53 protein-coding genes (2 of these 53 only partly in view) are annotated in these 57123 nt (G+C 56.0%); 26 read left to right on the top strand and 27 right to left on the bottom strand.

All coding sequences use genetic code 11. The annotated features are described in order from the left end of the window. Window positions 1-144, top strand: the end of a protein-coding gene (locus ABVF61_RS26700) for an esterase-like activity of phytase family protein (protein ID WP_353996657.1). It extends 897 nt beyond the left edge of the window; only the last 144 of its 1041 coding nucleotides appear in the window; its start codon lies beyond the left edge, outside the window; its stop codon occupies window positions 142-144. Window positions 145-203: 59 nt separating this feature from the next. Here ABVF61_RS26700 and ABVF61_RS26695 read toward each other — a convergent pair whose 3' ends face one another. The 3 genes from ABVF61_RS26695 to rpmB form a co-directional block, all read right to left on the bottom strand. Then, entirely contained in the window at window positions 204-596 is a 393-nt protein-coding gene (locus tag ABVF61_RS26695; RefSeq protein ID WP_353996656.1) for a GFA family protein, read from the bottom strand. Between the two features lie 107 nt (window positions 597-703). After that, window positions 704-1390 (bottom strand): queuosine precursor transporter, encoded by a 687-nt coding sequence (locus ABVF61_RS26690; RefSeq protein WP_353996655.1) that lies wholly within the window; start codon window positions 1388-1390, stop codon window positions 704-706. Between the two features lie 18 nt (window positions 1391-1408). Next, on the bottom strand, window positions 1409-1705 hold the full coding sequence (rpmB, locus tag ABVF61_RS26685; RefSeq protein WP_353996654.1) for a 50S ribosomal protein L28: 297 nt from the start codon (window positions 1703-1705) through the stop codon (window positions 1409-1411). Window positions 1706-2048: 343 nt separating this feature from the next. On the opposite strand from rpmB, the gene ABVF61_RS26680 reads away from it, so the two are divergent. The 3 genes from ABVF61_RS26680 (at window position 2049) to ABVF61_RS26670 (ending at window position 5625) form a co-directional block, all read left to right on the top strand. Then, entirely contained in the window at window positions 2049-2879 is an 831-nt protein-coding gene (locus ABVF61_RS26680) for a DUF3108 domain-containing protein (protein ID WP_353996653.1), read from the top strand. Between the two features lie 211 nt (window positions 2880-3090). Next, the gene (locus ABVF61_RS26675; protein WP_353996652.1) at window positions 3091-4050 is read left to right on the top strand and encodes an acetyl-CoA carboxylase carboxyltransferase subunit alpha; all 960 of its coding nucleotides are present in this window, start codon (window positions 3091-3093) and stop codon (window positions 4048-4050) included. 369 nt (window positions 4051-4419) lie between these two features. Beyond that, window positions 4420-5625, top strand: coding sequence for a L,D-transpeptidase family protein (locus ABVF61_RS26670; protein ID WP_353996651.1), 1206 nt, complete (start codon window positions 4420-4422; stop codon window positions 5623-5625). 58 nt (window positions 5626-5683) lie between these two features. Here ABVF61_RS26670 and iaaH read toward each other — a convergent pair whose 3' ends face one another. The 4 genes from iaaH to ABVF61_RS26650 all read right to left on the bottom strand — a co-directional run bounded on the left by iaaH (window position 5684) and on the right by ABVF61_RS26650 (window position 10143). Beyond that, a complete protein-coding gene (gene iaaH, locus ABVF61_RS26665; RefSeq protein WP_353996650.1) occupies window positions 5684-7159 on the bottom strand; it encodes an indoleacetamide hydrolase in 1476 nt (491 codons plus the stop codon). A gap of 83 nt (window positions 7160-7242) precedes the next feature. Beyond that, entirely contained in the window at window positions 7243-8016 is a 774-nt protein-coding gene (locus tag ABVF61_RS26660) for a helix-turn-helix transcriptional regulator (RefSeq protein ID WP_353996649.1), read from the bottom strand. A 78-nt stretch (window positions 8017-8094) separates the two neighbouring features. Further along, window positions 8095-9147, bottom strand: coding sequence for a MaoC family dehydratase (locus tag ABVF61_RS26655; protein ID WP_353996648.1), 1053 nt, complete (start codon window positions 9145-9147; stop codon window positions 8095-8097). A gap of 348 nt (window positions 9148-9495) precedes the next feature. Next, window positions 9496-10143 (bottom strand): glycine-rich domain-containing protein, encoded by a 648-nt coding sequence (locus ABVF61_RS26650; protein ID WP_353996647.1) that lies wholly within the window; start codon window positions 10141-10143, stop codon window positions 9496-9498. A gap of 629 nt (window positions 10144-10772) precedes the next feature. On the opposite strand from ABVF61_RS26650, the gene ABVF61_RS26645 reads away from it, so the two are divergent. Continuing rightward, complete coding sequence (locus tag ABVF61_RS26645) at window positions 10773-11324, top strand: hypothetical protein (RefSeq protein WP_353996646.1); 552 nt, start codon at window positions 10773-10775, stop codon at window positions 11322-11324. Between the two features lie 447 nt (window positions 11325-11771). Here ABVF61_RS26645 and ABVF61_RS26640 read toward each other — a convergent pair whose 3' ends face one another. Next, the gene (locus ABVF61_RS26640; RefSeq protein WP_353996645.1) at window positions 11772-12353 is read right to left on the bottom strand and encodes a TetR/AcrR family transcriptional regulator; all 582 of its coding nucleotides are present in this window, start codon (window positions 12351-12353) and stop codon (window positions 11772-11774) included. An 88-nt stretch (window positions 12354-12441) separates the two neighbouring features. Between ABVF61_RS26640 and ABVF61_RS26635 the strand changes: the two genes are divergently transcribed. Next, complete coding sequence (locus ABVF61_RS26635) at window positions 12442-12915, top strand: cupin domain-containing protein (protein WP_353996644.1); 474 nt, start codon at window positions 12442-12444, stop codon at window positions 12913-12915. A 182-nt stretch (window positions 12916-13097) separates the two neighbouring features. On the opposite strand, the gene ABVF61_RS26630 is transcribed toward ABVF61_RS26635, so the two are convergent. Further along, the gene (locus ABVF61_RS26630; RefSeq protein WP_353996643.1) at window positions 13098-13727 is read right to left on the bottom strand and encodes a lectin-like protein; all 630 of its coding nucleotides are present in this window, start codon (window positions 13725-13727) and stop codon (window positions 13098-13100) included. Window positions 13728-13809: 82 nt separating this feature from the next. Here ABVF61_RS26630 and ABVF61_RS26625 point away from each other — a divergent pair, with 82 nt between their 5' ends. Continuing rightward, window positions 13810-14796 (top strand): GlxA family transcriptional regulator, encoded by a 987-nt coding sequence (locus ABVF61_RS26625; RefSeq protein ID WP_353996642.1) that lies wholly within the window; start codon window positions 13810-13812, stop codon window positions 14794-14796. 101 nt (window positions 14797-14897) lie between these two features. On the opposite strand, the gene ABVF61_RS26620 is transcribed toward ABVF61_RS26625, so the two are convergent. From ABVF61_RS26620 to ABVF61_RS26600, 5 genes are all read right to left on the bottom strand, one after another. Next, complete coding sequence (locus tag ABVF61_RS26620; protein ID WP_353996641.1) at window positions 14898-18242, bottom strand: CHAT domain-containing protein; 3345 nt, start codon at window positions 18240-18242, stop codon at window positions 14898-14900. Continuing rightward, window positions 18243-18590 carry a hypothetical protein gene (locus tag ABVF61_RS26615; protein WP_353996640.1) on the bottom strand — a complete coding sequence of 116 codons (348 nt, stop codon included), beginning with the start codon at window positions 18588-18590 and terminating at the stop codon, window positions 18243-18245. A gap of 667 nt (window positions 18591-19257) precedes the next feature. Next, on the bottom strand, window positions 19258-20196 hold the full coding sequence (locus tag ABVF61_RS26610; protein ID WP_353996639.1) for an OmpA family protein: 939 nt from the start codon (window positions 20194-20196) through the stop codon (window positions 19258-19260). A gap of 447 nt (window positions 20197-20643) precedes the next feature. After that, entirely contained in the window at window positions 20644-21348 is a 705-nt protein-coding gene (locus ABVF61_RS26605; RefSeq protein WP_353996638.1) for a GntR family transcriptional regulator, read from the bottom strand. Window positions 21349-21377: 29 nt separating this feature from the next. Continuing rightward, window positions 21378-22115 (bottom strand): SDR family NAD(P)-dependent oxidoreductase, encoded by a 738-nt coding sequence (locus ABVF61_RS26600; RefSeq protein WP_353996637.1) that lies wholly within the window; start codon window positions 22113-22115, stop codon window positions 21378-21380. A gap of 80 nt (window positions 22116-22195) precedes the next feature. Here ABVF61_RS26600 and ABVF61_RS26595 point away from each other — a divergent pair, with 80 nt between their 5' ends. Together ABVF61_RS26595 and ABVF61_RS26590 are read left to right on the top strand one after the other, a co-directional pair. Beyond that, a complete protein-coding gene (locus ABVF61_RS26595) occupies window positions 22196-23200 on the top strand; it encodes a TAXI family TRAP transporter solute-binding subunit (RefSeq protein ID WP_353996636.1) in 1005 nt (334 codons plus the stop codon). An 82-nt stretch (window positions 23201-23282) separates the two neighbouring features. Further along, window positions 23283-25307 carry a TRAP transporter permease gene (locus tag ABVF61_RS26590; protein WP_353996635.1) on the top strand — a complete coding sequence of 675 codons (2025 nt, stop codon included), beginning with the start codon at window positions 23283-23285 and terminating at the stop codon, window positions 25305-25307. 111 nt (window positions 25308-25418) lie between these two features. Here the strand turns inward: ABVF61_RS26590 and ABVF61_RS26585 are convergent, their stop codons facing one another. After that, a complete protein-coding gene (locus tag ABVF61_RS26585; protein WP_353996634.1) occupies window positions 25419-26123 on the bottom strand; it encodes a metallophosphoesterase family protein in 705 nt (234 codons plus the stop codon). Window positions 26124-26411: 288 nt separating this feature from the next. Between ABVF61_RS26585 and ABVF61_RS26580 the strand changes: the two genes are divergently transcribed. Beyond that, the gene (locus ABVF61_RS26580) at window positions 26412-26921 is read left to right on the top strand and encodes a hypothetical protein (RefSeq protein ID WP_353996633.1); all 510 of its coding nucleotides are present in this window, start codon (window positions 26412-26414) and stop codon (window positions 26919-26921) included. A gap of 720 nt (window positions 26922-27641) precedes the next feature. Then, a complete protein-coding gene (locus ABVF61_RS26575; RefSeq protein WP_353996632.1) occupies window positions 27642-28370 on the top strand; it encodes a hypothetical protein in 729 nt (242 codons plus the stop codon). A gap of 141 nt (window positions 28371-28511) precedes the next feature. Here the strand turns inward: ABVF61_RS26575 and typA are convergent, their stop codons facing one another. Then, window positions 28512-30335 (bottom strand): translational GTPase TypA, encoded by a 1824-nt coding sequence (typA, locus tag ABVF61_RS26570; RefSeq protein WP_353996631.1) that lies wholly within the window; start codon window positions 30333-30335, stop codon window positions 28512-28514. A gap of 233 nt (window positions 30336-30568) precedes the next feature. Here typA and ABVF61_RS26565 point away from each other — a divergent pair, with 233 nt between their 5' ends. From ABVF61_RS26565 to folK, 4 genes are all read left to right on the top strand, one after another. After that, window positions 30569-31030 carry a MarR family winged helix-turn-helix transcriptional regulator gene (locus ABVF61_RS26565; protein ID WP_353996630.1) on the top strand — a complete coding sequence of 154 codons (462 nt, stop codon included), beginning with the start codon at window positions 30569-30571 and terminating at the stop codon, window positions 31028-31030. Further along, complete coding sequence (locus tag ABVF61_RS26560) at window positions 31027-32238, top strand: multidrug effflux MFS transporter (protein WP_353996629.1); 1212 nt, start codon at window positions 31027-31029, stop codon at window positions 32236-32238. The genes ABVF61_RS26565 and ABVF61_RS26560 overlap by 4 nt, the downstream gene beginning before the upstream one ends. A gap of 93 nt (window positions 32239-32331) precedes the next feature. Further along, window positions 32332-33150: a dihydropteroate synthase gene (folP, locus tag ABVF61_RS26555; protein ID WP_353996628.1), complete on the top strand. Its 819-nt coding sequence runs from the start codon at window positions 32332-32334 to the stop codon at window positions 33148-33150. 1 nt (window position 33151) lies between these two features. Further along, window positions 33152-33673: a 2-amino-4-hydroxy-6-hydroxymethyldihydropteridine diphosphokinase gene (gene folK / locus ABVF61_RS26550; protein WP_353996627.1), complete on the top strand. Its 522-nt coding sequence runs from the start codon at window positions 33152-33154 to the stop codon at window positions 33671-33673. A gap of 20 nt (window positions 33674-33693) precedes the next feature. On the opposite strand, the gene ABVF61_RS26545 is transcribed toward folK, so the two are convergent. Both ABVF61_RS26545 and ABVF61_RS26540 read right to left on the bottom strand, forming a co-directional pair. Continuing rightward, window positions 33694-34365, bottom strand: coding sequence for a hypothetical protein (locus ABVF61_RS26545; protein WP_353996626.1), 672 nt, complete (start codon window positions 34363-34365; stop codon window positions 33694-33696). Between the two features lie 29 nt (window positions 34366-34394). After that, window positions 34395-35615, bottom strand: coding sequence for an argininosuccinate synthase (locus ABVF61_RS26540; RefSeq protein WP_353996625.1), 1221 nt, complete (start codon window positions 35613-35615; stop codon window positions 34395-34397). 250 nt (window positions 35616-35865) lie between these two features. On the opposite strand from ABVF61_RS26540, the gene ABVF61_RS26535 reads away from it, so the two are divergent. Genes ABVF61_RS26535 through ABVF61_RS26525 form a run of 3 tightly spaced genes read left to right on the top strand, consistent with a single transcriptional unit; the run spans window position 35866 to window position 38979 of the window. Further along, window positions 35866-36261, top strand: coding sequence for a DUF3302 domain-containing protein (locus tag ABVF61_RS26535; RefSeq protein WP_353996624.1), 396 nt, complete (start codon window positions 35866-35868; stop codon window positions 36259-36261). Next, entirely contained in the window at window positions 36258-37409 is a 1152-nt protein-coding gene (locus ABVF61_RS26530; RefSeq protein WP_353996623.1) for an HlyD family secretion protein, read from the top strand. Before ABVF61_RS26535 ends, ABVF61_RS26530 begins: the two co-directional genes overlap by 4 nt. Before the next feature lie 16 nt (window positions 37410-37425). Continuing rightward, window positions 37426-38979 (top strand): efflux transporter outer membrane subunit, encoded by a 1554-nt coding sequence (locus ABVF61_RS26525; RefSeq protein WP_353996622.1) that lies wholly within the window; start codon window positions 37426-37428, stop codon window positions 38977-38979. Window positions 38980-39375: 396 nt separating this feature from the next. Here ABVF61_RS26525 and ABVF61_RS26520 read toward each other — a convergent pair whose 3' ends face one another. Continuing rightward, window positions 39376-40038, bottom strand: coding sequence for a hypothetical protein (locus tag ABVF61_RS26520; RefSeq protein WP_353996621.1), 663 nt, complete (start codon window positions 40036-40038; stop codon window positions 39376-39378). Window positions 40039-40856: 818 nt separating this feature from the next. Then, complete coding sequence (locus tag ABVF61_RS26515; protein WP_353996620.1) at window positions 40857-41474, bottom strand: TetR/AcrR family transcriptional regulator; 618 nt, start codon at window positions 41472-41474, stop codon at window positions 40857-40859. Between the two features lie 179 nt (window positions 41475-41653). Between ABVF61_RS26515 and ABVF61_RS26510 the strand changes: the two genes are divergently transcribed. Together ABVF61_RS26510 and ABVF61_RS26505 are read left to right on the top strand one after the other, a co-directional pair. After that, complete coding sequence (locus tag ABVF61_RS26510) at window positions 41654-42115, top strand: (2Fe-2S)-binding protein (RefSeq protein WP_353996619.1); 462 nt, start codon at window positions 41654-41656, stop codon at window positions 42113-42115. A 2-nt stretch (window positions 42116-42117) separates the two neighbouring features. Continuing rightward, window positions 42118-44307, top strand: coding sequence for a xanthine dehydrogenase family protein molybdopterin-binding subunit (locus ABVF61_RS26505; protein ID WP_353996618.1), 2190 nt, complete (start codon window positions 42118-42120; stop codon window positions 44305-44307). A gap of 107 nt (window positions 44308-44414) precedes the next feature. Here the strand turns inward: ABVF61_RS26505 and ABVF61_RS26500 are convergent, their stop codons facing one another. The 3 genes from ABVF61_RS26500 to ABVF61_RS26490 all read right to left on the bottom strand — a co-directional run bounded on the left by ABVF61_RS26500 (window position 44415) and on the right by ABVF61_RS26490 (window position 47232). After that, entirely contained in the window at window positions 44415-45026 is a 612-nt protein-coding gene (locus tag ABVF61_RS26500) for a cytochrome P460 family protein (RefSeq protein WP_353996617.1), read from the bottom strand. A gap of 237 nt (window positions 45027-45263) precedes the next feature. Continuing rightward, complete coding sequence (rlmN, locus tag ABVF61_RS26495; RefSeq protein ID WP_353997324.1) at window positions 45264-46487, bottom strand: dual-specificity RNA methyltransferase RlmN; 1224 nt, start codon at window positions 46485-46487, stop codon at window positions 45264-45266. A 235-nt stretch (window positions 46488-46722) separates the two neighbouring features. Beyond that, on the bottom strand, window positions 46723-47232 hold the full coding sequence (locus ABVF61_RS26490; protein WP_353996616.1) for an invasion associated locus B family protein: 510 nt from the start codon (window positions 47230-47232) through the stop codon (window positions 46723-46725). A 280-nt stretch (window positions 47233-47512) separates the two neighbouring features. Between ABVF61_RS26490 and ABVF61_RS26485 the strand changes: the two genes are divergently transcribed. Further along, window positions 47513-48079 carry a sigma-70 family RNA polymerase sigma factor gene (locus ABVF61_RS26485; RefSeq protein WP_353996615.1) on the top strand — a complete coding sequence of 189 codons (567 nt, stop codon included), beginning with the start codon at window positions 47513-47515 and terminating at the stop codon, window positions 48077-48079. A gap of 165 nt (window positions 48080-48244) precedes the next feature. Then, window positions 48245-49675 (top strand): MFS transporter, encoded by a 1431-nt coding sequence (locus ABVF61_RS26480; protein WP_353996614.1) that lies wholly within the window; start codon window positions 48245-48247, stop codon window positions 49673-49675. Between the two features lie 60 nt (window positions 49676-49735). Here the strand turns inward: ABVF61_RS26480 and ABVF61_RS26475 are convergent, their stop codons facing one another. Then, a complete protein-coding gene (locus ABVF61_RS26475; RefSeq protein ID WP_353996613.1) occupies window positions 49736-50281 on the bottom strand; it encodes an RNA methyltransferase in 546 nt (181 codons plus the stop codon). 198 nt (window positions 50282-50479) lie between these two features. On the opposite strand from ABVF61_RS26475, the gene ABVF61_RS26470 reads away from it, so the two are divergent. Further along, entirely contained in the window at window positions 50480-51454 is a 975-nt protein-coding gene (locus tag ABVF61_RS26470) for an NADPH:quinone oxidoreductase family protein (RefSeq protein ID WP_353996612.1), read from the top strand. A 42-nt stretch (window positions 51455-51496) separates the two neighbouring features. Further along, window positions 51497-52438, top strand: a complete 942-nt coding sequence (locus ABVF61_RS26465; protein ID WP_353996611.1) for an aminotransferase class IV — start codon at window positions 51497-51499, stop codon at window positions 52436-52438. A gap of 13 nt (window positions 52439-52451) precedes the next feature. Here ABVF61_RS26465 and xth read toward each other — a convergent pair whose 3' ends face one another. Further along, the gene (gene xth / locus ABVF61_RS26460) at window positions 52452-53261 is read right to left on the bottom strand and encodes an exodeoxyribonuclease III (protein ID WP_353996610.1); all 810 of its coding nucleotides are present in this window, start codon (window positions 53259-53261) and stop codon (window positions 52452-52454) included. 614 nt (window positions 53262-53875) lie between these two features. On the opposite strand from xth, the gene ABVF61_RS26455 reads away from it, so the two are divergent. Further along, window positions 53876-55081 (top strand): porin, encoded by a 1206-nt coding sequence (locus ABVF61_RS26455; RefSeq protein WP_353996609.1) that lies wholly within the window; start codon window positions 53876-53878, stop codon window positions 55079-55081. Between the two features lie 146 nt (window positions 55082-55227). On the opposite strand, the gene ABVF61_RS26450 is transcribed toward ABVF61_RS26455, so the two are convergent. Continuing rightward, complete coding sequence (locus tag ABVF61_RS26450) at window positions 55228-55788, bottom strand: TetR/AcrR family transcriptional regulator (protein WP_353996608.1); 561 nt, start codon at window positions 55786-55788, stop codon at window positions 55228-55230. 466 nt (window positions 55789-56254) lie between these two features. Between ABVF61_RS26450 and ABVF61_RS26445 the strand changes: the two genes are divergently transcribed. Further along, a complete protein-coding gene (locus ABVF61_RS26445; protein WP_353996607.1) occupies window positions 56255-56980 on the top strand; it encodes a glycoside hydrolase family 25 protein in 726 nt (241 codons plus the stop codon). A gap of 62 nt (window positions 56981-57042) precedes the next feature. On the opposite strand, the gene ABVF61_RS26440 is transcribed toward ABVF61_RS26445, so the two are convergent. Beyond that, window positions 57043-57123, bottom strand: the 3' end of a protein-coding gene (locus ABVF61_RS26440) for a hypothetical protein (RefSeq protein ID WP_353996606.1). Its footprint extends 411 nt past the window's final position; the window shows 81 of its 492 coding nt (coding positions 412-492); its start codon lies off the right edge, out of view; its stop codon occupies window positions 57043-57045.

The following is a 57123-nucleotide window of genomic DNA, read 5'->3' as shown; positions in this document are numbered from 1 at the left end:
GATTTCAATTACCAGATCGACAATATGGAAGCGCTCGCGGTGCACCAGACCGAGCAGGGCGAGACAATTCTGACGCTCCTGTCGGACAACAACCGGTCCATGCTGCAGCGTACGGTATTTTTGCGTTTCCGGCTGAACGATTGAGCTGGTTTTTTCCAAGTTGGGCGTCGCGAAGTATCGCCTGCACAACACGCTGAAATCGACTAGTCCTCTGTTCGGCTTTCCGAGCTCCGGTCGCGGGCGTAACGGGCTTTCAGTGGAAACTCGGGCAACCATTTCTCCCTGCGTTCCGTCCAAAGCTCATATGTCGGTTTGAACCGATCCGTTTGATCAAGCGATCCGAGATTGATTTCGATTTCATCGTCCGTTCGCGAAAAGACGGATGATCCGCAGTGCGGGCAAAAGAATCGCCCCTGGTAGCTGCGAGTCTCACCCTCGATCTTGACGGCGCTTTCCGGAAAAATGGCAGATGCATGAAAAAGCGCGCCGTGCTGCTTGCGGCAGTCCATACAATGGCACAGGCCGACGCGGTAAGGCTGTCCCTCGGCGACAAACCGGACCTTACCGCACAGGCAGCCGCCGGATGTCACTCCCATGTTTTCGCTCCGTCTTTCTGAAAGGTCAGTGGTGTGTCATCTGCTGAGTAGCACATATGCCGCGAAACGGAGAACTGACTTTCTTTGTAGAGCTGCTACCGATTTCTTTATGCCACTGATCCGTTCGGTACGGGACGGAAAGCATTCAGAATGATCCGATAGGGCGCCAGCAGTGCGAGGGCCACCAAGACCTTGACGATAAGATCGCCAGCCGCCAGCGAGATCCAGAGCAGAACTTCCGTTTCACCGCCAATCCCAAGGAAGGGCACCGGGAAGGCCAGCGACCCGTCTTCGGATCCGAACAGGGCATCGACAAAGGCAAAGCTCGCGGAAAAGGCGATGCCGAAAAAGAGCAGTGTGTCGACAATGGAGCCGATCAGCGAAGAGGCCATCGGCGCTTTCCACCAGGTCAAGCGGCGCAGCTTGTCGAAGATGGTAACGTCCAGCAACTGGGCAACGAGAAATGCGGTGCCGGAGGCGATCAGGATACGGGGAGTGGTAAAGGCCTCGTCCAGGGCCCAGAAGATCATCGGGACGACAATCGCCAGGACGAAACCCGAAATAACAACCTTGCGCGCGGCAACAGGGCCAAACCGGCGGTTGGTCAGGTCCGTTACCAGGAAGGCGATCGGATAGGTGAAGGCGCCCCAGGTCAGGGTATCGGCAAGGTTGACGCCGCCGACAACATGCTCGACGGGAAACTGTACCAGGTAATTGGACGCTGCAACGACAAGCGCCATCGCGAGGATCGCGATGGCGTGATGTCCCGCAGAGAAACTCCGCGTATCCGTCATGTGATTTGCCCCAGGGCGTTAAGCGGCAGCGGCTTCAGCCTGCTTGCGCTTGATGCTGACCTTGATCTTGCGGGCAGCGTCGGAAAGCTGATCGTCGGATGCCTTCAAAAGATAAGCATCCAAACCACCGCGGTGTTCAACGGAGCGCAGGGCATGTGCGCTGACACGCAGCTTGAAGGTTTCGCCCAGAGTGTCGCTCAGCAGCGAAACGTTGCACAGGTTCGGCAGGAACCGGCGGCGGGACTTGTTGTTAGCGTGCGAGACGTTGTTGCCCGTCATCACATCTTTGCCGGAGAGTTCGCAACGGCGTGCCATGATATCACCTTTTGTTTTCGTGGCTGGGCCGTTACATGGAACCCAGCATGTCCAAACCGGAACCGGCGCGGACCTGAGGTCCGGCGACATCGTCTCCGGCATTTCTCGGAAAAAGTTGCCCCGCTATAATGGCAGCGTGCGCCAACGTCAAGACATCTCCTGCCCATCGGCGCGATTCTGTGGTTTTATTCGTTCTGGTACGCCGTGTTAACCACTGAGTTACCATAATTTAGAATGATTGATCGCGTTCGCGAGGTCATTTTCATGCTAGTGTGATCCGGGCGGAACATTGTTGGCGCGGGGCATAGTTGGCTGCCGGAGGGTGGCGCGGAGGTTTGTTAAAGTGTTTGGTCTGACGTCACTCGGACGCCTGGTCGTCCTCCCCATGCTTGCTGGTGCGCTTTTGATTTCACCGGCACAAGCAAAGAAAAACAGCGTTGGCGGCGTTTATTCGATTTCTCTTGCCGGGTTCAAGATAGGTCGGGGAACCCTGTCGCTCGTGATGCAGGGCAACGCCTATTCGGCGAAGGTCACGGTTGCGCCAGCTGGCATCGGAACACTTTTCTCGACCGGTAAAGGTGGTGCGGAAGCGTCCGGATGGCTGGTCGGGTCCAAGGTCGTGCCTTCCAAATACCGAATGGCGTCGCACGCGGCCAACCTCGATTTTTATGTGAACCTCACGCAGGGCTCACGCAACATCCGCTCAATGGAAGTCGCGCCTCAGTTCAAACCGAACAAGGAGCGGATCAAGGTCACCAACCGCCACAAGCGCAATGCAATCGATCCGCTCAGCGCGGCGTTGATGCCTGTAAAGCGGTCAAAGGACAGCTTTGGCCCGAAGGCGTGTTCCCGGAAACTGCCTATCTTCGACGGCTGGACCCGGTTCGATATCAAGTTAAGCTACGAAGGCACCCGCGAAGTGTCCGGACGCGGATACAAGGGAACCGTCGTGGTCTGCAAAGCCCGCTGGGTCCCGGTCGCCGGACACCGTCCGTCCAAGGAGTCCGTGAAATACATGGCCCAGGCGGACATGGAAGTCTGGATCGCGCCGATGGGCCGCGACAATATTCTCATTCCCTATCGCATCGCTATCGACACGAAAAACGGACGGCTGCTCGTGGAGGCAAGCAAGCTGACGATTGACGGGGCAGGCAGCGATCAGGCGTCGCGGTAGCCGCCTTGCGTGTTTGCGCCGGCAACTGCGGCCGGGCACCTTGAGGCAGGCCAGAAGGGGGCGCGCGGGTGGGGCCTAAGACTTGCGCCCACTTGCGTCTCTTGTTACAGCGCTCCACATAACGCCATCAGGGTGGGAAATCACCAATTGTCAGTTTCCGGAACAGCCGCGCGTGCGCTGATGACCGGGTTTGTTTCAGGTAAAAAAGTACATGCACAGCTATCTGGAGTTCGAAAAGCCCGTTGCGGATATTGAAGGCAAGATCCAGGAACTGCGGGCGATCGCTGCAGAAGATGGTGAAGAGGTCAATGTCGATGGCGAGATTGAGCGGCTGAACGCGAAGTCCGCGCAGACGCTCCAGGACCTTTATTCCAAACTGACGCCCTGGCAAAAGACGCTTGTTGCAAGGCACCCCGACCGTCCGCATGCGGTCGATTATGTTGCAGGTCTGATTGAAGATTTTACGCCGCTTGCCGGAGACCGCAAATTTGCTGAAGACCATGCCCTTCTCGCCGGTATCGGCCGCTTTCGCGGCCAGTCGGTTGCGGTGCTCGCTCAGGAAAAGGGGCACGACACGGAATCGCGGCTGAAACACAATTTCGGCATGGTTCGCCCCGAAGGATATCGCAAGGCCGTGCGCATCATGGAACTTGCCGAACGCTTCGGGATCCCGCTGATCAGTTTCGTCGACACTTCCGGAGCTTATCCGGGCCGCGGAGCGGAAGAGCGTGGCCAGTCCGAGGCAATTGCGCGGTCAACGGATGTCGGTCTTGGCCTTGCAATACCCTCTGTTGCAGTGGTTATCGGCGAAGGCGGCTCAGGCGGGGCGATCGCGATTGCAACGGCAAACAAGGTGCTCATGATGGAGCACGCGATCTATTCCGTAATCTCACCGGAAGGGGCCGCGTCCATCTTGTGGCGGGACAGTGCAAAGGCGCAGGATGCTGCGACTGCTCTGAAAATCACGGCGCAGGATCTCAAGCAGCTCGGCGTGATTGATGACATTATTGTCGAGCCGGTCGGCGGAGCGCACCGCGCCCGTGAAATCGTGATCGACACGACCGGAAAATCGATCGAGGCGGCGCTGAGTGAACTGAGCGGCCTGAGCGCTGAAGAAATTCGCAAGCAAAGACGCGATAAATTTATCGCGATAGGCAGAACCTTGACTTAAGGTTAACGGCCTTACTTCACGATAACGTCAGAACAAATTTCGGCCGAGTCGCGGTCAATCACAGCATTTTTGCCTTTCTGTGGCCAGATTCTGCCTTCATTCAGGCACTTGCAGGGCAGTCAGATGAGTGTTTGCGTCACTTTTTTGTTCTTATCACCGGAATTTGCTTCGCAGGGGCAGGCGGGTTTCAGTAACTTATCGTCAACTAACATTCCCTAGCCTTTGCGCGGGGGCGAGACGCAGGAATTCCAGAAACGGCAAGGCAGATATACTGCTGCGTTTTTCGGTTTCCGATTTGTTTGGGATAGTCACATGGTCTTTGGGCGCCGTTTATTAACGCCAGCCGCGCAGCAAGAAAGTTCCTCCCGAATGCGGAGACGTTCTGCCCTCAGAGCTAGTGCGCTGATTTTGGCTGCCGGCGTTCTGGTGGGGTGCCAGGCGGACGAGTTCGGCGCCGGGCCGAAGCATCTGCGTCCCGTCAGCGACTCGATCAAGCGCAAGATGACCGATCTCAACATGAGTTCGAATTCGCCGATCATGATCCGTATCTTCAAGGAAGAATCGGAGCTGGAAGTCTGGAAGCAGACACGGACGGGCAAATACAAGAAGCTCGAGGAATTCGAAATCTGCAAGTGGTCAGGCAAACTTGGACCTAAATTCAAGGAAGGCGATCGTCAGGCACCGGAAGGTTTCTATGAAATCACACCGGCCCTGATGAACCCGAATTCAAGCTACCACCTTGCCTTCAACCTTGGTTATCCGAACAGGTACGACCGTGCCCATGGCCGCACGGGATCGCACCTGATGGTTCATGGCGCTTGCTCGTCGCGCGGCTGCTACGCCATGACCGATGAACAGGTCGAAGACATTTACGCATTGGCGCGCGAGAGCTTCAAGGGCGGTCAGAAGTCCTTCCAGGTTCAAGCCTTCCCGTTCCGCATGACACCGGAAAACATGGCGCGGCACAGGGACAATGAGCATCTCGACTACTGGAAAATGCTCAAGACCGGGTACGATCATTTTGAGGTGACGAAGACACCGCCGAAGGTGTCTGTTTGCGAAAAGAAGTATGTCTTTGACGCGACCACGCTCGTTGAAGGCGTGCCGTTCCGCGCAAGTGCCCAGTGCCCGGACTATGAGGTGCATCCGAGTATTGCCACCGCCGTGGCCTCCAAGCAAAGCAAGGACGACGAGAAGTTCCAACAGCTTGCCTCTCGTTTCGATGCGCGTGACGAACGTCAGCAACGCCGCGAAGAACGCAACAAGCGTATTGCTGAAGTCTTTGGTAACGCCGGCGACGAGACCGAAATCACGACGGCGACGATCCCGTCCGCCGACCAGCCGGCTTCCGAAGCCTCGGCAAGTGCTTTGGCAGCTGCAAACTCACCGGCAGATGCGCAGGGCGAGACCGACGCCACAGCCGTTGAAACGGCGTTTGCCCCTCAGGAACAATCAAGCGGCAGTGTGACAGGTCGCTTCCTGAAGCGTTGGGTTCCCTTCGGTTCAAAGACAACCGAGGCCGAGGCCGGTGTCGGGCCGATCACAACGGACGTTGTTCCGGGCGCCAAACCCTGATCTGGACGATCAGGGTTCCACACTTTTTTCCGATATCGGCCTAAATCTGACCGCAGGGCTATTCGGGTGCCTGGGTTTTTGGCAATGCCTTCTCGACCGCCAGACCTAGCGCGAGTAGATGCCGGTCACTGAAAGCCGGCCCGTCGAGTTCAAGACCGACCGGCAGACCCGCTGCCGTCAGACCGATCGGTAATGACAGACCCGGTATGCCCGCGATCGAGCCAGGGTCTGTATTGCGGATGAATGTCTGGAACGTCGGCACATCCTCCCCGTTCAGCGAGACAGTCATGTCCGAGCCTGAAATAGCTTGGGCGGCGAGCGGTGTTGTCGGAAAGACGAGGGCATCCAGCCTGTTTGCGGCGAAGACTTCAGCATACCCCGACTGTACAAGGGGCCTGAGATCAGTCACTGCAGCCGTGTAGACCTCATCCGGAATGGCCTGATCGCCGAGCACGAGATTTTCGAACACGAATTTGACATCCGGGCTTGCAACCTCAGCTGCAACATCTTCCAGTGTAAGACCGCTGCCGGCCGCTTCCAGGAACGCGGCCAGGTCGCGTTTGACTTCCCAAAGGGCAATCGGAAACCCGGCTTTTCCGGCGAGTTCGAGTTCCGCGCTGATGTCGACATCAACCAATGTCACCCCGGATTTTTCGAGCTCAGCCAGAGCAGCCTTGAAAAGCCTTTCCGTTTCGGGCGACAGGTTTTCAGTCAGACCCGAGGGCACGCCGAGGCGCACCGCGCCGAGATCGACAGGTGCTACGTCATCGGGTGCGCCTGTGATGACAGCGTCAAGAAGCGCAAGATCGGCAATGGTCCGGGCGATCGGTCCTGCCGTGTCGCGGGTTGCGGAAATCGGGATGATGCCACCCGCCGGATATCGCCCAATCGTCGGACGGAGCCCGGCAACGCCGTTCAACGCGGCTGGAATGCGCACGGATCCTCCGGTATCGGTTCCAAGGCCCGCAGGTGCCAGACGTGCGCCTATGGCTGCGCCGGTCCCGCCGCTCGATCCTCCGGCAAACCGCTCCGGATCGTAGGCATTCGCGACCGCGCCGAACGCGGCATTGTTGGACGTGATGCCAAACGCAAGTTCGTGCAGGTTGGTCTTGCCGATCAGGATCGCGCCGGCCTCCCGTAACCTGGCCAGCACAGGTGCGTCTTCGACGGGTATCCAGTTTTTGAGCGCCGGCGTTCCACCTGTGGTCGGCAAACCGGCCGATGCGATGTTGTCTTTCACCACGATTGGAACGCCGTGCAGTGGACCGACATCATTGCCGGACGCGGTGCTTTCGTCGGCAGCTGCTGCGGCAGCCAGGGCGCCCTCGCTGTCAAAGGTGATAAAGACATTGCCCGGATCGTCGCCGGTCTTGTTGATGAGCGCGTTGACGAGATCCACGGAAGTGAATGTCTGACTTGCGATCGCCTCGGCCGCCTCAATGGCCGTGAGGTTGGTAATGTCGTCGGAGGCCATCGCGGGATTAGCGACGAAGGCCGCAACTGCGGCCAAACCAACTGACAGGTGCCTTTTCATGAGTGTTCCCCTTTTCTGGTCGGAAAATCAGGAAACGCTCATTCTTCAATGGGCACATCCTCCAAAATGAGGAGGTGTCTTCTTTATTGCATGCGCATCTGGCCGTTGATGCTCGCGATCAGCGCCGCCCTGCTCGTTGTCCCGGACTTTTGGAAAATTGCTTTCACATGAGAGCGCACGGTCGTTGAAGAGACACCAAGGGTTGCTGCGATATCGCGGTCCCGCAAGCCTTCGCACAGAAGGCGCAGCACGTCTTGTTCCCGGGCCGTCAGTCCGTGGCGGACTGTCCAATTTTCCAGGCGCCGCCCAGGGTCGGCTCGGTCCAGTTTTTCCTCGACCTCTTTAAGGTTTTCCAGCGCCTTGCCGAACGCGATCCCGATCGCATTGAGAAGACCCAGGTCGCGCTGCTGGAACGTGTCCCGCTTTCGGCCACGCCAGATCCGCAGGTCTCCCAGATGGCCTGATCCGGCAAAGGCGTGAAAATTCATGCCATGGTGCAATCCGTCGCGCGCCAGAAAGTCATTGTAGAATTCGGTACGCAGAAATTCGTCACGGGACATCACCTGGTCGACATGGGTTGCGCGGCCGCACAGGCGCAGTCTCGGAGTGATAGGGTCGCAATACTGAAAGTGATCTTCGTAGGCTGCAAGATTGCTTGCGTCCATGTTCAGGAAGACACCCGATGTATCGCCGTCGCTGCGTGACCAGACATAGGACGCAAAATAATCGGCCTCCAAAAGATCAAGCAACGGTTCGCCGATCCGGTTTCTGAGTTCATCTGCATCCTGAACGGCAATCATGTCCTGCATGATGGCGAGCAGCAGGTTCGTTTCCCTTGCCGAGAGCGTTGTCAGCATGACTGGCCTCCTCTCAGGTCATGGTACTCCCGATGCGGTTCCGCGTCATCCTCAGAGCGATTGATTGATCGCAGGGGATTAAGTCGGCATGAGAACCCAGTAGTCGAAGTCGAGAATGACGTCCTCCAGGTATTTGCCGTGGCCGTCCTTGAGGGGGAAGTCCTGACAGGGGCGGTTCTTGGTGGCCACCAGGCGTAGCCTCAGAGCGCCCACATCCTTGCGTCCTTCGATCTCTGAAGCATCGAGCACCTCCGACCAGGCATAGACCGTATCGCCGGCAAATAGCGGAGCGACGTGCCGCCCGCCATTGATGCCTGCAATATGAAAGGCGTTGCCGAGGCCGTTAAAGGAGAGCGCCCTGGCGAGTGAGATAACGTGGCCACCATAAATCAGTCGCTTGCCGAACCGGCCTTTGGATTCCGTGTGCTGATTGAAATGAACCTTGGCGGTGTTCTGGTAAAGCCGGGTGGCCATCTGATGTTCGGCTTCTTCCACCGTCATGCCGTCGACATGGTCGATCTTCTCGCCGATGGCATAATCGGCGAAACGGAACTCGGAGCCAGACAGGTCGTTGTCCCAGTTTGCGCTGTCCAAGAGTGGAACCGCGGTCCCGAGCGCAATCGGCTCGATGGCCGCGGGGAGATCGGGAACGACAGGCTCCGGTGCCGGCGAGCCGGGGTCGCGCTTGTTGACCATCACCCAGCGGACATAGTCCAGCACTTCGGTTCCCTTGGAGGTGTAGCCGGTCGAGCGGACGTAGACGACGCCGGTCCTGCCGTTGGAGTTTTCCTTCTTGCCGATCACTTCCGAGACGGTCGACAGCGTGTCTCCGGGATAGACCGGCGCCAGGAACCGGCCTCCGGCATAGCCGAGATTGGCGACGGCATTGAGGGAAATATCGGGAACGGTTTTGCCGAAGACGATGTGAAACGTCAGCAGATCGTCTGCAGGCGCGTGGGCATAGCCGATGGCACGCGCAAACGCGTCGGAGGACTGAACCGCGAAACGCGAACCGTAGAGCGCTGTATAGAGCGCCTGGTCACCGCTCGTGACCGTGCGCGGCGTTGCATGCCGGATGACCTGACCAATCTCGAAGTCTTCGAAAAAATTACCGCGATTTGTCTTGCTCAACGGTTCCTCCCGGGTGCGGTTCGTTGCGCGGATTAGAGCCTATTGCAGCGCACACAGGCAAGTACGACGTTTTGGGTAGGACGCGTGTCTCGCCGATGGAGCTCTGACGCCGGTCAATGCGGATGCAGTGTCAATCTCCGGTTATTAAAAGCAACAGCGCTTTCACTGACATGACGAACCATCGCGCGGTCAATCGACAGCGAAATCGCTCCAATTTGCGGCGCTCAGCATCGCATACGTTGGAGCGATTGCAGCATAAGTCGGACCTATTCAAGGTTAGGTGAGGTTCCGGTGCCCGACAGTGCCAAAATTCACCCGGCGAGCCCGCGTCCGCTTTGGGCCCTCAATTTAATCGCCGCAACCACCGCCGTCTCCCGAGCCACAGTCGCCCGCGTCCTCGTTGGAGAAAGGATCATTTGATTCAAAAATCAGCGTTAGCTCACCTTTGGTGGTTAGGTAATTGAGTGTGGTCACGAAGATGAAGAGCGGGATGCAAAGCCAGAACACGCCAAACAAGAGATTGTCACCATCAGCGATCGAGTTTATGCCGATGTAAATGAAAACCGCCGAGACGATCATGACCACCAACGCTCCAACTTTATTGTTCAGCTTCCAAATTCCTTTTGGGGGTGTTCCGAACAGGTCTTTGTACGCTTTGATGGTGGCTTTGTAGTCATCAAGGTGTTCCGGGCCTTTGGCACCGGGGTTGTGGTGCACCGGTTTGCCCAGTTTTTTGCAGAAAATGTCCCAATAGTCGCGGCTGTGCTGCATGTGCAAATGCCAGACCAAATCGACCGCTTTCGAGGGGACATTGCGCTCAGATCGTGTGGCGCACAGGTACATGAATTTTTGATATTCGGCGATCGCCACGGTTGCGGTATCGAGAGAAATGCGGTTTTCGGCCATCAGTTGTTTGATGAATGGCTTGCCTGCAGCATCATCAGGCATCTTGTGCGTCTTAATCAGCTCCCATAGCTGAGTATTCAGAGAGGTCATCGGAGCCTCCTATGTTTTCTCTTTTTTGCATTTCCCGATTAGCGTGCAAATGTAACAGGTATGTGACACGCGTCGGATCCTGCATGCGTGGGAGCAGCTGGAAATGTGTTCCCACTTAAACCCGATCAGCCTGATTTATTTGGCTCCCGAACCGCAAAACTGGCCAGCGAGCCGGCCTTTTTTCCATTCTCTTCGTTTCGGCATGAGTGCGAAAAGCTGGAATCCGGGCAAGAGTTTGCCTCCGTTCCTTCTTCCGCTTCGGGCGTCGACACAGTGTTGATCACCAAAAAGACCAGCGACGCAAATGTCTGGTTTCGCCTTCAGGATGCGGGGTGGCACCGCGACTAAGGCTCTTGGGGTAAGCGGGAAACTGTTTGTCCCACCGCGTCCCGCCAAGCATCGCGATCAGACTTCTTGCTGCTCAACCAGCCCATCTTTGAGGGACCGTGTCATATTCTGGACATCGCAGACATTCCGCTGACGGCAAACCTGACGCGAAAGTCAGACATCGGCTCTAACGGATTTGTGTTCTTGAACCAGGCCATTTCGGAAAACATGCGATCTGATGGTTGCGGTAATCCCAAATGGGCCGCGTTGACACTCGACTTGGTCGCTCACATAATTATTAAATGGAAATTCAGGATAAATCTGACTTAAGACTTACGCTTTCTGACAATCAGAAAGATAAAGCTGCCGGCATCTACCTTTTGTCCGCGGTGTCATTTGTTGGTGCAGCAATTTTTGCATACGAGGGTGCTTGGACTTTTGTGTTCTTGTTTTTACTGGTCATTCCAATTGGGCTTGTTTACTTGAAAGTGTCCCGAATAAAGTCAACGATTATCCTTGATCGTGAAGCCGATAAAATTGAGCTAACGGTGTCTGGTGGCAAGCATGCGAGTTGTTGGAACTGGAAACTGAGTGATCTAGATACCGCCGTCGTTAGTGAAACCAAAGACAGCGACATTTCGGGTGGTTTTAAGCGTCCTGACATGATCATGAAAGACGGCACCGTGGTGCCCATGCGGCCGCATCATTCAGCCGGAACTCAAAGCTGGCACACTGTCGCTGCGGTGAAGTTGTTTCTCAATCAACCTCTGAATGAAGCGCCGGCCGGCTGGATCCCGCCCAGTGAGTTTGACACGTTTTTTGCGGATGAGATGGCACGGCTTTACAAAAAGTGAAACCGGCTAAGCCTTTAGAGTAGAATGTTGAAATAAAATTCGTTTTTCAGTGGTTTAGCAGCGTGTCTAATATGCTTGTATGTAGCAAAAAGAAGCAGCATTTCATAAGCCAGGGCCGCTCAGTACTGCAAGCAGGCGGAAGATCAATACACTCTATAACTGAGTTGGGTGCAAAGTTACCTTTCGCCAGATGTTCACAGTGTGGCAACTCAGCGCCTTTGTTGCAGATTTTCGGCGGATCAGGAAACGAGCTCGGAAGACGCGGTTTGTCGTGGAACATGGGGCAGCAAAGTGGTGAGCGTCGCCATTTTCTATCCTTGTGAACGCAAGCACAAGAAGGCGCGACAGGATGGCAGGCCAGGGTAAATCAGTCTCCGATTTGCCGGGCTGGCGGTAGCGCGTGTGCGCTTTCGTTTGCCGGTTTCAGGCCCAAGAGCCGAATGCGATTCAGGCAGGCGGCAAGTACCGATCCAGCAACGCATCGACGAGGCCTGAGAGAAGACGGTCACCCTCTGACCGATCCACCCCCAGAATGTCCTCCAGAATGATGAACTGCTCCATGCCTGTTGTCATGGCCAGGCGCCGCGTCAGGTCTTCATACTCCTCGGGGTCCATACGTTCACGGACGGGCTCCAACGCTTCGTCGAACGCTGTCACCCGGCGAGCGCCGCGTTTTTTGGCTTGTCCTGCTTCCAGCGCTGCCTTTAAGGACTCAGCCAAAAACTGCCGGAAGTAAGCTTCGTGATCCCGTGAGAAATCCAGGTAGTATTGCGCGACTCTGTGAACCCGGCTTCGCACGTTTTCGAGCCCTTCCAGGAGCTGCGACGTTGGTGCAACCTGGACGTCAAGTGTTGCATCCAGTGCCAGGATGCCAGGGTCTGAGAAGTATCTGTAGACCGTTGCCCGACTGGTTTTCGCGCGATCCGCAACTTTGGCCAGCGTAATCTCACTCCCCTCTGACATGAGCTCGCGCGCAGCGATGAGGAGTGCTTCTCTCGTCCTGTTTTTCTGATTGGTTCTAGGTGCCACGGGTACAATTCCAAAATGATACACTTGTCTCATTAAGAGATATCTGTATTATAAATGAAGATTACCGAAAATAGAAGGAGCCATCAGCATGGAGCAGTCTCGCCCCCGCATTTATCACCTTCTCGGGAACCTCCTGACGTTCCACGCGTTTCCGGAAGAAACGGGAAACAAGTGCACTATCGTCGAAATCAAGACCGCACCTGGAGCCGGTGCACCGCCAAATCACCACGCCGGTGAAGATGAAAGTTTCTTCGTGCTCGACGGAGAGTTTGAGTTCTTGGTGAATGAAGAGACCAGACGCGTCAGCGCCGGTGAATTTGTCAAAGTGCCCGACGGAGCCGTCCACGCTTTTACCTGTACCGGGCAGTCGGCGGGACGCCTTTTGTGCATAAATGCGCCGGGCGAAATGCACGATACGTTCTTTACAGAGGCTGGCGAGGCCATGCCGGACGGCACGTCAGAAATTCCGGTACCCGATGGTCCACCGGACATCCCTGCCATAATGGCTGTAGCCAACAGGATTGGTATGACAATCCTGACACCGGACAAGGCACCAGCCTGAGCGTAGCCATGTGGTCTAAGGAGCAAGATGCAGAACACCACTCACGCTTACGGACCCATTTCTTTTGAGTGCCAGGTCGAGAGTGGTGGGGAAATCTACGGCAATCCTCGTTCCTGGCGAATTCATGCACAAAAAGGCCTGCCAACACGGCAGGCCAGGTCAATCCAGTTTTGGGTGACAGATCAGACTTCTGATGTTCTGCGTCTGCGGTGGGCAGCGAAGCCCAGCAGTCCAAGCCCGCCGACCAGCAGCGGAAGCGCTGCCGGCAAGGGTACGGGAACCGGAGCGCCGCTATATTCCACGAGGTAAGCCCGTACGCCGGAGTTACCGGGCACATCGTTCCATGCACCGGTTGCGCTGTCTTCCCACCAGGCCACCACGTAGTCTTCACCGCCCGCGTTATTTGGCTCGCCCAGTTTCCAGTTGGTGTGTCCCAGAGGATTTCCATCATCAGGACCTCCCAGCCATTCAAACGAACCTTCCGTGTCGCGGTCCGTCGCGCCAATCAGGAAGTAGCTGTAGTCCAGGAACTGACCAGTCACACTGCCCGCACCGGTCCAGTTCATATTGAGAAATGACTGTTCGGCGGCGGACGTGATCGTTGCAAGATAGCCACCCAGGCCCATGAAGGACGATGACTCGGCAAGCGCTTCCGCTTGCGTGGCCGACAAAGATGGGTCGCCAACCCCGAGTACGACAAATTCATACCAGTGATCGTTGCCTCCAGATACGGCAGTCCATTGGAAGGGTGCAGCTGCCGCCGAGGAAATGAGTGCAAGGCTCACAACTGCAGTTGCTAGTATCCTTTTCATGAGTGTCCCCCATACTATACTTAAAAAAACTTTGATGCCTCAGAGATAGACTAACAGTAAATTTTTTGGCAAAACCGACAACATGCCCTCGTTTTCCGCCAATTCGCGTCCGGTTGTTGTCGTGGTCGTTTTTCCGGATACCAAGCTGCTTGACGTAACGGGTCCAATGCAGGTTTTCGCCGACGCTAGACGGGTTGGAGGTGAGAATTACGAGATCGTGCTTGCATCCGCCAATGGCGGGATACAGCTGACAGATGCAGGGGTTGAACTCGGCACGGATTCCATGGAGCGATTGCGCGACAGAAAAATCCACACACTCCTGATTGCCGGCGGTTTCGGTGCGCAAGCGGCAGCGCAAGACCCGGAACTCGTTGAGAATACGGTTCTTCTTGCCGGGCAGGCCGCGCGAATAGGCTCTGTTTGCACGGGCGCCTTCGTGCTCGCCGCGAGCGGTCTGCTTGATGGCCGCCGCGCGGTGACGCATTGGTATTCTTGCGACGACCTGGCAAACAAACATCCGGACGTGTCTGTAGAGCCGGACCGTATGTTCGTGAAAGATGGAAATGTATGGACGTCGGCCGGGGTGACCGCGGGCATCGATATGGCTCTTGCCATGGTGGCGGAAGATTCGGGCAGAAAGGTTGCTGTCCGTCTTGCCCAAACACTGGTCGTATACATGGTCCGCCCAGGCGGCCAGTCTCAGTTCAGCTCCGTGCTTCTCAGCCAGACCAATGATGCGGATGGCCGGTTTGACGCTCTTCACACCTGGATCGGAGACAATCTGAAGGAAGACTTGCGCGTCGATCGATTGGCCGAGCAAGTGGGAATGAGCGAACGCAATTTTACCAGGGTCTATCGGGCAGTCACCGGCCGGACGCCTGCCAAAACCATCGAGCTGTTTCGCATTGCTGCAGCACGAGACCTGCTGGAGGCCACCGAACTTCCCGTTGCGACGATCGCGCACCGAACCGGTTTTGAAGACGACGAACGCTTGCGGCGCGCCATGCAACGCGTTCTCGGGATCTCGCCGACAGAGTACAGGAACCGATTTGGCGTCGAAAAATACTGAGTTTTCTGTTGGTCCGTGAGCGCCGTAGGTTTGGACCTTTTAAGGCAATTCAGAGTTTTGTTGCTTACGGCCTTTTGCATTCGAAATAGCGACACATCTTGTCAATCGTCTTTGTTTGTGAGGTTCCGTTCCACACTTTGCCGGATCTTTGAAAGTAAGGCTTTGGGTGCCAACCGAAGACCGTTGACCCTAATTGAGAAAGCCGCAGCATGTTCTATGGCTTCGTTCCGTTCTTCACAAGCTGCGTCATAGGCCGCATTGTACCACTTTTCAGCCGCCTCCCGGTTGCCAGCCTGAAGGTCCAAGTTGCCCAAATTGTGATAGATTTCGGCGCACCCGCCAGCATTGCGTGCCAGACGCGACTTTAAGGCGGAGAGCAGCGCTTCGCGCGCTTCCTCGGGGTTACGAAAAATCGCCTCTTTCGCAACGGCCAAAAGCGCGTTTTCGACAGCGGCCTCGTCACCCGACCTGGCTCCTGCGGCAGCCGACTTCACGGCCGCGCGGCGCGCTTCTTCCTGTTCTCGGCCCTTCGTCATGCTTGCCAGCAACGAATAGAGGCGGCCCAATTCCGGAGCATCGGCGAGCGTTTTGCGCAAGGCAATTGCCTCTTCCAGCATGTTACGAGCGTCCGCTCCCTTTCCCATGCCGTCCAGAACGGTTGCGGCGTCAGAAAGCGACTTGGCCAACTCGTCTTTAAGGTCATCCTGCCGCGCAATCTCTTCACTCTTCTTTAGCCAATGCAGCGCTTCCTTCGCGTCATTCATTGTGGTGCGTTTTGCAAAAACCTGTCCCATAAACCGGCACGCCAATGCATATGTCTCGCGCGCGGAAGTGTTGTCCTCAAGAAGACTGACTAGACTGCGAAAAATGTCTTCTGCGTCATTGAGTTGTCCGGCATCCAGGTATCGCTTGCCTTCGTTGCCCATGACCCCGATCCATCTCCAATCCTCTTCGCTGAGAGGTTGGCCTGGACTTGGGGCGGACAGTGATGACAACAGGTTTTCTGCGCGGTTCGCCTCATAGGTGCGGTCGCCTTGACTGCGGCGGATGCTCGCAAGTGCTGAACCGATTGAGGATGAAGCATCATGAAGGCCGCGTCTTAATCCCTCTTCGTCGGCGCGCTCGTAGGTGTCGAACTGGCCATACAGCAATGTAAAAAACTTTTCGGCATCCCGGTCGGTCTGTTTATGAACGAGCAGGTATTCACACCGGCGTCGCCGCGCTTCGATCACCGCACGCGTCGTATCTTCAGCGATTGAAGCGTAGTCTTCCTTAAAAGCGGTATGGCCGAGGCGCGCCGCACGCGCGGGAAAAAGAGGGTGTAAGCGAAGGGGCACGGTCCAATGTTCAGTGTCAACGGCACCAGGGTCCTCAACGAACCTGCCCTCGCCATCAATGTGCCAGGCAAGTCCGAAATCAAGCCACGCTGTCAGGATTTCATGGGCCTGGGGTTCAGGAGGATCGCCCTTAAAGGGATGTCCGTCGGCAAGCACCATAAAGATTGTCACCAGAAGCGATGGGTCAAGCGTTTCCAGAAGCGTTGCGGCGAGCGGGCTTCTGCTCAAGATCGTGTTCGGCAAAAGCCCTAATGAGTTATCGAGCCGTTGCGCTGTCACAGCCTGAGCGAACCCGTCGACCCAGTTTGCCGGATCTGCGTCGAACTGAGCCAAAAGCTCTTTAGGTGAGAGGGTTTCAAGCAACGGGAGCGTACTGACCAACACCTGCGGATGACCTGCACAGCGATCGATCAGCTTCTGCATCTCAGGCGCGCGCCATACGGTCGGGTCTGGAAGGATCGAAGCGCCCAGTTCTGCAACGGCATCTTGATCGAGCGGACCAAGATGGACGCGTGTGACGCCTTCAACCCAGATTTCCGGTGATCTGGAAACTATCAGGAGCTTGTGAAGGCTCCTTTCAAATGCTTTCACGGCGTCATTGAAGGCTGTCTCAAGGGACAGGGCCAAATCGAGTGAATCTTGCTGCTGAAGACCAATCAACTGGTAGCGAAGGCATTCAAAGTCGTCGACGATGAAGAGCGAGGGTGGATGTGCGTTTGGCTCGCCAACGTTTTGCAAAGCGTCGCGAAGATGCTTCAGTAAATCCGGGAAGGCCGTCTTGCGACAATCAAACCAGACCGTTCTTGAATGGTCTGGCGGTGTGTTGGCAAACCAGCGGGTCGCGTGTGTCCAACGTTCGAATTCTCTTGCAACCGCGGATTTGCCAATCCCGATCGGGCCGAACAAAAAGACGCTATTGCCCTGTGAGAACGCACGCTCCAGCTGCATGATCGACACGTCACGCCCCACTATGCGTGGCCCTGGAAACCTGTCGCTGTCCGCTGTTTCGGACGCTGCGGACATCTCGAACTTAAGTGGTGCCCGGCTGAAAAGAACCGGGATCATCCAATCCTGAAGAGGAATCGGCCCGCAGATTGTTGGACGGTCAGGCGTCTCGGCCATTGCCCTTCTACCGCGCGAGACGGCTGCTGAAACGGTATGGCCAGACAGAAGTGCGCCGTAAAAAGTCTCAACGAAGATTTCGGCTGCTCTTGCACGGACCACATGCGACATAGCCACGACTGCTGCACAGTCTGTTGCAGCGAGAAGAGCCGGTCCAATCGATGCCTCAAGCGGCGCATCGGCTGCAAGAAAAGCTGAACGGCATGCATTGATCAGAAGGAGTTCGATACCGCCTCCGGCCCTGATTGCTGCGCCAAGCGCCTCGGCAGATACCGCATCAGCACCATCTCCCGGTGTTGCTGCCTCAAATTGCAGTGTTGCGACCAAGGCGTCATCGTCGAATACGCCATGTCCATCGAAATGCACGATATCAAACGGCGTGCCGGCATCGGCCGCCTCGGCTATGCACTTCTGAAACGCCGCAAAGGTCGGCGGCCGCAAAACGGTGATGTCCATAGGTCCAAGAAACCGGGCATTTGTCTCCAGAATGTGCTTCGCCATCAACTGGTGTGGCAGGTCTGAAATCCCGCTTGGTCGAGCGATCACGAGCAACAACCGCAGCGGTCTGCCCTTTGCGCCGGTCCTGCTCGGCTCTTCAGGTCCGATGGCGCGCTCTAAGTTACCGCCGCTCAGGACGAAACGAGAGCCCTCGTCATCGTGGCAAAGCTCCCAGGGAATGGCATGAACGGTTGGGCAGTTGCTTTCGATAACCAGCGATGTTGTGCGATCGATCTCGCCGCAATCCGATCCCGACGCCGATTGGACCAGGTCGCGCAAGGCAGCACCCCAGGCGTCGAGCTCCGTGGACTCAACTCTCGCGGCCTCCATGGCAAAAGCTGCGACGGGGAGCCGGGGAAACTCCTCGAGATAGAAGCGAAGGTCTTTAGCCGCGCTTGCGGGGAGTGGATTTTGAAAGTCGGCACCTAAAGAATTGTGCTCGCCTTCAGACGCAATTCGACCATTCTTGACCGAGACTCTGACGCGCATTCATCGCGTCCCTAGCCGGGTCAGAACCGCATTAATGATCTCTTTTTTTTGCGGGTCATCCAGGTTGCCGGGCCACTGAATCTCAACCAGAACACGGTTTGTTGCATCCTTGCTATCTGCCACTGCTTTATCGCGCTGATCTTTGTAAACATTATAAAGGAAGCTTGCGATGCTCACGATCAAACCCGCGATTGCGACCGATTCGGCGACACCAAACGTGTAGTCTTCGGCTTTTTCGGCAGGGCGTCCTTGCAAGCGTTTTTCGACCTCGATGACCAACTGGCTGCCATATACCTGCGATAGCTCTTCAGCCGCGTCCCGCGCGATGTCTTCAGCAATAGTGTCCATTCAAACCTCGCGTTAATGCAATCAAACCGGCATACATTGTTTCCGCACACGCTAGCTTCCAAAGTTAGCGCGGCCTCTGCCTTCAACAAGGGCGTATTGGTGATTTAAGAGTTTATTATCTTACGCAGAGGAACTCCCGAATTCCTTGCTCTACTCTTTGATGCGCGGCTCAAAACATCCAGTGCATCGCTCCGGCTTTAATTGAGGCGCTCCTCTGCACGAGAGAACCACCTTCCGCGCGCAGTGAAACCGTCTCTCATCATCTGCTTAAGACTTTTCTCTTTACCTGTGATAGCACGGCAGAAGATGACAGCCTTTACGGCAATTGCACTGCATCTGATTTTTGCCTGCCGAGGAGAAATTCCTCTGTTGCACCGTCATATTCCAAACTAGACAGATATTGGTCTGTTTCGTCACCGAACGGATTTGACTTCTCCGAACGGGTCTACCGGCACCAATCTTTTATGGTCGTAAGCCTGTTCAATGGCCTCGGCGGCCACTGGCTCAGGGCACGTTGAACAGTGTTGGACTCTCCGGATCGATGTGCTTGGTCCGTGTGGTTGCGCAGAAGTCGAGATGCGGGCTCTGTCCTTGCATTAAATAAGGTTCCTGCGAATGACAGCCCCACGGCCGCGCCCTTGAAGCGCGGCCAGAAACGCACGAAACGTCACGGTACGACAATGACTTCGACGCGACGATTTTTCTGACGACCCGCGTCCGTGGAGTTATCCGCGACAGGTTCACGCTCGCCCGCAGCACGGATAGACATGTCGGACTGGGCAAGTCGAGGCGTGTTCGCCAGGTACGCACGCACTGCATCAGCGCGTCGTTGAGAAAGGTCCATGTTGTATTCGTCGCTTCCCTTTGAGTCCGTATGGCCCTCGATCACCAGTCGTGAAAACTGCCTTTGACCAACAAGATCCGAAAAGCGGGTCAGAATTGTCAGGGCTTCGTTTGACAACGTTGCTTCATCGAATGCGAACAGCACGCCAGCATCAAACACAAACCGCTCTGCTGACCCGACGGCGGCCACTGCGTCAATGTCAGCGCCTGGCCAATTGCCGGTGCGGCTCGCGCATTTCGCATCGGTCAGGCGAACAAAGCGATAGCTTGCCCCCTTGACTGCATGTCCTGTAATATCGAGGCTCGCTGTTGACCCGGAAACCATGCCGATTTCAGTCCAGGCTTCACCGTTTCGCGAAATTTCAACAAAAGTCGCTTCAACATCGTCTCCAGCCTCCCAGATGTGCAAATCCGGGCCTTCTATATCGATCAATGCATTATCGGTGAATTCAAGCGTTATGGATCCACGACAGCCGAGTGTCAGCGTCGTCGCTTCAAGTATCTCGGTGCCTGCAGATTTGGGTCGATCCGTGGGCCCCAAAATGCTCTCGGGATTGCGGGCGGCTGTCCGTTTGGATGGCGGATTACCTTCGTCAAATCGATGGACACGATCGGCGAAGGATATGTCTCCTGACGGCAAAGTAATGACGCCGCCTTGCGCTTTGGGATAGCTCTTAGCAGACTGGGCTCCTGCATTCGACGCGGGCACTGCGATGAGCGCGCAGATTGCCAGAGAAAAAACTGAAAAACGATTGGAGATCATGCTGGGGCTCCGTTTCAAATGAGTGGAGTGGATTTGCACGTAAGCAATCTTTAGATCCGTGCATGCTCGATCAATGGCAGCTCGCTTGTTTGTTAATCCTAACAAGAAATCCACAAGTAATGGCTGTAACAAGTATCACTAAAATAATCCGGAAAATTAAGTTTCTCGAATCCAATACAATATCTTATATTATTTCCTCCAAGAAGAAATTTGGAATTCATAAGTGTATAGACTTAGCAACAAGAGAACGTCTTATTGCATCATACTTTTTAACTTGTAGCAAACGTTGATTGTCTGATCACTCATCACATGTTCGCATTGCTCTTCCATATCCCGGGTTCGAGGGACTGTGATCTTACGCATTACGCGACGGCATCAACCATCTCGAACAGGTTGCACCGGTCCCAAACCTTTGTTGGTGCAAGCCGGTTTGCATGAGCAGCGTGACTACTGACTCATAGGCACGTTGAACAGGGTTGCGCCCTCCTGATCGACGTTCTTTGTCGTGTGGTCGCGCAGCAGTCGACATGCAGCCTCTATGTCGCCGTTAATCGCAAGATTTTTCAGCTGCACGTGTTCTTCCGCGCTTTTCAAAAGCCAGTCGCGGTGATTTTTGTGAGCGATCGAATAGGCCATAAGCCGGTAGCGCCTGGTCAGATCATAAAGATTGGCAACCGTGTCCATGAGGCGCGGCGAGTTGCAGTTGCTGATCAGTGTCTTGTGAAACTGGAAATTCCGCTCGTCCCATTCGATGACAAATCCCTTGGGGTCGTCGATCATGTCTTCTTCGACTTCGCTGAGCATGTGATGCGCAGCCACGACGCCGGCACGCCACTCCGGCGTGGAGTTTGATACCGACCATTGCAGGCCTAAACATTCCAACTCGGCACGCAGCCGTGTCGCATCGCTCAGGTCTTCGAACGAGGAGTCCAGGACGCGGTATCCCTTGTTGCCTTCAGACGAGACATATCCCTCGCCGGCCAGCAGAGCCAAGGCTTCGCGAATGGAGGGATGGGATACCTTGTGTTCGCGTTTCAGCGCTTCGATATTCAACCGTGCACCCGGTGAAAGAGTGCCCAGGGCGATATCACGGCGCAACTTGGCCGCCAGTTCATTGACAACGGAGCTTGAAGAGCGGGTTTTCAAAACCATGGTTCCGTAAGAGTCGCCTGCCTCATTCACTACGAATATGATCGCAAATTACTGACACCACCATCAACAGCAATTGTCTGCCCGCTGATGAAGCTCGCCTGATCTGACACCAGAAGCGTCGCCACTTGCGCAACTTCTTCAACCTCCGCGACGCGGCCCGCCGGTGTTTCCTTGCACCAGTATCCGCGTGACTTGGGATCGGGATTCATTCCAGCATTGACCGCGCCAGACGCCAACACATTCACCCTGATTTTGTACTGTGACAACTCGACCGCCATCGCTCTTGCCAGAGCGCCCAGGGCAGCTTTCGACATTGCATAGGCGCCGCGGTTCGGTATGCCGATTTGTCCATGAATGGACGAAATAAAGACGATCCTGCCGCCATCTTCCAGCATTAGATTGACGACTTCCTGGGCTATGTTGAAAGCGCCAAACAGGTTGACCTTCAAATGATCTTCGATATCTTGATTTTCCAGATTCAGAAAGGCGCAAGGGGAAAGATATCCTGCTGAAAAGATTAGCGCTTGGGGCGTGCCGGTTTTTTTCAAACCTTCGCTGACGGCAGTGGAAATGGACTCAGGTTGCGTCAGGTCCACATGCTGATATGCACAGCTTCGGTCTGCAGGTTCGTTAAGATCCAAGACAAGAACGCGGTTGTTCTCCTTCAGCAGTTTTTTGACGATTGCCGATCCGATGCCACCGGCACCACCGACCACATAAATCGTCTTGCCAGCAGTTCTTTCGTCCATTTCTGAAATCCGATCCATCAACGATCCCAATTTTAACTTTTCAGACAAATCATATTATGATTTATTAAATCGTCATATATAATCGAGAGCAAAAAATCATGCTGAAAAAGTTGAAATCTGCAGTGCTCGCATTTGCGGCCTGCGCAGTGCTCGCCACGCCGGCACTCGCGCAAGAGATAAAATTCTTCACAATCGGCACCGGAGGAACAGCCTTCACTTACTATCCGGTCGGGGGAGTGATCGCGAACGCCATTTCCAAGCCACCCGGATCCCGTGAATGCGGTGAGGGTGGCAGCTGCGGGGTTGATGGCCTGATCGCCTCTGCGGTGTCTTCCCGTGGTTCCGTCGACAACGTCAATGCCATCATTTCCGGTCTGCGCAATTCCGGTTTCGCCCAATCCGATGTTGCCTATTGGGCCTATACCGGCACAGGCACGATGGAAGGCCAGGAACCGGCAACCGATCTGCGCACGATCGCTGCCCTCTTCGAAGAGCATATCCATCTCGTGACTTTGGAAGACAGTGGGATCAACTCCGTCGCAGACCTGAAAGGCAAACGCGTTTCAGTGGATGAGCCCGGTTCCGGCACCTATGTCGATGCGGGTCTGATCCTGGAAGCAAACGGATTGTCGCTGTCCGATATTCAGGAAGAGAACCTGAAAGGTGCGGCGGCAACGGAAGCCTTGCGGAACGGCAAGGTCGACGCTCTCTTTATCGTCGCTGGATATCCCACCGGTGCACTTGTCGAACTGGCGTCTGCAGCGGATATGAAACTCGTGCCGATTGACGGAGACGGTGCAAAGGCACTTACCGACAAATACGGTTTCTTCGCTTCGTCCGATATTCCGGCCGAGACCTATGAAGGTGTGGACGGCGTGACAACCGTTGCCGTTGGTGCACAGTGGTACACATCCGCGAAGGAAGATGACGACCTGATCTACGAGATCACCAAGGCATTGTGGAACAAGGAAAGCCGCAAGCTGCTGGATGTCGGTCACGCCAAAGGCAAGACGATCACACCGGATACAGCGTTGAACGGTATCGGCGTTCCACTCCATCCGGGAGCTGAGCGTTTCTACAAAGAAGCCGGCCTGATCAAATAACAGACTTGAGCTATCGAAAATGGCCCGGATGTCATGGTGCTTCCAAGACGTCCGGGCCAATGCGTGAGGGGACATTGGGCGCATGGCGGAAAATTCCAGGGCAGAGCTGACGGAAGCTCAGCTGCTTGAGCTTGAACGAAAATACGATTCTGAAAGCGCCTTTCGCCCGATGGGCAAGAAAATGGGCTTTATCGTCGCGTCCATCCTGGTTGCGATGTCGGTCTACCACTTCTCGGTCGCGGGTTTCCTGCTTGTTCGCGAACTGCTGCAGTTTGGAATTCACCTTGCCTTTGTGCTTGGGCTGACGTTCCTTCTCTTTTCGTGGCGGAAGGATCTCTCGGTCACGGCGCCGCCCAAAGGCTGGATGTATTTTGACGGGGTCAACATCCTCGATATCGTGCTGGCAACCCTTGCTGTCGCAGCTGCCCTCTATCTGCCCCTGCTGCCGCCGGCCGAAGCTGCTGCAAGAGCCGGTAACCCCAGTCTGACCGACACGTTCATGGGATCGGTCGTGCTGCTCTTTACGCTGGAAGCCGCGCGCCGTTCGATCGGATACACGCTGCCGCTGATTGCGGGCATTTTCGTGCTCTATGCTCTGTTCGGCCAGTCGGCGCCGGGGCTCTTGCGTCATGGCGGAGTGCCGTGGACCGGTTTCATCGACGGGATTTATGGCACGCAAGGCATCTATGGCATCGCAATCGGAGCCATGGCGAAATATGTCTTCCTGTTCATACTGTTTGGCGTCCTGGCCTCCCGCATCGGTCTTGGCCAGCTGTTCATCGATCTGGCGACCATCGCCGCCGGACGCTACTCCGGCGGCCCGGCAAAAGTCGCGATCTGCGCCTCCGCGTTCATGGGGTCCATTTCCGGTTCTTCGATTGCCAATACGGTTACAACGGGTGCCCTCACCATACCGGCCATGAAGAAAGTGGGTTATCCGCCCCATTTTGCCGGTGCCACTGAGGCGACGTCCTCCACTGGCGGGCAAATCACGCCGCCCGTCATGGGGGCGGCAGCCTTCATCATGGTCGACTTTCTCGGGATCCCCCTGCGCGACGTACTGGCCGCAGCCCTGTTCCCGGCCTTCCTGCATTATTTCGGTATTTTCGTCATGGTTCACCTGGAGGCGAAGAAGCTGGGCCTGCGTGGTCTGTCTGCCGAGGAAATGCCAAAACTGGCCGCGGTCCTGCGCGTCAACTGGCTGGCGGCCGCACCGCTTATCATTCTTGTCTACATGATCCTGTCGGGCCGAACGCCGGACTATGCCGCTGTTTACGCGATCATCGCCTGCGTGGTTGTCGGCTTCATCAAGCCGCAAGAGCGCATGACATTGCACGGGCTGTGGGACGCCCTTGCCGCCGGTGCGCGCAGCACCATTGCCATCGGATCGGCGGCTGCCTGTGTTGGCATCATCGTCGGTGTTATCACGCTCACGGGAACGGGCTTTCGGGTGGGCGCCATCGTCATTCAAACGGCGAACGATTTTGCAGCAGTCGTTTCCAGCCTGTGGCCATTCAGCTTTTTCGACCTGCAGCAATGGGCCTTGTTTTTCTCGCTCGTGCTCGTTGCACTGGCCTGTATCGTCATGGGCGCAGGCGTGCCGACAACGGCGACCTATATCATTCTGGTCTCCGTCACCGCCGGTGCGTTCCAGATCCTGAATGTTGAACCGCTGGTCGCACACTTTTTCGTATTTTACTACGGCGTTCTGGCAGACATCACACCACCGGTCGCCCTCGCCGCTTATGCTGCCGCGGGGATCGCCGGTTCAAATCCCTTCAAGACCGGCAACACCGCCTTCCGTCTTGGCATCGCAAAAGCGCTGGTTCCGTTTGTCTTTGTCTATTCACCAGCCTTGCTGCTTGTTGCGGACGGATTTACCTGGTGGGCATTCACCTACACTCTCGCTGGTGCGATGCTCGGCATTGCGTCCCTCGGGATTGCATTTTCGGGATATCTCTTCGCGCCACTCAATCAGATCGAGCGGTGGTACGTCGCAGCTGTCGCCCTTCTCTTCATTGCGCCGGGCGTCATCACCCTATCCATCGGGCTCGGGTTGCTATTGCCGATCCTGCTGCTTCAACTGCGTCGCATGAAACGGGCGTGAATTCTTACGCCCTCAGGCGATGATGAAGCAACTGCAGTTGAGCGCGAACGGGCAGATATGTCCGATCCGCATGGTGGGTTTGCGGGGCTTGTGCGCCCGCGCTCAGCCCCTTTAATACGGGCGACCGGAAGCGCGCAGGAATACAGGAGGGGCGTTGCCGTCCAGTACGACTGCCGTCAACGGGCCATTTGAGGCTGCGCCGGTGTCGATGCAAATCCGGTTGGCTTTGACCACGGGTTCGTAAGCGGGCGTGTGACCGTGCACCACAACATGCCCATGGTCCTCGTCGCTATCGAGGAAGCGCGACCTGATCCAAAGCAAATCCTTGGGTCGCTGCTCGTTGATTGGCACGCCTGGAGCAATCCCGGCATGGACAAACAGGTAAGGGTCGACAGTTCTATGGAGAGGCAGCGCTTCAAGCCACGAAGTTCTTGGTTCACCAAGGCTCTCGCGAAGCTCGTCAGGATCATACCCGCCAAATCTCAGCGACATGCCAAAGGAGGTCAGCGTTTCCTCACCCCCATTCGAAAGCCACGTATACCAGGCTTGCCGATTGTCGGTGGCCAAGCACTCCAACAGCATTGCTTCGTGATTTCCCAAAAGACACGTCGTCTGAAACCCATCAAGTCCTGACATAAGCCTCTCGATGACTTCCAGGCTTTGCGGTCCACGGTCGATGTAGTCTCCAACATGTATCACCTCAGCGTCTCTGCCCGAGTGAACAAGCTGATGGTGGTTGCGGATGTGCTCGTGCAACTCGCCAAGCAAGTCGTCCCGACCGTGTACATCCCCTATGGCGTAAATGACTTTGTCCATCGTTTGAAACCAATAGCTGTAAGGGAGTAGCGGCACTACGGGCATTTTGAACGCCCGATTGCTGACGTCGGCATTGAAAGATCGATGACGGCAATTCGCACGATAGTATGCGCGAATGATCACCATTCTAGCAGCGTCGGGTCGACGGTTAAATCAAAGAACAACAACCTCGCCAAACATACAGATATGCTTCCCCAAGTGGAGGCGAAAAAATCAATTGCACAATTCAGGATAGCAGACGCATAGTGGCCCCTAGGGATTGGGTGATTATGTATCTGAGTATATCAAATGAAGCATTCTTACACATCCGTTAGAGCTTCTGGCCGTCTAAGCGCTGGCTTAATCTTGTTCGTGGTCAGCACCACGGCGGTAAATTCAACTGAGTTGAGATATTGGGTTTCGGAAAACTACTCAGAGGCTCCGAATGTGAATACGGGGCTTGCTGAACAGTTTTTACTTGAGATTTTCGAGCCGGCCCTTCCGCTCGCTTCTGAGCCGAACGCTTCGGACGCTATCGTTTGTTTTGACAATCGACCACTCCATGAAGCAATCGCTGAAAATTCCAAAAATTATCTCAATGGTGCCGATAGAAACGTAGATCACTGTAAAAATCATAAGCAGAAAAGAAACCAAATACATGCTGATTCATCGAGCAAAGAAAATACTGACGAGATGTTGAAGGGAATTACTGTTTCAATTAACGGTACAGGTAAAATATATTGCGGGTCAATATTCACTGGTCACTCGTTTTTTAGCTTTCTTGGTCAAGAAGGTATTTATGACTCCAAGCCTGTTTAGGCGATGAATATCGAGCCCTACACGATCGAGCCGTTCCCCTATCGATCCGAACAAACAAAACGTGGACTTTTGCAACATCTCCACTCGTCGGATCGCGCAGAGACTGTCTCGACAACGGGTGGAGCCGTGCGGTTTGGGGAGCTGTCTTTAGAAAAGACATGGTCTTGCCTGGCACCAGCCTACCGCTTTTTTTGGCGCGAGGCATTTGAGATGTGTCGCGTTGGTGCTCAACAATTCTCATCTGATCCGAATATCGGAAATATTTCTTACAACATCCTTGAGGAAAGAATCGATGAAATAATCGAAATAACAAAACATTGCAGGGCCAACTGAATGTTTTCGATATAAATGGAATGAAGAAATTATTAACGAAGATTGCACTCTAGTTGTCCACTGCCCGCCAATTTTGCCTCGCGCCGTTAGGGCTGACGGGCTGATTTTCCCTTGCCGTGCGCTGTTGAGAAAACGGCCTGCTACGCAAGTATACTTAGAGATGTTTGTCGTTGACTTCTCCATTTTTGGTGGTGTTAAATGAGTTGAAATTCGTGAAGCAAAGCTAGAAATCCGAAGCTCCAAACCGAACAAGTCACAATCAGTGTACGGGCATATGCAAGACATCCACTGAACCTTTTCAAAGGTCTCCGTAGCGCTCCACTCGTAGTCCTGGAAAGGTTCTCACATACACTTGAGCTAAGCAGCTGCTTGTGAAAGGAAATTCTCGTGGCCAATACTCCGAAACGGTTTGTTATCCTAAGTGACTCCCGCTCCGGTACATCACTGCTGTCTGAAACACTGAACGTTCATCCTCAAATACTTTGTCACGGTGAGGTTTTTCATCCGAAACCATCAGGTCACATCAAGGTTCCTCTGGAGGCAAAGGAATTGGAAGACCTTGTGGCGCTGCGCGAAAATGACACCCCGGCTTTTATGGATTGGGTATTTGATCACCCTGATTTTGAAGCCGTGGGTTTCAAGATCTGGAGAAATCAAAATCCCGATCAAACCGATGCGCTCATGGCCGACGATAGTGTTTTCAAAATCATTTATGAAAGAACAAATGTTCTTGCGCGATTCTCTTCCAGCCGGCTGGTGCAGGCCACGGGCATTTACAATCTCAAGTCCGATGCCAATCGGCCGACCAAACTGGACACCAAGATTACGTTCAATGAAGCGCAATTCAGCAAATATCTGGATAGCCATAGAGAGTTGTTCACTCTCTACCGGGAAAAAAGCCGTGGACCGGTTCTCGATATTACTTACGAGGAAATCAAAAATAACGGCTTCGCCAGCGTTCTGGATTTCCTGGGTCTTTCGTTTGAAGCTCTGGAGCCTCAAAAGAAGAAACTACATGGATCTTCTATTATCGATCGCTTCGAGCCGTCAGTGCATAACGCCATTATCACTGCCGTAACCGGAGCCGGTCACGCCGAGTGGGTGTCTGAGGGCTGAACCGGCTGGCTGCAAATAGCGGCACGTTGTCGGCATTATTGTCGACGTTCGTCTGACAGCGCCGCTTGCGTTGCAAAACGGCTCCAGAACAAAAAAGCCCGGGCACTGCCCGGGCTTTTCAGTGTCTCGGTAGTTTCGGACTTATGCGCTTTCCTTGTTCGCCGCGCGTTCGGCGCGCTTGCGCTCGTGCGGGTCGAGGATTGCCTTGCGCAGACGGATCGAAGACGGTGTGACCTCGACGAGTTCGTCGTCAGAAATATAGGAGAGCGCTGCTTCCAATGTCAGTTTCATCGGCGTTGTCAGCTTGACCGCGTCGTCCTTGCCGGCAGAACGGATGTTGGTGAGCTGCTTGCCTTTGAGGACATTGACTTCAAGGTCGTTGCCGCGGGTATGTTCGCCGACGATCATGCCCGGATAGACCTTGGTGCCCGGGTCGATCATCATCGGGCCGCGGTCTTCCAGATTGAACAGCGCATAGGCGACCGCGTCGCCAGTTCCGTTGGACAGAAGCACGCCTGTGTGGCGGCCCTGGATCGGGCCCTTGTAGGGCTCGTAGCCGTGGAAGATACGGTTGAAGATCGCCGTACCGCGCGTATCGGACAACAGCTCGGCCTGATAGCCGATCAGGCCGCGTGTCGGTGCATTGAACACCAGCCGGGTACGACCGCCACCGGACGGCTTCATTTCCAGAAGATCGGCCTTACGTTCCTGCAGCTTCTGCACCACGACGCCTGAGTGTTCGTCATCAACGTCGATAATGACTTCCTCGATCGGCTCCTGGCGGTTACCGGCTTCGTCGAACTGATAGACAACGCGTGGTCTGCCGACGCCGAGCTCAAATCCCTCGCGGCGCATGTTTTCGATCAGGATGGCCAGCAGCAATTCACCGCGGCCGGAAACGATAAAGGCATCCGGCTCGTCCGTGTCTTCCACCTTGAGGGCAACATTGCCCTCGGCTTCCTTCATCAGGCGTTCGCGGATGACGCGCGACTGCACCTTTGAGCCTTCGGTGCCGGCCAGCGGGCTGTCGTTGACGCGAAAGGTCATGGAAAGTGTCGGCGGGTCGATCGGCTGCGCCTGCAGTGGCTCAGTGATTGCAGGTGCACACAAGGTGTCTGCCACCGTTGCCTTGGTCATGCCGGCGATCGCAACGATGTCTCCGGCTTCGCCCTGTTCGATCGGCTGACGTTCCAGTCCGCGGAAGGCGAGGATCTTGGAAACACGGCCAGATTCCACCTGGCTGCCATCGCGTGCCAGTGCCTTGATAGGCATGTTCGGAACGGCGGTTCCGGAAACGACCCGGCCCGTGAGGATACGCCCGAGGAAGGGATCGGATTCGATCGTGGTGGCCAGCATGCGGAATTCGCCCGGGTCTGCTTCAGGCGGCGCCACTTTCTCCAACACCATGTCAAAGAGCGGATCCATGTTGTCCTGGGGCCCGTCGGTCTCCAGCGCCATCCATTCCTGTTTCGCGGAGCCGTAGAGGACCGGGAAGTCCAGCTGTTCCTCGTTGGCGTCCAGCGCAGCGAACAGATCGAACACCTCGTCCAGGACTTCGTCCGCACGCTGCTCGGGCTTGTCGATCTTGTTGATGGCGACAATCGGCTTCAGGCCGAGTTTCAGGGCCTTGCCGAGAACGAATTTCGTTTGCGGCATCGGACCTTCAGCCGCGTCGACCAGCAGGATAACGCCATCGACCATGTGCAGGATGCGCTCGACTTCACCACCGAAATCAGCGTGGCCCGGTGTGTCGACAATGTTGATGCGTGTGTCCTTCCAGACGAGGGAGGTCACCTTAGCGAGGATTGTGATCCCGCGCTCGCGTTCGATGTCATTGGAATCCATCATCCGCTCTTCCGTACGCTGGTTGTCGCGGAATGCGCCGGATTGCTTCAGCAGGACGTCAATGAGCGTTGTTTTGCCATGGTCAACATGCGCGATGATGGCGATATTGCGAAGATTCATGCCTGGCTCCAAACGACAGAGCGGGCCCGTTTGGGACCCGCATACTGTCTGGAATTTTAAATAAAGGGTCGGCGCACTCGCCGAATTTGGCGCCTTTATACGTGGAGTGCGGCAATTGTGCAATGCGGGAGCGTGCGGATCTGCCTTGCAAGGCCCGCGCGTCGACTATCGGTCCATTGACATGACCGCTTTCAAACCCTAATTCGTAAGGGAACCTTACTAATAGGCCGCTCATGAACATTGCTTATCCGAATGTCAGCGTGACGATGCTGGTCGTCGATCTTGCGCGTCTGTTGCGAAGGCGATTTGAGGCCGCACTTGCCGACGTTGAAACCGGGCTGACCGTCGGTGAAGCGCGCACCCTCTTTTATGTCTGGCGTAACCCTGGCCACCGCCAGGCCATGCTCGCTGATATCATGTTCGTCGAACCCATGACGCTCGTCGGGTATCTGGATTCGCTGGAAGGGGCAGGGCTGATCAAACGATGCCCGGACCCAAAGGACAAGCGCGCGAAGCTGGTTGAACTCACGCCGGAAGCCGATCCGCTTCTGGAACGCATCGGCGCGGCGCTGCAAAGCGTTCGGGCGAAGGCGCTTGAAGACATACCAGACAAAGACCGGGCCGTTCTGGAAACGCTGCTTCAGGACATGAAGGACAATCTGATCTCCGAGGAAGGTGCCGGCAAACGCAAATGACCTCCGAAAACGCCATCATGAGCGCGCGGCGCACGTCGCTGCTTGGCGCGGGACTGGTCGCCATCGGACCGATTTCGATGGCGCTCTACACCCCTGCCATGCCCACGCTCGTGGAGGCGTTCGGTACGACAGATGCCGCGGTCAAGCTGACGCTGACCGCCTATTTCGCCGGATTTGCCGTTGCACAACTCATCTGCGGTCCGTTTTCCGATGCCTTCGGCCGCAAGCCGGTCACGCTGGCATTCTTGAGCCTCTACCTGGTTTCAAGCTTTCTCGCGACCTTTGCACCGACTGTTGAGTTCATGGTCGTAGCCAGGACGCTTCAGGGCATTGGAGCGGCAGTCGGCATTTCCGTCTCCCGCGCGATCGTGCGCGATCAGTTTACAGGCCAGGCATCGGCGCACATCATGAACGCTATTGCGATGATGCTTGCCCTGGGGCCGGCGATATCGCCGACAATCGGCGGGTTTGTCCTGGAACTCTTCGGCTGGCGGGAAGTGTTCTGGTGCATGGTCATTTATGGGCTCGTACTGATGCTAGCGGTCGCCAGTTTCCAGGTGGAAACCAATCCGAACCCGGGCAAACATCACCTCAATCCGGGGCGCCTTGTCACCAACTACCTGACGCTGCTGAAAGATCCGCGGTTTCTTGCGCCGAGCATTCTCATCGGCTGCGGCCTTGGCGGGCTCTACGCGCTCGCGACCGTTCTGCCGTTTGTCCTGATTTACGAGGTCGGGCTGTCACCGTCGCAATTCGGTCTTGCCATGATCATCCAATCCGGCTCGTTTATCGTCGGAACAATTGTCACGGGGCGGCTGCTGAAAATCTTCGAAGCCCGCAAACTGGTCCCGGTCGGCATGGCTCTGTGGATCGTGTCGTCGTCTCTTATGTGCATCTTGACGCTGACCCAGGTGCCGACGGTCGCAACTGTCATGGGGCCTGTTGCGCTGTTCGTCTTTGGCCTTGCCTTTGTGCTGCCGGCAAGTTTCACGGACTCCATGGCCCCATTCCCCCAAATTGCGGGGGCTGCCTCGGCCATGACCGGCTTCATGCAATTCGGCGGGGGTATTGCCGGAAGCCTGATCGTTGCCGCGCTGGGCGATCCGCTCATTGGTCTTGCCACGGTCCTGCCCATGATGCCGATTGTCGGGACACTCATCTATCTTGTTCTCAAGAACAGGGCGGCGCGACCGGCTGCCGCCGAATAGGTCTCAGGTTTCATTCTCAAACCGGGTGCAGAGCGCTTGACCCCGTGCAGGCGAACAGGCATCTGTCGGTGACGACGAGAAAGGGATCTCCGAATGGCGAAAGCCGCTGCCTATACCTTGCCGACAAGCCGTGCGCACGTCATGGGAATCTTGAATGTGACGCCGGATTCGTTTTCCGATGGGGGTCGGCACAATGAAGCCGAAGCCGCCCTGGCACATGCAACGGCAATGATTGCGCAAAGGGCCGACATTCTCGATATCGGCGCCGAAAGCACGCGGCCGGGCTCGGCTCAGGTTGCTCTCGAGGATGAATGGACGCGGCTCGCGCCAATACTGGAGCCGGTGTGCGAACTCGGCCTCCCAGTCTCCATCGACACCTACAAGGCGGAAATCGCCCGGCGAGCCTGCCGGGCGGGGGCTTTGATCGTCAACGATGTGTGGGGTCTGCAGCGCGATCCTGATATGGCAGAGACCGTAGCCGAAGCCGGTGTTCATGTTGTGATGATGCACAATCGCGAAAAGGCCGATGCGGGCGTCGACATTCTAAGTGACATCGACCGCTTCTTTGAAAAATCGCTTCAACTTGCCGAGGCTGCTGGTATCGCGAAGGAGAAGCAGATCCTTGATCCCGGTTTCGGCTTCGGGAAAACCATTGATCAGAATTTCATCATCTTGAATCGGTTCGAGCAACTCGGAAAACACGGATTTCCGATCCTGGCCGGCGCTTCCCGCAAGCGCATGATCGGTGCGGTTCTGAATGTGGAGACGGATGACCGGCTCTACGGCTCACTTGCCGTACATATGACGGCGCTGCTCAAGGGTGCGGACATCATTCGGGCACATGATGTCGGTCCACATGCCGATTGTGTGCGTATGTGGGAAGCAACCACTCTGGAACGGACCTCCGCCTGACATGACACTCTCTCACCAGACACCCGACGCCCCGACCCGTTGCGCGCTCGGGCTCGGCTCAAATCTGGGCAATCCGAAAGACAATCTCGACAAGGCCGTTCGGCTCCTGGAACAGACTGTTGGCATTACACTCGTTGCCAGGTCGTCCGACTATCGAACACCACCCTGGGGTCCGGTGCCGCAAGGCGACTACACCAATATTTGCGTTGTCATCGACACGATGTTGAGCCCACAGGACCTCTTGAAAAGGTGCCTTGATATCGAAATCGAACTTGGCCGCGTCCGGGATGTTCGTTGGGGACCGCGCATCATCGATGTTGATGTTCTTATTTACGGTGTTCGTGAAATCCGTGAGGAGACGCTTGAGATTCCGCATCCGCGCATGGGGGATCGCGCCTTCGTTCTGATCCCGCTCGCCGAGATCTGGCCGGATGCCCCACTGGGTGATGGACGAACTGCGGTTGATGCGCTTGAAACCTGTCCGGACCAGGAAGGCGTCGTCAAGCTTGAGCCTGTGAGTTAACATTGCCAGTGATCAAACGATCAGCGCGCTAACCCGACAAAACTTTCCATATGAAATCTGGCAGTGTCCGGGTGCGGTTTGTGGTGGCTGCCGAATGGACAGGCATGACGGGCGAGGCAACCGGACCAGCACGTGATGTCGTCGCCGGTTTCAAGGTGCGCCTTGCAGGCCGGGACGTTGTAGCCGGTCTCGACTGAGATCGCCTTGACCGGACAAGCGCTCAGGCAGGGTTTGTCGAGACAGGTTTCGCACGGACCCGCGGTTGTGTTTTGGTCCGGGCGCGCGATCGGCTGTGGAGACAGAAATGCTGCTCGAAAGCCGGTCCAGGGTCCGAAGTCGTGATGGGCGAGTACACCGAGCGGGCTTTGAGAGAAACCGCCGCATTTCAGCGCCCATTGCTGGAAGGGATAGTAAGGAGGTCCTTCGAAAGGAAACAGCGGTGCACCGCCGTGGCTGGCCGCGATCCGGGAAAGTTCGCGCTTGGTGTACCGGTCCAACGGATGCGGATTGCCATCCGAGAACTCATCGCTGCTGCTGAACGCGTGCCATAGGGAAGGGCCGGTGCTGCCGATTAGAAGGAGCGCCTTGGCCGTCTTCCCTGCTCCGAGATCGGGCAGGCTGTCTTCAGAGTCCGGTTCAAATTCACCCAACGCCAAGAATCCGGCGGCTGAAAGATCTTCCCTCAGAGTCATTGCCGCCGATCCCGTAATATGGTCGAGCTTCAGCCGATCCGGTCACGCTTGGCAAGCGTGCGCAGCCGCAGTGCATTCAGCTTGATAAAGCCGGCGGCGTCCTTCTGGTCGTAAGCGCCCTGGTCGTCTTCAAACGTCACCAGTTCCTCTGAATAGAGCGAATAGGGCGATGAGCGGCCAACCAGGATGACGTTCCCCTTATAGAGTTTCAGGCGAACGGAGCCGGTGACGTGTTCCTGGCTCTTGTCGATCAGCGCCTGCAGCATTTCACGCTCGGGTGAGAACCAGAAGCCGTTATAGATCAGCTCCGCATAGCGCGGCATCAGCTCGTCCTTGAGATGCGCAGCACCTCGGTCAAGCGTGATCGATTCCATCGCGCGGTGAGCGGTCAACAGGATTGTGCCACCCGGGGTCTCGTAAATGCCGCGGCTCTTCATGCCAACGAACCGGTTTTCGACCATGTCGAGGCGGCCGATGCCATTGTCGCGGCCGTAGTCGTTCAGCTTTGCAAAGAGCGTCGCCGCCGACATTTTTTCGCCGTTGATGGAAACCGCGTCGCCTTTTTCAAAGCCGATTTCGATTTCGGTCACAACGTCCGGAGCCTCGGTTGGATCGACGGTCCGCTGGAAGACGTAGTTCGGCGCTTCCTCGGCCGGATCTTCCAGCACTTTGCCCTCGGAGGAAGAGTGCAGCATGTTCGCGTCGACGGAGAACGGGGCTTCGCCGCGCTTGTCTTTCGGAACGGGGATCTGATGCTTTTCAGCAAAGTCGAGAAGATCGGTCCTGGACTTGAAAGACCAGTCACGCCAGGGCGCGATTACCTTGATGTCCGGGTTGAGCGCGTAAGCAGACAATTCGAACCGAACCTGATCGTTGCCCTTGCCGGTTGCGCCGTGCGCGACCGCATCGGCTCCGGTTTCTTCCGCGATTTCAATGAGGCGCTTGGAGATCAGCGGACGCGCGATGGATGTGCCGAGCAGATAGACGCCTTCATAGACTGTGTTGGCGCGGAACATCGGGAACACGAAATCGCTGATGAACTCCTCGCGCAGGTCATCGATATAGATTTCCTTGATGCCGAGCATTTCGGCCTTCTTGCGCGCCGGCTCCAGCTCTTCACCCTGGCCGAGATCGGCGGTGAAGGTGACGACTTCGCAGTCAAATTCGGTCTGCAACCATTTCAAAATGATGGAAGTGTCGAGGCCGCCGGAATAGGCCAGCACGACTTTTTTGATGTCACCATGCGCCATCTTGGGGAGAGTCCAGTTCGAAGTTTTCGGCGGATTAACCGCGCTGTTGAAAATTTGCGGCAATTTAGCCGGTTCGCGACGCGGCGCAAGCCCTTCCGTTCGGCCAATTGGTCGCTGATCCTGTTGCTTTCGTGCGACAGGGCGTGATCGGTCTTCGGAGACATGCTACTTGCAATTGACCCCTCACCGGTCGAGGGTGTTATCAAGAAGAAAACAGGCGGACTGGTCATGGGCCGGCCTGGGAGGCGGAATGGATCTGATCGATTTCAAACTCGACAATTACGACTACGCAACTTTTCTGATCCTGCTCCTGGTCGTCATCGCTTTCTTTTACGCCATGGTCACACTCGGCGGGTTGCCGGGGAAACTTGCCGAGAAGCGCAAGCATCCGCACGCCGAATCCGTCAAGCTCGGTGGCTGGATCGGGCTCTTCACTGTGTTTCCTTGGATCCACGCGCTCATCTGGGCCTATCACGACAGCCTGACGATCGACATTCGCAGGTTGCCAAAGGATATGCGCGACAAGCTTGACGACGATCACGATGGCGAAGAAGCGACCGAGCCGGGCGCGATCCAGACGACGCTGTCAGATATCGAAGTAACAGACATACCCCCGCAGGCCCCTAAAACCGGGCCTGCCTCATGACGATTGCGCTTCTGATTCTGGCGTTTTATGCCCTCTTCATGTGGCTGGTTTTCTACAAGTTCAGGCTCTTGAAGTTCAACATTGCCTGGGGCGTCGTCAGCTTCTGGGTGGGTTTTCATGTCCTGTTCCTGCTGATCGTGTTTCTGCGGTTTTACACCCCCTACACAATCGACGGTCACGTGATCCGGCAGACGATCCAGATTGCACCGCGTTTGCCGCATCCGACTCTCCTTCAGGAAGTCTACGTCTCGCAAAACCAGAAAGTGAAAAAGGGCGACAGGCTCTACCAGTTCGATCCGACGCTCTACGCGGCGCAGCTCGCCGAAGCGGAAGCGAATCTCGCCGATGCGCAGCAGAACGCCCTTATTCTGGACGAGAATGTCGTGCTTGCGCAGGATTCGCTCAATCAGGCGCGCGCGAACGAACAATTCGCCAACGAGCAGGTTAACCGCTACTCCAATCTGGTGCCGCGCGGCGGGGCAAAGCAGGAAACGCTGGACCAGTGGAACGCGCAACTTGCAGGAGCGGAAGCGCAGGTCGCAGAGGCCGAGGCCAATGTGAAGAAGGCGCAACTGGCCGTCGACGCCAAGATTGACGGTGTCAACGCGCAGGTTGCCGCCGCGCAGGCCCAGGTGGAGCAGGCGCAATACTATCTCGACCAGACTGTAATTTACGCGCCTGCAGACGGTGTGATCATCAGCCAGCAGGCACGGCCGGGACTGGTTGTGGGCGGGTTTCGGGTCGGGTCGATTGCGGCCTTTGTCGCTGATGAGGATCCCTATTTCCTGGCGACGTTCTATCAGGAACATCTGAAATTCGTTGAGCCCGGTCAGCCTGTCGAAGTGGCGCTCGATATCTATCCGGGTCAGATTTTCACCGGCAAGGTGCGCGCGATCTGGGACGGAACCGGGCAGGGCCAGATCATTCCGCGCGGGCGCGTTCCGGAGTTTCTGTTCATGAGCCCGCAAGGACGCTTCGCGGTTGAGATCGTTCTGGACGATGATCCGGCCCTGAAGCGGTACCCGGCCGGCGCCCATGGTGCGGCAGCGATCTATACCGGTGGCGGGGGCGATTGGGTTGCCGTCCTGCGGCGTGTGAATATGCGCCTTTATTCCTGGGTCAACTTCATCATTCCGTTTGATGTTTAATGTAGGCGGGGCGGGCATGCGGCGAACATCGGCACTTGGATTTGGACTGGCGCTTTGCGGTGCGCTGCTTCTGGGTGGCTGCATGGTCGGTCCCGATTTCGAACGGCCCGAAGCACCTCGTTTGGACAGTTGGAGTTCGGGTGCCAACCTGCCGATCGACAGCCGGACGGGCTTTACAACGCGCAGTGCGAATTCCGTTCCCTGGTGGCACGTCTTCGGGGATGAGACGCTCAACAGCCTGATCGCGCAGGCCTACCGGCAGAATGTGGAACTGCAGGCAGCCGGTGTTCGGGTCTATCAGGCGCGCGCGCAGCTTGGTATCGCCCGGGGTGAGCTGTTTCCGCAGGTGCAGGAAATCAATGGCGGATCGAAGAGCATCCGCTTCAGCGCGGAAGATCCCTTCATCCGGGATCTGGAGAGGGTGGGCCTCGTCAACGATCACATTACCCGTGTGTCCGCCGGTTTCGACGCGGGATGGGAAATCGATGTCTGGGGCAAGATCCGCCGGGACGTACAATCGGCCGATGCCAACCTGAAGGCCAATATTGCGTCTTATGACGATGCTCTTGTCACCCTCACGGGCGATATTGCGGCAACTTATGTAACGGTCCGCGAACTTCAGCAACTGCTTGCCGCCGCCCGGAAGAATGCAGGGCTTCAGCGAAAATCGCTGGACCTGACCAAGTTGCGGCTGGAGAACGGGGCCGCTACGAAACTCGACGTGGACGAGGCCACCGTTCTTTACAACAACACGCTTGCCAGCATTCCCGGTTATGAAGCGGAACTGGCGCAGGCCTATAACGCGCTCAGCCTGCTCTTGAGCGAACCGCCCGGCAAGATGAAATCGCGGCTGGGATCGCGGGCGCGCTATCCGCGTGTTCCGGCGGAAGTCGCCATTGGCGTTCCCGCCGACCTTTTACGCAGGCGCCCGGATGTTCGCTATGCGGAATATGTGGCCGCCGCGCAATCGGCCCAGATCGGTGTCGCCAAGGCAGATTTATATCCGGCGTTTTCGATTTCCGGTGCAATCGGCGTCAGTGCGGACGACTTTTCCAATCTCTTCGGCAACGGTACGATGACCGGGTTTTTCAATCCGGCCTTTTCGTGGAATTTCCTCAACTACGGACGTATCCAGAACAATGTCCGTGTGCAGGACGCAAAATTCCAGGAAACGTTGCTGAACTACAAGAATACGGTTCTGACTGCCTATTCTGAGGTTGAAAACGCGCTTACCGCGTTTCTGCGTTCCAAGCAGGAGGCTGTCTATCTGCGCCGAAGTGTGGTTGCCGCGCGCAGTTCCGTCTCAGAGGTTGAGGCCCAGTATGAAGACGGCACGGCATCCTACAACCGCGTCGTCGACGCCCAGAAAAGCCTGCTGGTTGCCGAGGAGCGGCTTATCGCGGCGCAGGCGAATGTGCTGACCAACCTGATCGCTGTCTACAAGGGCCTTGGCGGCGGATGGGTGCCTGAAAATGTCGACGGTCTGATCTCGGAAGAAACACGCCATCAGATGGCGGAACGGACCCGCTGGGGCAAGCTTCTGGAAAAGCCGGTTGACGATGCAGGATGACTTCGTCGTGTGACAGCATGGAGCTGCCCTTCTTTCAATCCTCATCCTGAGGAGGGCTGCAAGCCCGTCCCGAAGCACGAAGTTCGAAGTACGCGGCCCATCCTTCGAGACGGCACTGCGCGCCTCCTCAGGATGAGGTGGTGGTGTTGCGGGACACGAGTTTGCTGGCGCTGCCGCAAAGTTGCCAACCGTGGATCTTGTCACACCGTACGCAGCGAAGCGCAGATTCGGGAACCAGTACGCCGCAGCTGCTATGACCTGTTTCTGCGGCTTGCATTTACCGGATCCCTGCCTGCGCAGGGATGACAAAGGAAAGGTTTGTAGTCTCTCAAACGAAGTTTATCTCGATGATTTCAGAGACAGTGCGGGGATTGATTGCCGGACGATGCGAACTCGTCAGCTTGTCAGGCCGGACCTGAGTGAGCGCGCAAGTTCGGACAATTTATCGGTTTCTGTTTGAATGATTGGCGTCGGGATGGCTGCAATTTCAATGTCTAGCGCAAAGTCTCTCCAGGCATTGAGCGTGTTTGCCAAATCCGGTGCCGACTTGCAGGCAGCCTCTTGTTCCTCAGTCCGCCCAGAAAAGCGGTGATGCGAAATATACATGTCTATTGGTATGAGCAGATCCGCATCTGATTCTTCAGTTGGGTGGTCCGGGTTTTCGTCTTTTGACGAAAGCAGGCGCGCAGACAGGTAGTATGTGTGTACGGGAAATTTGCCGTGATCATCCCGCCATGTGTTCTCCAACAGGGTAATGCGAGAAAGATCACGCCAAGCGTGAAAACTTGTGTCACCAAAGAGCGTTAAAGCCAGACCGTTGCTGGAAAGTTCCAGAAGGCTTTCCTTTTGCATCCTGCGCAGATAACGGAAACCGAACCAGTAAGTGACTGCCCCGATTGCCAGGACAACCAGAAAGCCGATTTGGATATCGTCGAAAATGGCAAAAAGCAGGAAGCCTAGGAAAATAACCAAAATAGTTGGCAGACCCAGCACGAAAATTCGCTGCTTTACGGGATCAGGCTTGAGGATGAGAGTTTCGGAAGTAAATTGGGAATCCATGCTGGTCCGGTCTTGTTGGCGAGTTGCGGAGGCTGATTAGCATGCAAAAGTGCAGGGTACCACCGCACATTGCATCGGTGGTTGAGCTGGTTAGCAGCTTGAGGTGGAATTTGCGCAGATCGCCTCGTCTTTTCAGATCATGCAGCAGTCGTGTGTCTTCCTCATCCTGAGGAGGGCTGCAAGCCCGTCTCGAAGGACGCATGGCAATTTCCAACAACGTAGCCCATCCTTCGAGACAGCACTGCGTGCTTCCTCAGGATGAGGTGATAGGTGTCGCGGGACATGAGTTTGTTGGCTTCGCGGCGAAGCCGCCAACCGTGGACTTTGTCATCTCGGACGCAGCGCTGATCCGGGAACCAGTACGCCGCAGCCGCTATGACTTGGTTCTGCGGCCTGTAATTACTGGATCCCTGCCTGCGCAGGGATGACAAGCGTTGGTGCACGGAAATCGAAAAGAAATCTTGTTTCGAAGCATGGGCGGTAGTTTCTGAGTGAGCAGCCCATCCTACGAGACAGCACTGCGTGCCTCCTCAGGATGAGGTGATAGGTGTCGCGGGACATGAGTTTGTTGGCTTCGCGGCTAAGCCGCCAACCTTGGACCTTGTCATCCCGGACGCAGCGAAGCGCAGATCCGGGAACCAGTACGCCGCAGCCACTATCACCTGTTTCTGCAGCCTGTAATTACTGGATCCCTGCCAGCAAAAGGATGACAAAAGGGGACTGCGTCTGGAAGCAAGGGTTTTCGGATAAATCCGTTGGTGGTGTGAGGCACCTGCCTTGCGCGCAAGAAATTGCGCTTGGCCAAGAGTACCGGAGGGCTACTCTGCTGCCGGTTTGGCCGCGGATGCAACGCCGTATCTCGCCAGAAACAGATCGACGCTTTCCTCGATAATTGTTCCGACTTCCTCGCGGCCCGGGACGCGGGCGGCGTAGATGTTGGGAAAGAATGCGCGGGACTTGATCAGGCCGAGGAACTGTTCGGCCGCGACGGCGGGATCTTTTGCCCTCAGCTTGCCTTCGCTGGTGGCGCGCTCGATGAATTCGGCAAAAACGACCAGCTTGGTCATGCGCGCGTTCATGTCGGCAGCCAGTTCCGGGTCGCGAATGGTTTCGCTCATGATCATGCGCGCGAGGCTCATGAAACAGGGATTGATCATCAGTTCGCCCTCTGCCCACCCCAGCCGGACGAGCGCGTCCCGAATGGGCAGTTCGGCGTCATAGGGGAGCTCGAGCGCCGAGTTGATCTGGTCGGCAAGGCACTGGTTGATCGCCCGGAAAAGAACGTCCTTGCTTTCGAAGTGATTGTAGACCGTCCGCTTGGAGACCTGCGCGCGCTCGGAGATGCGGTCCATGCTCGCGCCGGCATAACCTTTCTCCTGAAACTCCGCGATTGCAGCTTCTACTATCTGCTTTTTCTTCTGATCGGATACGGACATTTTCTGCTCAAGTCGGCCCCTGTTGCATGGTTCGTTGTTTTGTATCCCCCGGTTCTTTTTTCCCAAAAAATACGCCCTATGTAAACTAGGGCGTTTACAGACGCGGAAGTCGGTATTACACTGCACAGTGTAGTTTACACCCTTTAGCCAGTTAAGGCCAGCCAAGGGAGACGCCCTTCATGTCAATAACACTCAAAATCAATGGGGAAACGCGCACGCTAGATGCCGATCCCGAAAGCCCGCTGCTATGGGCCCTGCGCGACGAACTCGGAATGACGGGAACGAAGTTCGGTTGCGGCATAGCGTCCTGCGGCGCCTGCACTGTCCATTGGGACGGTGTCCCGATCCGGTCCTGCCAGACATTCGTCGGAGACCTCGAAGGCGCTGAAATCACCACGATTGAAGGTGTCGACGGCAAGGCGGCAACAGCTGTCCAGGCTGCCTGGAACGAATTGGATGTGCCGCAATGCGGCTATTGCCAGTCCGGACAGATCATGGCGGCGACGGCGCTGCTCAACGAAACGCCAAAACCGACTGACGAAGATATCGACGCAGCCATGGACGGAAACGTTTGCCGGTGCGCAACCTACGCCCGTATCCGCAAGGCGATCCACCTTGCTGCCGACAAGATGGAGGGTTGATCATGCTGCATCTGTTGCAAAAGCCGCTTGAGGCGGCCAAACCGACTCGCCGCACATTCTTGAAAATGTCCGCCGGTACCGTAGGCGGGCTTGTGCTCGCGATGAACCTGCCGCGCGGCGCGGAAGCTGCCGCAGGCGACGGCGAGCTGATCCAGCCTTTCGTGCATATCCGCCCTGACAATACAGTCGTGGTGCTGTCAAAGCACCTGGACAAGGGGCAGGGAACGGCAACGGGTCTTACGACGTTGGTTGCTGATGAACTCGACGCGTCCTGGGACCAGGTATCTGCCGAACACGCCCCGTCCAACCCGCAGGTTTATGCCAATACCCTGTTCGGCGTTCAGGGTACCGGTGGTTCCACTGCGATGGCCAATTCCTTCATGCAGTACCGGCAGGCAGGAGCCGCCGCGAAGGCGATGATCATTGCTGCGGCCGCCCAGGAATGGGGTGTTCCTGCCGAAGAGATTACGGTCTCGAACGGCATTGTCAGCCACTCATCCGGTCAATCGGCTACACTTGGTGATCTTGCCGGTCTCGCCGCTCAGCAGGATGTTCCGGCAGAACCGAAACTGAAAACGCCCGATCAGTGGGTCTATATCGGCAAGTCGTTCCCGCGCGTGGACGTCAAGAACAAGACCGTCGGCGCACCCGGCACCTACACGATGGATTTCCAGAGAGATGATCTCCTGGTTGCCGTCGTTGCCCGTTCACCTCGTTTCGGCGGCACGCTGAAATCCTTCGACGCTGCTGAAGCCATGAAGGTGCCTGGTGTCGTCAACGTTCTGCAGATCCCGAATGGTGTCGCGGTCGTCGCCGAATCCACCTGGCCGGCGATCAAGGCACGGGATCTTCTTGAAATCGAATGGGACGACAGCAAAGCGGAAACCCGGTCCAGCGATGCCATGATGGCCGAACTCAACGACATGACCGGCAAACCGGGCGTCAAGGTTCGCGAAGACGGCGATGTCGACGCGGCACTTGAAGCCTCTGATCGTGTCATCGAGGCCGATTTCGAGTTTCCGTTCCTGGCCCACGGTGCCATGGAACCGCTCGATGCGGCGCTTCTTTATGACGGCGAAACGGCTGAGCTCTGGCTCGGTTCGCAGATCCAGACGATCGATCACAACGTCGCTGCGACGATCCTCGAGGTTCCCTTCGAGAAGGTGAAGATCAACACGATGTGGGCCGGCGGATCCTTCGGCAGGCGGGCGCAGGCTGACAGTCATCCTGTCGCTGAAGTTGCTTTCCTGGCGAAGGCAATGCTGGCGGCGGGAATGGATCCTGCACCGGTGAAAATCGTCTGGACTCGCGAAGACGACATGGCTGGCGGTTACTACCGTCCGATGTCGGCGCATAAGATCAAGGTTGGTCTGGATGCCGATAACAATGTTACTGCGTTCAAGTACAACATTGCGGCCAAGTCGATCGTCAAGGGCACTCCTTTTGAGGCCATGCTTATGAAGGACGGTGTCGATCACAATATGACGGAAGGCGCACACGACACGACATATGCGTTCCCGCTCATGAACATGGACCAGTCCTTCCAGGAAACGAAGGTGCCGGTTTTGTGGTGGCGTTCGGTTGGGCACACCCACACAGCGTATGTGATGGAGACCATGGTCGACCGTATCGCCAAGGAAGCCGGCAAGGATCCGGTGGCCTATCGTCTCGAGATGATCAAGGACGACCCAAGAAAGGTCGAGGTGCTGAAACTGGCGGCTGAAAAAGCCGGTTGGGACACGCCGGCACCTGAAGGACGGCATCGCGGTGTCGCCGTGCACAAGTCCTTCGGATCCTACGTCGCAGAGGTTGCGGAAGTCTCCTTCCGTGAAGATGGCACCGTAAAGGTCGAAAAAGTGGTCGCCGCCGTCGATTGTGGCACACCGATCAACCCGGACAACATCCGGGCTCAGGTCGAGGGCGGGATCGGGTACGGTCTCGGTGCAATCCTGCGCAATCAGGTGACACTTGCAGATGGCGTCGTCGAAGAGACCAACTTCGATACCTATGAGCCGATCCGCATATCGGACATGCCGGAAATCGAGGTCCATATCGTTGCTTCGAACGAGGCTCCGACGGGTATCGGCGAGCCTGGTACACCGCCGATCGGTCCTGCCGTTGCCAATGCTATCGCGGCAGCGAAAGACGATTGGGTTACCAATCTGCCGCTAACGAAAGCCGGACTGGTCTGATCGGGTCGGGCTTTAGAAGACGAAAGGCCGCCTCCCGGCGGCCTTTTTTTTGTGGTGCGGATCGAACCCACTTGCTCGCGCCATCGGCGCGTCAACAAAGCTATACATTACTCTTTAACGCGGTACTCTTCCGGTACGTAGAAGGTGAAGTCCCGGTCTTCAACGCCAATATGGCACTCATGGCAGTAGGTCATGAGCTGCGGATTGTCGCCGGTCGTATCACCCACGATGGACCCGTCCGGAACAACCATGAAATACCGCCAATCCGCCGTCTCGGGGCTTGCTCCTTCGGCAAGCTTCTCCATGCCGAACATGGCTCCGGGAAAGACGCGGCCGTCACCGGTCACGGTAATGCTGTCCTTTGCAAGCACGGACCCGGCGGGGAGCTTTTCCCCTTCCTTCAGGATCGCGTAGTTGGCCGCGATCGCGTTGGCATAGTTGTTGACGTAACGCCTGCCATGAGTCGCCGAAATGTAGGGTGCGTCGTTGAACAATGTCCAGGACTGGTAGCCCTCAATCGCAGGCAGGTCCGCGATGGCGTAAAGGCTGCTCATTCGGTCTTTCAGACCCGCATAGATCCTTTGAGCCTCTTCCTTGCTGAGATCCGCTGGATCTTCAATTGTGATATGACCGTCTGACGGCTGGGTTTGGGCAAAGGCGTCGACGAGAACGCCCGAAAGGATAAGCAGGACAATAAGTATCAGAACCTGTTTGCTCATGATGCACGGTCTCCCAAAGGTACGCTTTGGTGAGCCCCTCCCCTTAAAAATGTCCATTGATGAAGATAATACAACCTGAATTTCTTTCCATGACGGGCCGTTTCAGCATCACCCGAATGTGTGCAGGCTTGATCGGTGCTTTTAAGAAGGCCCCTGCTTTCACCGGCAGGTCCGGCGCCGGTCGGCAGGCAAATGCAGTCAGCAACCCGTTGTGGCTGCAGAGCGTAAAAAAGAATGTCAGGACGCGGCCAGAGCCTCGCGGTCTTTCTTGCGCATACGCTCCGAAGCTGACTTGAGCTGGCCGCAGGCAGCAAAGATGTCACGCCCACGGGGTGTGCGAATGGGTGAGGCATATCCTGCGCGGTTGACGATATCCGCAAATTCCTCGATCCGCTCCCAGTCGGAGCACTCATATTGGGATCCCGGCCAGGGATTGAACGGGATCAGATTGATCTTGGCCGGAATGCCCTTCAAAAGGCGGACGAGATCCAGTGCATCCTGATTGCTGTCGTTCACACCTTTCAGCATCACATACTCAAATGTGATCCGCTTGGCATTGGAAAGACCCGGATACTGGCGGCAGGCATCCAGAAGCGCCTCGATGTTCCATTTCTTGTTGATCGGAACCAGCACGTCGCGCAAATCGTCACGAACAGCGTGCAATGAAATCGCAAGCATGCAGCCGATTTCATCGCCGGTTCGGAAAATTTCCGGAACGACACCTGATGTGGATAATGTGATGCGACGCTTGGAAAGCGAGAGGCCGTCGCCGTCTGACGCGATCAGCAGCGCCTTTTTGACGTTGTCGAAATTGTAGAGCGGTTCGCCCATGCCCATCATCACGATGTTTGAGACCAAGCGCCCTTCTGATGGAACAATGGCGCCTTGCGGCGTCGCGGCATCGGGAAAATCTCCGAGCCTGTCACGCGCCATCAGGATCTGCGACAGGATTTCTTCGGCCGTCAGATTCCGCACCAGCTTTTGCGTGCCGGTATGGCAGAAAGTACAGGTCAGCGTGCATCCCACCTGCGAAGACACGCAAAGCGTCCCGCGGCCTTCTTCAGGAATATAGACAGTCTCAACCTCAACCGGCCGGCCGGCACCGCGCGGCAGAAACCGGAACAGCCATTTGCGCGTGCCGTCGACCGAAATCTGCTCCGACACGATCTCCGGCCGGGCGATTGAAAAGGCTTCGTCGAGCTTTGCGCGCAAGTCCTTGGCAATATTGGTCATCTGCGAAAAATCGGAAACGCCGCGCACATAAAGCCAGTGCCAGAGCTGCGAAGCACGCATGCGCCACTGTTTCTCGGGAACTCCGATCGTTCCAAGTGCTTCACCCAGTTCCTGGCGGGAAAGTCCGACCAGCGTCGGCTTGTCTTCTGCGGAAAGGGATGCAGCCGCAGCCGCTGTAACCGTTGGCGCGTTGGGATTGTCCCGCGCGATGTCGAGTGTTGTCGCCATGTCGTGATCCGTCTCGTCTCCGGCATTCGTCAACGTGTCGATATCGCGTGACACGGCTGCCGGATCGCCTGCCGCGGCAGGCTTGAATTCAAGAGGTTCCAAAACCACAGATTGGCTGAAAAATCAAGCTGTGGCGTGCATCGGGGGTATACCCGTGAAGCACGGGACGAACGCATCAACGCATCCGGCCAGGAAATGCCTGGCCGGGCAATTCAGTCAGCTGAAAAAACACCCGTTAGCGGCAGGCCTGCAGAGCCGTATCGATGGCAGCCGTAACGCCGGACAGCGAGAACTTGTAAGTCGTCCGGGTGCCTCGGCTGGATTCGCCATTGACCGTCATTTCCCGGCCGGCCTTCATGGCAGCAACCAATTGTGCCTCGGTCGCCGCGTTTTCGACCCACGCTCCGTCATTGTTCGTGAAGAGCGAAAAGTCCTTGCCGTCCACGTTGACCGATACGGAAGACTTGTCTTTGAACGGATAACCGACCTGTAGGCTCGGTTCGGACGAGACGTTTTCAGCAGGCCGGGACGTCACGAAAAAGAACACGTCCCCATGATTCCGGTCGCCCGGCAACATTGTCGTGGGTTTCGTCAGAGCATAGCAGACTTTGCCGCCACCGCTCGGGGAAGTATACGCCGCCCAATCCTTGTGCTGCTTCAGAAGCGTCGGGGTTTGTGCGAAAGCTGCTGCACTCGAAACGGCTAGACCTGCGAGGGCCAGTACCAGCGATTTTGCTTTCATCATCTCCACACCATTTGGCTATGAGTTTTCGTCAAATTTGATGCAATTGCCGTCTGTCTTATAAACCTTGCTTTAATGATAACTTAAAGCGGGTTACGAAAGGGTTGAAGCCTTAAGGAGGCAATTCCGGGTTTCTGACGTTTCTGCAGATTGATCTTTTTTGTGTTCCTGTATTGGCTCTTGCGGTTAATCGCGGCAACAGTGTGGCAGAAAGTCTTGAACCCTCTTTCGAAATGTTTCGAACCTGCTAAAGAATAGGGTCGGACAGGGAGTAAGACGGCTTTTGGTGCAGGCGCAGTATTTTTCAGAATTGATCGTCAAGGTCGCGGATGACCGCGACAAGGCTGCATTTGTTGAATTGTTTGATCATTTTGCCCCGCGGCTGAAGGGGTATCTGATGAAACAGGGGGCTGACGCAGCCATCGCGGAAGAGATAGCGCAGGATGTCATGGTGACGCTCTGGCGCAAGGCTGACCTGTTCGATCCCAAAAAGTCTTCGGCAAGCACCTGGCTTTTCCGTGTTGCCCGAAATCGGCGAATCGATCGCCTGCGGCGACAAAAGACCGCAGAACTGGATCCGGAAGAGCCGGCGTTGCAGCCTTCAGCGTTGCCTGACGTCTCCGAGGAGATGGATGCGCGGCTTCGCGAGGAACGCGTGCGCGTTGCACTTGCCAAGCTTCCTGACGAACAAAAGGAAGTTGTTCGGCTTGCCTTTTTTCTGGGACAGTCTCACAGCGAGATATCCGATGCGACCGGACTGCCGCTTGGCACTGTGAAGTCCCGTATCCGGCTCGCTTTCGGCCGGCTGAGGCAATTGATCGAAGCCGATGAGGCGGTTGACGTCGATTAACTGTGGGAATGATTTAACCGATTTCGAGTTTGCGGAGATGTCTCCCATCCGCACGGTGATGCCTGCAAAAAAGTTTTCGACAGCGGATTGACCTGAACTTAGGTTGAGGCCGTAGAAGGCGCGACGTTGAACGTAACCATCGTCGAACCCCGGAGACAAATACGCATGACAGCAACGTTCGAACGGCCTGAAGACGCGCGCTGGAGCGATATCCTCTGGGGAACGCACGCGCCTGTTTCTGCTGTCTTGGCCGGCGGTATTATCCTGCACGCGGTCAATATCAACATCTCGGCGACGATGTTGCCTTCAATCGTTTCGGAAATCGGTGGCCAGGGCCTCTACGCCTGGAACGCAACCTTGTTTACGCTGGCGGCCATTTTGAGCGCTGCTGTCACGGGCAAGATCCTGAACAGGTTAGGCGCGAGAATTTCCTTTGCCCTGTCAGGGTTCGTTTTTGCGCTTGGCAGCCTCATCACCGCCGCAGCGCCGGATATGCCGGTCATGCTTATCGGCAGGTCCGTTCAGGGCACAGGCGGTGGAATGATGTTCACGTTGTGTTACGCAATGATCGTGTTCGCCTATCCGGAGAGGCTCTGGTCGCGGGCAGTGGCGCTGTTGTCCGGCACGTGGGGCATTGCAATGCTGTTCGGACCAGCTGTCGGTGGTATCTTCGCTGAGTACGATATCTGGCGCGGTGGCTTTGCTTCGCTAATTCCTGTCACCGCGCTTTACACCCTGATTGCCTGGAAACTGCTGCCTGCTACCGGTGATGCCTTGCCGCCGGCTGCGCCGATTGCCGTTGTGCAGCTTTTTCTGCTTGCGGGTGCCATTCTCGCGGTTTCCATCGGGTCGCTGTCCTCGTCTCCTTTAGGAGCGGGAAGTGGCGTGGCGCTGTCCGTTATCCTCATTCTGATTCTCATGCGCCGGGAAAACAGAGCACCGCTGCGCCTCTTCCCAAAAGGTGCAATGTTGCCCGGATCGACGCTTTTTCTGTCGTTCGCGGTGATGTCTCTCTTGATCTTTTGTGTGAACGCTGAGTTTTTCATGCCGTTTTATCTGCAACGGCTTCACGGTCTGTCACCCCTTTTGGCCGGTTACATTGCGGCTCTGGTGTCCATTGGCTGGTCCTTCGCAGAGGTCTACTCCGCTCGGTTCACAGGGCGCACCATGCATCGGATTGTTCTTACCGGTCCGTTCGTCATGCTCGCGGGAACGCTGGTTCTGGCGACTGTGACGCCTATGCACGGGGGCGCGGGGCCGATGCTTTCGGCAATTCTGTCGCTGGCGTTAATTCTTCTCGGGGCCGGTATCGGATTGAGCTGGCCACATCTCAACACGTTTGCCCTGCAATTTACGGACGCGTCTGAAAAGGAAAATGCGGCATCTGCTCTTTCCACAATCCAGATGTTTGCCGTCTCGTTTGGAACAGCAGTCGCAGGCCTTGTGGCAAACATGACCGGTTTTAATACGATCGATGATCCTGGAGCGACCGCGAATTCCGCTATCTGGCTGTTCGTAACTTTTGCAGCGATGGCCGTCATGGCCATTTTCACGAGCCGTCTGCTTGTCAGGGCATTGAATAAAACGCCTTCCTGACCGGCGTGCACGCGCAAAAGCGAGCATGAGACATGGCTCGGGAAGCCACGGCCTGGACGGTCAGGTGCCGGGAACCTTCCGTCCCGTGCGCATGACGGGGCCACCGCTCACATGTTTTGCAGGGCCCGTTTTCGGGCCGCCTGCGGTGATCGACCGGTCAGCATACCGGCCGAGAGCGCGATGTCTGTCATACATGACGATCGCACCCGCCATGGCCACGTTGATGCAGAATTTGGTCGGGATCTTGACCACATGATCGCACCGCTCCAGCATTTGCGGCGAGAGCGAACCACGCTCCGGTCCGAGCACATATGCGGCCTGAAGCGGGTGGCCGAAACTCGGCAGGTCAATGGAAGCGTCGGTCAGCTCGATGCCGACCAGCTGGCAGCCTCGTGGGAGATCCATGGTATCGACGCTGTCCCAGGTAAAGACCGGCAGGTGGCCCAGACTTTTCGACGTATCGGAGGGCGGAGCCTTGCGGATCTTCTGATCCGCATCGACGGTAAAGAAAAAACTCGCTCCAAAAGCGTGTGCCGAACGCATGAGCGTCCCGAGATTCATACGCTTCGAAAGACCTTCCGCCCCGACTGCAAAATATCCGCGCATTGCCAATTCCGTTAGTTTGTGTCGGCCGCGTCTTACCCCAAACCGCCGGGCATTTGAACCTGCCGGTCATGTTTGCGTTGGCGCGGGACTTATCCGGAAAGCTTATATGTGGGTCCAGGGAGACTTGATATCGTGTGCCTGTTTCCGCTGTGGTCGGCCACGCGGAGTTTCCGTTATTACCGCGAGTGTGAGGTTCCTTTGAAAGCCTGTCTATGCAAGTCCTTCGGGTCGCCTTCAGATCTGGTGATCGAGCAGATCGAAGGGCCGACTGCCGGCCCGGGTGAAGCGGTTGTCCGGGTCGAAGCCTGTGCACTCAATTTTTTCGATACGCTGATTATTCAGGGAAAATACCAGTTCAAGCCCGCCTTTCCGTTTTCACCGAGTGCCGAATTTGCGGGGGTTGTTGAAGCGGTCGGATCCGGTGTCAGCGACGTGGCCGTCGGTGACAGGGTCATGGGCTATATGAAATGGGGCGCGGCGCGCGAGAAAGTGCTGACCCGTTCGGAAGATCTGGTCAGGCTTCCGGACGGTGTGTCTTTCGATGTGGCGGCGGGGCTGGCGGTAACTTACGGGACAACATTGCACGCCTACCAGGACCGGGCGGATCTGAAGGCGGGCGAAACGGTTGCGGTTCTGGGCGCATCGGGAGGTGTCGGGCAGGCTGCTGTCGAGATCGCCTCGATCATGGGGGCTAAAGTGATCGCCTGCGCATCCTCTGAGGACAAGCTTGCGTTTGCCCGCTCGCTCGGGGCCGAGCTTACAATCGACTATTCGAAGGAGGCGCTCAAGCAACGGCTCAAGGAACTGACCGGTGGCAAGGGAGCGGACGTCGTTTACGATCCGGTCGGCGGAGATCACAGTGAAGAGGCGTTGCGTGCCACGAGTTGGGAGGGCCGATTTCTGGTGATCGGATTTGCTGCTGGAACCATTCCCAAGATTCCTTTGAACATCGTGATGCTGAAAGGGGTCGACGTTCTCGGCGTGTTCTGGGGCGCCGCAGTCGAACGCGATCCGGCCGGTCACCGGCGGAACATGGAGCAGCTTCTGGCGTGGGTGGAAGAAGGCAAGCTGAAGCCGCATATTCATGCAGTCTACCCGCTTGAGGAGATTGCAACCGCACTGGAGGAAATCGCCGCACGCAAGGTCCGGGGCAAAGTGATCCTGCGGCCATAGGGTCTTGCGGCGAGGTCTGGTCAAATATGCGCTGGCGAGGACATGACAATCTCGGACGAAAACGTGGGTGAAGGTCGGACATCAGACTTGGCAACGGGAGCTGCCTGGATGCGTGGCGAGATCATGCCGATCGCACAAGCGTCGATCCCGGTGAATGACTGGAGGTTGATCCACTCCGATATCACCTATGATGTTGTTCCTGTGTGGGAGGGAGCATTCTTCAGGCTGGAGCTCTATTTGGACCGGTTTTTCCGCTCCATGAACAGCCTCCGTCTCAATCCCGGAGTGACTGAAAGCGATGTCAGATCGGTGCTTCACGGTCTCGTTTCTGCAACCGGGTTGAGGCGGGCCTATGTGGCAATGGTGACAAGCCGAGGTGTGAACATGGTCCCCGGTTCGCGCGATCCAAGGGATTGCCGGAACCACTTCTTTGCGTGGTGCGTTCCTTACATTCATGTCATACGGCCTGATCTCGCGAGGTCCGGTGCGTCGGTCCACATTGCAAGGACCGTTACGCGCATTCCCGAGACGAGTGTCGACTCCAGAGTAAAGAATTACCACTGGGGAGATTTCACGAAGGGCCTGTTCGAGGCGAAAGAAGCCGGTGCGGAGACAGTCATTCTGCTAGACAGTGGAGGCAACGTGACAGAGGGGCCGGGCTTCAATGTTTTCGCCGTGAAAAACAATCGCCTGATCACGCCGGATGCGAGTGTGCTTGAAGGCATTAGTCGACAAACGGTTCTTGAGATTGGCCGCGATCTTGGTTTGCAAACTAAAATCAGGCCACTGCCGCTGGATGAGTTGCTTGAAAGTGACGAGGTCCTGATAACGACCTCCGGCGGCGGCGTTGCGCCGATTACGAAAGTTGATGATCGCGTTTTTTCAAACGACACACCCGGCGAAGTCACGATGTCTATTCAAAAAAGGTATTTTGAATGGGCAATGCAGCCGGCATACCGCACCGAAATTGACTATGTGTCCTAACTGGTGGTGTCGATCACGCCTCGAAAACAGCAACCACAGGTGCATGATCGGAAGGCTTTTCCCACCCGCGTGCCTCACGCAGGACCTTTGTGCCTTTGACAGATGAAGATAGCGGCCCGGAAACCCAGACGTGGTCCAGGCGACGGCCCTTATCGGCCTTCGACCAGTCTTTCGCCCGGTAGCTCCACCAGGTGTAGAGTTTTTCGTCGATTGGCGTGAACTGACGCATGGCATCGAGCCAGCCTCCGCTCTCGCGCACATTTTCGAAAAGTTCGGTTTCAACAGGCGTATGCGAAACAACTTTCAGAAGCTGTTTGTGCGACCATACATCGTGTTCATAGGGAGCAACGTTGAGGTCTCCGACGAGGACGGCCGGGCGCTCTGTTTCAGGGCCTGTCAGCCAGTCCTGCATCTCCTGCAAGAAGTCGAGCTTGTGACCGAACTTGGGATTGACCTCGCGGTTCGGCTCGTCGCCTCCGGCGGGAACATAGAAATTATGCAGGCGTATGCTTGTGCCGTTGAATGGAATGTCGACGGCGATGTGGCGGCTGTCGCCGACGTTGCAAAAGTCGCGTTTTTCGACGTTGGCCAGAGGCAAGCGGGATATGGTGGCGACACCGTGATATCCCTTTTGTCCGTTTATGGCGATCTGGTCGTATCCTGCCTTACGGAAAGCGTTTTCCGGAAAGTTGGCGTCCGGGCACTTGGTCTCCTGCAGACAGATAACATCCGGAGAAATCTCGTCTATAAGCTGCTCGACGATCGGCATGCGCAGACGTACGGAATTGATATTCCATGTTACAAGCTTTAGCCGATTGGTCATGTTCGCCTTGCCGGAAGAATTGCAGTCCGGACAGTCATATAGATTCAATTGCCAAGCGCAACACGTTTCAATCGTGTACCGGGATGGCAACGAGGATCGCCGTCTGGATAGTGTGAAGCGCCGCTAATGAAGCGTTTGCCGTTTCGAAACGGTTCCCATCGCGCATATGTGACTTCTGTACAAATAGACGAAATGACAGTTTGACATTTTTGTTATTTGAGTCCATTTTGCAATTGCGAGATAAAGATCTCCTGAGGCGGAATCAAATTGCGTCTCCAAAAAAACATCAAGATAAATCCGTGAGCCGGATAGGTTTTATAAAGTAAAACTCTGCACCAAGAAATTGGTACGGAGGTTTTTGCGTTGACGTTTAAAAACCTAATAAATCCTTAATTATCAATGTGTTGCAAAAATATAACGCGCTTTCTCAATCTGATTTCCTGAGACTGTTTGGGCTTGAGGTGTGGAATGAAAAGTGTTTTTTCAGAGTTAAGCAAGCGCGGTAGGCAACTCGACACTTGGCGTGCGGGGGCAGCGATGTGAAATTTTGTTTCTCGTTCGAGATGCGTCAATTTTGCTTATTTGCTTGCGACTGAATAAACTTGGAGATTACTATGAAACTTAAAGGCTTGATGCTCGGCGTTGCAGCTGCTGCTACCGCTACCACCGCTCAGGCAGCCGATCTTCCGGTTGCTCCGGAGCCGGTTGACTACGTTCGCGTCTGTGACGCTTACGGCTCTCGCTTCTACTACATCCCGGGCACTGAAACCTGCCTGCGCGTTGGTGGCCGTCTGCGTACGCAGTTCATCGTCAACAACGTTTTGGAAGATGGCCCGTGGGGCGATCGTGACTCTGACGGTTACGAGTGGCTGACACGCGGTTATGCTTACCTCGATGCCCGTAACGCCACCGAATTCGGCACCCTGCGTGCCTATGTCGGTCTGCGCATGGACATCACCAACGGTGAAAGCGGCTTCAAGCTCGACGCTGGTTACATCCAGTGGGGCGGCCTGACAGCTGGTTACCTCGGTTCAAACTTCAACATCTACACCGGTCAGGCATTCATGGGTGTTGTCACTCGTGACTGGTCCGACGTGACCACGAACCAGCTGGCATACACCGCTGCTTTCGGCAATGGCTTCTCCGCAACGATTGCTCTTGAAGACCGTTCTGACCGTGAAGTTGGTGCATACGGCGGCACGCGTGCTCCTGACCTCGTTGCTGCACTCGGCCTGTCCCAGGGCTGGGGTTCTGCACAGCTCTCCGGTGCTTTGCATCAGGTTTACCCGGATGCAGCATTCAACAGCACGAATGCTTCTGGTGATGAAGACAGCTTCGGCTGGGCAATCGGCGCTGGTGTGAACGTCAACCTGCCGTTCGCCAACCCTGGTTCAAACATCTACTTCCAGGGTTTCTACGCTGACGGCGCATTGTCCTACATCGGTAACGGCATCACCAGCGTATCTGTTGTAAGCAGCACGACCGGCGCAACGCTCGGTTCCGTGTCCGACTACGGCGGAAACGGTGACACAAGCACTGGTTACTCCCTGTCTGCTGGTGTTTACATTCAGGCAACTCCGACCATCGGCCTTGCACTTGACGGCTCCTATGCGCACGTCGATCAGGAAGATTTCGTTGGAGCGGCTGACGCCGACATCGACCGTTGGGCAATCGACGGTTCGGTACAGTGGGAACCAGTCTCTGGCTTCGTCATGGGTGCTGACGTTGGTTACGCTAACACCAGCGCAGATATCTCTGGCCAGAGTGTCGATGATCTCGACGAACTCCTCTTCGGTGTTCGTATGCAGCGCACTTTCTAACCGCAAGGTTAGTTAGCTGACTGAGAAGCAATGACCTCCACTCAGTCAAGCGGCCCGGCAGCTCCAAACTGCCGGGCCTCCCCTTTTCAGGGCCCGGTTTATCTTCCGAGATACCATTTCAAACGCTTCTTATCTGCGGCTGGGCGTTATGCTCGCACGCTGTTTTCAAGCATTTTCCTGAGCGGAGCGTATGCGCGGCATATCTGCTCTTTTTCTTCGGTCTTGGTCCTGATCTGATCGAACGACATCCTGATAAATTCACACAGGTCGTCGAAGTCGACGTTTCCCAGGGACAACCTGTCCCTGAAAGGTTCCAGAACGTTTCCGATCGCCTCATTGCAAATGCGGACGATGTTTCTCTTCTTGTTCTTGTCGATACCCTCGACAATCTGAAGGATTTCCTCGCCGTGCGGCATCTGCAGCATCATCTCGCAAGGCTTCTCGCTCAAATGCCGAAATGCAACGTCGAGGCGGGCGCCCAGATCATCCAGTTCGGAACATTCCTTGGATATGAGGTTTGCTGATTTGCGCACATGGTGCTCAACAGCGTCGTAAATCAATTGCTCTTTACAGTCATAGGCGTTGTAAAGAGTTTGCCGCGCCACCCCCGCGGCTGTTGCGATTTCGCTCATCGTCGTCTTTTTCACACCGTAGTGAGAGAAAAGTTGAAGAGCGGTTTCAACAATCTTTATTTCTCGCTCGTTCATAAATGCCCCTGGACTTTTTCGTCTCTTATGGTGTTTGTAGATTCCCGTACGACCTTAGTCCACATGAATGATAGTTAACTATGGTTGTTATTACCAAGGTCTCAAGAATTTCAACAACTTGAACTGTGCGAAGCCGTCATCGGAATATGTACTACTAGGTGTAAGTCTACTAGGTACACACCATGAATTGCCGTACACTTTGGAAATTCAGTCAAAATGAAACTCGTACCCAATCACGAGGGATGTATGATTCCAAAGCTCCTGCGGTGAAAGGACGTTCGCTGGAGCGGCAAGATTGGGGACGCTTGCGAAGTTGTGCTCGACGTTAAAACGTACGACGAACACCAGGGCGAGAATGAAAGTTCACTTTTGCGTAAAAAGCGATGGGCCGTCTACGATCCGTTAGGAAATTGCGCCCATTTTGAACGTTGGCAGAAAGTGTTTGTTTACCTGTCGAGGACGCACCGTGCTTAAGCAGTTCAAGTCGTTTTGTATCATTGCCGGACTGGTCATTCTGGGCGCGTGCTCGGCTTATGATTTCCCTGACCCGACACCCGAGGATTACGCGGTTCACGGTATCGACGTTTCCAGGTGGCAAGGTGACATTGACTGGGACGAGGTCAAGCGCTCCGGCGTTTCGTTTGCCTGGATCAAGGCAACGGAGGGCGGTGACCACGTTGATCCGAGGTTTGCGCAAAACTGGATCGCGGCCCGCAAAGCAGGTGTGCCGCGCGGGGCATATCACTTCTACTATTTTTGCCGGCCCGTAGAGGAACAGATATCCTGGGTCAAGGAAGTGGTTCCCCAGGACCCGCAAGCGATTCCGCTGGTCTTGGATATGGAGTGGAATGCCCATTCCAAGACATGCCAGCTTCGGCCTGAACGGGCGCAGATCGTTCGCGACATGAAGATATTTCTCGACGAAATGGAAAAGCACTACGGCAAGCGGCCGGTTATTTATTCGTCGGTGGATTTTCATAGAGACAGGCTGGTTGGCGCTCTGAAGGGCGAGCAGTTCTGGCTACGTTCGGTCGCGACACATCCCAAGAATATCTACGAACAGCGGGATGACTGGGTGTTTTGGCAATATACGGCGGAAGGGCGCATTCCCGGCATCAAAGGTGATGTCGACCGGAACGCCTTCTTCGGGACACGGTCGCAGTATCGCCGGTGGCTCAACGGTACGCTCTAGCGCTAAACATGCGCCTGGCTGGTATCTGTCGTGCTTCTTTTCGGCTTTGCACTGGTAGCTGATTACTGGATCTTGATCTGGTGTGCGATGTCCTTGCCGTTGCTGACAGTGACCTGCTTGAAGCCGATCAGCTTGCAGAAATC

It is taken from the genome of Roseibium sp. HPY-6, assembly GCF_040530035.1.
Classification (GTDB): Bacteria; Pseudomonadota; Alphaproteobacteria; order Rhizobiales; family Stappiaceae; genus Roseibium.
This window is presented reverse-complemented; position numbering and strand designations above follow the sequence as displayed.

Coding starts and splice junctions, on each gene's coding strand:
- ABVF61_RS26605 (WP_353996638.1), bottom strand. CDS start 21,348: ATGGTTTTGAAAACCCGCTCTTCAAGCTCCGTTGTCAATGAACTGGCG.
- ABVF61_RS26635 (WP_353996644.1), top strand. CDS start 12,442: ATGGAGCAGTCTCGCCCCCGCATTTATCACCTTCTCGGGAACCTCCTG.
- ABVF61_RS26510 (WP_353996619.1), top strand. CDS start 41,654: ATGTCAATAACACTCAAAATCAATGGGGAAACGCGCACGCTAGATGCC.
- ABVF61_RS26580 (WP_353996633.1), top strand. CDS start 26,412: ATGAAGCATTCTTACACATCCGTTAGAGCTTCTGGCCGTCTAAGCGCT.
- ABVF61_RS26650 (WP_353996647.1), bottom strand. CDS start 10,143: ATGACCTCTCTGAATACTCAGCTATGGGAGCTGATTAAGACGCACAAG.
- folP (WP_353996628.1), top strand. CDS start 32,332: ATGGCGAAAGCCGCTGCCTATACCTTGCCGACAAGCCGTGCGCACGTC.
- ABVF61_RS26590 (WP_353996635.1), top strand. CDS start 23,283: ATGGCGGAAAATTCCAGGGCAGAGCTGACGGAAGCTCAGCTGCTTGAG.
- ABVF61_RS26675 (WP_353996652.1), top strand. CDS start 3,091: ATGCACAGCTATCTGGAGTTCGAAAAGCCCGTTGCGGATATTGAAGGC.
- ABVF61_RS26660 (WP_353996649.1), bottom strand. CDS start 8,016: ATGCTGACAACGCTCTCGGCAAGGGAAACGAACCTGCTGCTCGCCATC.
- ABVF61_RS26645 (WP_353996646.1), top strand. CDS start 10,773: ATGGAAATTCAGGATAAATCTGACTTAAGACTTACGCTTTCTGACAAT.
- ABVF61_RS26540 (WP_353996625.1), bottom strand. CDS start 35,615: ATGGCGCATGGTGACATCAAAAAAGTCGTGCTGGCCTATTCCGGCGGC.
- ABVF61_RS26520 (WP_353996621.1), bottom strand. CDS start 40,038: ATGGATTCCCAATTTACTTCCGAAACTCTCATCCTCAAGCCTGATCCC.
- ABVF61_RS26530 (WP_353996623.1), top strand. CDS start 36,258: ATGACGATTGCGCTTCTGATTCTGGCGTTTTATGCCCTCTTCATGTGG.
- ABVF61_RS26615 (WP_353996640.1), bottom strand. CDS start 18,590: ATGGACACTATTGCTGAAGACATCGCGCGGGACGCGGCTGAAGAGCTA.
- ABVF61_RS26450 (WP_353996608.1), bottom strand. CDS start 55,788: ATGAACGAGCGAGAAATAAAGATTGTTGAAACCGCTCTTCAACTTTTC.
- ABVF61_RS26525 (WP_353996622.1), top strand. CDS start 37,426: ATGCGGCGAACATCGGCACTTGGATTTGGACTGGCGCTTTGCGGTGCG.
- ABVF61_RS26465 (WP_353996611.1), top strand. CDS start 51,497: ATGACAATCTCGGACGAAAACGTGGGTGAAGGTCGGACATCAGACTTG.
- ABVF61_RS26515 (WP_353996620.1), bottom strand. CDS start 41,474: ATGTCCGTATCCGATCAGAAGAAAAAGCAGATAGTAGAAGCTGCAATC.
- ABVF61_RS26595 (WP_353996636.1), top strand. CDS start 22,196: ATGCTGAAAAAGTTGAAATCTGCAGTGCTCGCATTTGCGGCCTGCGCA.
- ABVF61_RS26500 (WP_353996617.1), bottom strand. CDS start 45,026: ATGAGCAAACAGGTTCTGATACTTATTGTCCTGCTTATCCTTTCGGGC.
- ABVF61_RS26480 (WP_353996614.1), top strand. CDS start 48,245: ATGACAGCAACGTTCGAACGGCCTGAAGACGCGCGCTGGAGCGATATC.
- rlmN (WP_353997324.1), bottom strand. CDS start 46,487: ATGGCGACAACACTCGACATCGCGCGGGACAATCCCAACGCGCCAACG.
- typA (WP_353996631.1), bottom strand. CDS start 30,335: ATGAATCTTCGCAATATCGCCATCATCGCGCATGTTGACCATGGCAAA.
- xth (WP_353996610.1), bottom strand. CDS start 53,261: ATGACCAATCGGCTAAAGCTTGTAACATGGAATATCAATTCCGTACGT.
- ABVF61_RS26670 (WP_353996651.1), top strand. CDS start 4,420: ATGCGGAGACGTTCTGCCCTCAGAGCTAGTGCGCTGATTTTGGCTGCC.
- ABVF61_RS26695 (WP_353996656.1), bottom strand. CDS start 596: ATGGGAGTGACATCCGGCGGCTGCCTGTGCGGTAAGGTCCGGTTTGTC.
- ABVF61_RS26600 (WP_353996637.1), bottom strand. CDS start 22,115: ATGGATCGGATTTCAGAAATGGACGAAAGAACTGCTGGCAAGACGATT.
- ABVF61_RS26535 (WP_353996624.1), top strand. CDS start 35,866: ATGGATCTGATCGATTTCAAACTCGACAATTACGACTACGCAACTTTT.
- ABVF61_RS26625 (WP_353996642.1), top strand. CDS start 13,810: ATGCCCTCGTTTTCCGCCAATTCGCGTCCGGTTGTTGTCGTGGTCGTT.
- ABVF61_RS26505 (WP_353996618.1), top strand. CDS start 42,118: ATGCTGCATCTGTTGCAAAAGCCGCTTGAGGCGGCCAAACCGACTCGC.
- rpmB (WP_353996654.1), bottom strand. CDS start 1,705: ATGGCACGCCGTTGCGAACTCTCCGGCAAAGATGTGATGACGGGCAAC.
- ABVF61_RS26690 (WP_353996655.1), bottom strand. CDS start 1,390: ATGACGGATACGCGGAGTTTCTCTGCGGGACATCACGCCATCGCGATC.
- ABVF61_RS26455 (WP_353996609.1), top strand. CDS start 53,876: ATGAAACTTAAAGGCTTGATGCTCGGCGTTGCAGCTGCTGCTACCGCT.
- folK (WP_353996627.1), top strand. CDS start 33,152: ATGACACTCTCTCACCAGACACCCGACGCCCCGACCCGTTGCGCGCTC.
- ABVF61_RS26565 (WP_353996630.1), top strand. CDS start 30,569: ATGAACATTGCTTATCCGAATGTCAGCGTGACGATGCTGGTCGTCGAT.
- ABVF61_RS26620 (WP_353996641.1), bottom strand. CDS start 18,242: ATGCGCGTCAGAGTCTCGGTCAAGAATGGTCGAATTGCGTCTGAAGGC.
- ABVF61_RS26610 (WP_353996639.1), bottom strand. CDS start 20,196: ATGATCTCCAATCGTTTTTCAGTTTTTTCTCTGGCAATCTGCGCGCTC.
- ABVF61_RS26545 (WP_353996626.1), bottom strand. CDS start 34,365: ATGACTCTGAGGGAAGATCTTTCAGCCGCCGGATTCTTGGCGTTGGGT.
- ABVF61_RS26560 (WP_353996629.1), top strand. CDS start 31,027: ATGACCTCCGAAAACGCCATCATGAGCGCGCGGCGCACGTCGCTGCTT.
- iaaH (WP_353996650.1), bottom strand. CDS start 7,159: ATGAAAAGGCACCTGTCAGTTGGTTTGGCCGCAGTTGCGGCCTTCGTC.
- ABVF61_RS26490 (WP_353996616.1), bottom strand. CDS start 47,232: ATGATGAAAGCAAAATCGCTGGTACTGGCCCTCGCAGGTCTAGCCGTT.
- ABVF61_RS26630 (WP_353996643.1), bottom strand. CDS start 13,727: ATGAAAAGGATACTAGCAACTGCAGTTGTGAGCCTTGCACTCATTTCC.
- ABVF61_RS26585 (WP_353996634.1), bottom strand. CDS start 26,123: ATGGACAAAGTCATTTACGCCATAGGGGATGTACACGGTCGGGACGAC.
- ABVF61_RS26475 (WP_353996613.1), bottom strand. CDS start 50,281: ATGCGCGGATATTTTGCAGTCGGGGCGGAAGGTCTTTCGAAGCGTATG.